Raw genomic sequence first — 57671 nt, 5'->3', positions numbered from 1 at the left:
ATCTATTGCCATATCATTCCATTTGTCAATATTGAATAGAATGACCCCGGAGTTGAAATAAGGCTCAGTATCTGTAAAACCAAATTGATTGAGTTGTTTTATATATGCTCTGTATAAGATTGCATCAGGTACGGCGGCAATCAAAGAATTTGAAATGTCGATTTCAAATAAATCATCAATGTTACCCAAGCACAGTACATCAGTATCTAAATAAAGTGCAGTATGAGCAATACCTTTTAATAAGCAAGGGATACTCATACGGTAATACATAGCGATAGTAAAATAATGAGTAGTTTGCAGGGTAGAAAAGTATTCTGTATTTAAATGGTAAACGCTTATTGCGTAGTTTTGATTTGATGTTTCAATTTGATCGAAAATATTAAAATCATAACCTTCTGAACCACTAACTAACAAATGAAAATGTATTGGGCTGGTATTGTTTTGCAATACAGAAAGTAACGCAGTGCCGATGTGTTTGATATAGTTTTGATCGGCTGCATAAACAATATGTTTCGGCTGTTCAATGAATTCTCGTTTGCGGATATGAACAGTTTCTAATACCAATTTTTCTCTATCAAACATTTAAATTCTCCACAACTTCTCTATTGATTTCAGGTAATCTGATAGGGATATTCGGTTCAATATCAAATGCGCAGCTGATCCAGTTGCTGAAGCTGTATTTGTGTTTCAGGCCGGGGGCAAGCGGTACGTACGGCAAGGTCAGGAAGGCTTTGAGTTCTTCAAGGTTGCTTCCGTCCCAGTAGAACATATTGTTCGGGTGATAAAAATCGTAATGTACGATGGTCGGATTGGTCGTAATCAGTTTTTTGTCCAATCCAATCGCTTCGAAAATCCGCAAAGAGAGGCCGTAGTGCTTGCGGTTGAGGAAATCTACCAATACAGAGGATTTGGCCGCTTCTTCTAAGTTTTGACGATAGGAGAGGGCGTTTTCAAATGAGAAGAATTCGACTTCGGGAATGCCTAAAGCCGCTTTTTCTTCTTCGATTTTCTTACTGGCCAAGCGAAAATCTATTTCTAAACCGATTGAACGCGCAGCTTCGCAAAATGCACGGATGTCATTGTTGCGGTCGGCAGCGTACGAACCGATAAACAAGATTTTGTTTTGCGGGTTTTCAGACGGCCTGAAGCTGTCAAAGTAGAAGCTGGTGGTTGGAAAGAGTTTTTCGGTGTATTCGGGATGTTTGCCTTGGTCAAACGGATCGAAAAAGTAAAATTTGTCGAAAAATTCGATGTTGTCGAAGTCTTCTTTTAAGAAGGTCAGGGCTTCCCAGTTGTAATACACCATTAATTTTGAATGCGCTCTGAGCTTGGCGATGAAGTCTTTCGGATAGGCACCCAGCCAAATCATGAAGCAATAATCCGCTTGTTCGGGATGTTCGCTTAACAGGGAATTGAGGCGTTCTTCTACGGCGCGGAACATGGTCCGTTTTTTGAAGTCTTTTTGTCCAAGAATATTTCGATACCAGATTTTTTTCAGCCGTTGAAATACATTTTTGTATTTGAACTCTTTTTCTTCATAGGTCAGGGACAGCACTTCAAATCCGCATTTCTCCAAGTTCTCAATAATGAGTTCGTGGATTTTGAAGAGTTCCGGCATGGCGAGAATGACTTTTTTCTTACTCATAATGTATTCAATATAATATTTTGTCAGGCAGGTATATTTGCCATAGGCAATAGAGTTAATCAATGCCGAGCAGGCGGTTTAGCCATTGTGTAAACGAATAATAGGCTTTGATTTCAGGGGCAGGTTGCTGATACGGACGTGCCAAAAATTCAGGCAATGCGTCTAAATTACCGCCGTCCCATACGAACACGCGGTCTGGGTGGTATAGGTCGGTTTCCAAGATATGTTTGTTGGTGGTAATCAGTTTTTTATCGAAACGCAACGCATCAAAGATACGGAATGATAAGCCGTAATGTTCGAATTGTGCAAAATCGACGACTGCACCGCAACTTTGCACTTGGCTGAGGTTTTCTTCAAAGCTGAGGATGCTGCTGCGGTCAAGATAGCGGATGCCGTTGTGTCCGAAGGCTTTTTCAGCCCTGTCGTCTTTGCAGTAGATATGAAAATCCAAGGGTAGGCTGAGGCGTTCGGTTTCTTGGATAAAGCGTTTGGTTTGCTCTTCGCGTCTAAGTTCGTAGCCGCCTAAAAAGTAGAGTTTGTTAGTGGGTGCATATTCAGCCACGGGAAAGTCAAAGTAAAAATTGGTGGTGGCTTTGAAACGGCATTGCGGATATTTTTGAATATCGTCGGGGTCGAAAACCCAGCATTGATCAAAATAATCCAAATATTCAATGATGTCTGGGAAGCGGCCTACGCCATCCCATTGATAATTCACGCAAACATTGCTGTGTTCGCGGATGGTGGCGATAATTTCTTTGGGGTAAATATTGGCGCGGATACAGAGCGCATAATCGGCTTTTTTGCCGTTTAGCAAGGCCAATTTTTGCTGAATGTCGTCGAGGTGGCGACTGTATTTGAGGTATTTTTTATAGTTGCCGTCTTTGGAGATGTGTTTGTGATAGAGGTTTTTGAGTCTGCTGCCCAAGTTCGGGTAATAGGAATCCCGGTCGTCATAGCACAGGTTGATGACCTCAAAACCAAGAAAACGCAGATTTTTTTCGATACATTGATCCAGTCCGTACATGTAGGGAACGGCAAGAATAATGGTTTTTTTCATAATGTATTCGGATTGGAGTGGAGCTGATTTTTCAGACGGCCTTGCCTGACAGGATAAGGCCGTCTGAAAACGTTTTAATGGGCTTCGATAAATGCAGCCACTTGATCGGCATTGGTCAATGCGCTGCATACGGCTTCTTTGTTGATGCGTTTGGCGAGGCCTGCGAGGACTTTGCCGGGGCCGCATTCGGCGGATTCGGTGATGCCTTCGGAAACAAGCGCGTTGACGGTTTCTGTCCAGCGCACTGGGCTGTACAGTTGGCGTACTAGGGCGTCTTTGATTTTGTCGGCATCATCATAAGAAGCAACATCGGCGTTATGGATGACGCGGATTTGCGGTTGTTTGATGGTGATGTCTTTCAATGCTTCGGCAAGTTTTTCCGCTGCGGGCTTCATGAGGCTGCAATGTGAGGGAACGGAAACGGGCAGCGGCAGGGCGCGTTTGGCTCCGGCTTCTTTGGCAGCGGCCATGGCGCGTTCGACTGCGGCGGTATTGCCGGCAATCACGACTTGGCCCGGGGAGTTGAAGTTGACGGCTTCAACGACTTCGCCTTGTGCGGCTTCGGCGCAAATGGCTTTGACTTGTTCGTCTTCCAAACCCAAAATAGCGGCCATTGCGCCTACGCCTTGCGGTACGGCGGATTGCATGAGTTCGGCACGCAGGCGGACCAGTTTGACTGCATCTGCAAAATCCAATGCGCCGGCAGCGACGAGGGCAGTGTATTCGCCGAGGCTGTGGCCTGCAACGACGGAAGGGGTTTTGCCGCCGGCTTTTAAGTAGGCGCGGTAGGTGGCAATGCCGGCAGCCAGCATGATGGGCTGGGTGTTGACGGTTTGTCCGATTAATTCGGCATCTTCGCCGTTAATCATTGCCCACAGGTCTTGACCCAATACGGCGGAAGCTTCGTCAAATGTGGCTTTAACGATGGCTTGCTCGGCAAAGCCGTTCATCATGCCTAGGCTTTGTGAGCCTTGTCCGGGGAAGAAGAATGCGAAAGACATGGTAATTCCTTATTGGTTTGAATGTTTGAGGGTGTCTGCCAGCAGAAGGAGGGTGGCGACAGTATTGGTTGCGGTGGTCAGCCGGAAGGTGCGGACAAATCCGGGTTTGCTGGTTTTATGCCGGAATATGAGGCTGCCGCAATAACCGCCCGGCCAGCCACCAAGCAGGTTGAGCAGGTGCAATTTTGCTTCGGGTATGCGCCTGCCGTGCTTGCGTGCGCGCTGTTTGTCTTGGTAGTAAAGCAGGAAAACGTATGCACTTAGCGCGAGATAGGCAATTGCCAGTTTGGGCAATATTACAGCCGTTATGCTTAAAAACAGGCTGCTGATGCAGAGTGCAAACGTTAGGGATTTCATGGGTTTGAGCAGAATAGGCCGTCTGAAAGAGGTGTTCAGACGGCCCAATCGTTAGTATTTCACTAAAACCGCACCCCAGGCAAAACCGCCGCCGATGCCTTCGAGCAAGAGGTTTTGTCCGCGTTTGATTTGGCCGTTTTTAATGCCGACATCCAGTGCCAACGGAATGGAGGCTGCGGAAGTGTTGCCGTGGTCTTGGACGGTCAAGATCACTTTGTCCATGCTCAAACCCAAGTGTTTGGCGGTAGAGTCGATAATGCGCTTGTTGGCTTGGTGCGGCACAATCCAATCGATTTGATCAGCGGTGTAACCGGCTTCTTCGATAACGTCATCTGCGATTTTGGATAGCATTTTGACGGCAAACTTGAATACGCCGGGGCCGTCCATGCTGATGTAGGGCGAACCGCAAACCTGGCCGTTGGCGATTTGTCCGGGGACGTTCAAAAGGTCGAGGTAGTTGCCATCGGCTTTGAGTTTGCCGTGGATGATGCCCGGTTCGTCAGATGCGCTTAAGACAACCGCGCCAGCACCATCACCAAAGAGGACGCAGGTGGTGCGGTCGTTCCAATCGACGATGCGGCTGAAGGTTTCCGCGCCGATGACCAAAGCGTTTTTCGCCATGCCGCTTTTGATGTAGGCATTGGCAGTGGTCAGGGCATACATAAAACCGGCGCACACGGCTTGTACGTCAAAGGCAGGGCAGCCGTTGGCAATGCCCAATTTTTGCTGCACGATGGTTGCCGTAGAAGGGAATTGCATATCGGGAGTGGCTGTGGCGACGATAATCAGATCGATATCGTCAGCCTGCAAATCGGCATCTGCCAAGGCGCGGCGCGCTGACTCGGCGGCCAAGTCGCTGGTTTTTTCGCTGTCGTCTGCAATATGGCGAAATTTGATACCTGTACGCGTGGTAATCCACTCGTCGGAAGTGTCCACTTTTTTTGCAAGGTCGTCATTGCTGACGCGGTTGGCAGGAAGGTAGCTGCCTGTACCGGAAATTTTGGCATATTGCATGAGAACGGCCTTTTTAGAGAGTTGATTCAGATAGTCGGGTATTGTAAGCGAAAATGGGAAAATTCCCAATATTAAGAATGAAGTCGGTGATTAAAGATAAAAACAGGCCGTCTGAACATTTTGAAGTTTCAGACGGCCTGTGTATATCAGCCTTAAGCTTCCGTTGTTAGAGCAGCGGTTTCTTCCAGTTCGGCTGCTGCTTTGGCGGCTTCCAAAGCGGCCAACTGGGTGGCTACGCCTTGTTCGATTTGAGCGAGGCCGGCAGATTTGGCTTCGTGGTAGGCCTCTTCCAAAGCATAACGGAAGCCGACTTCGTCGGTTCCACCGTGGCTCTTAATCACAATACCGCGTAAACCAAGTAGGATGGCGCCGTTAAATTTGCGCGGATCCAATTTGCCTTTCAAGCCTTTGAGTGCGGGCAGGGCGGCAATGGCGGCAAGTTTGTTGAACAGGGTGCTTTGGAATTCACGGCGGATGGCGCCGCTCATGAATTTAACTGCGCCTTCGATGGTTTTGAGCATAACGTTGCCGACAAACCCGTCTGCGACAACGACATCGGCTTCGCCATATAAAACGCCGTTGCTTTCGATATTGCCGATAAAGTTGAGTTTGCTGCTGCTCAACAGTTTAAAGGTTTGTTTGACGGCATCCGTACCCTTGATGTCTTCTGTACCGACGTTCAAAAGGGCGACGCGCGGGCTGCCTTTTTCTGGGTGCAACGCGTGTACCAGCTCGCTGCCGATGATGGCAAATTGAACCAGTTGTTCGGGCGTACAGTCGACGTTAGCTCCCAAATCCAAAGCCAGGGTAACGTGTTCGCTGTCGGAAGGCAGGAATTTAGCGATGGCAGGACGCTCAATGCCGGGAATGGTTTTGAGGACGAATCGGGCGGTCGCCATCAGTGCGCCGGTATTGCCTGCCGATACGGCGGCTTGCGCGTTGCCTTCTTTGACTTGGTTGATGGCGATGCGCATGGATGATTCTTTTTTGTTTTTCAGCGCGGATTGCGGCGCTTCATCCATTTCGACGACTTGCGCTGCATGGCAGACGGTAATGCGGTCCATAGGTGCGCCTGCCGAGCTTAATGCTTGGCGGACTGCTGCTTCATCTCCGACCATAATCAGATGTACGTCGGATTGCTGTTTCAGGAAATCCACTGCACCGGGGACGGTAACCGCAAGGCCTGCATCTCCGCCCATGGCATCTACGGCCAGTGTAATCATGTTGTTCTCCGGTTTGTGTGTTTCAGACGGCCTCAGACAATCGGACAAGCACATTCATCTGATTTTCAGGAGATTGAATTGAAAATCAGATGAAAAGGCTTGTTGCGATGGTCGTACCAAATTTATTGGTTTTGCGCGGCCAATTTGTTGTGTTCGTCGATGTCCAGCGCGTCCCAAGGATAGTTGATCCACCAGTCTTCCACGGTAATGCCGCTGAAATAAGGGATGCCTTCGGGAATCTTGCCGACTTTGGCTTTGATTTTTTCATGCAATACTGCCACGCCGACGGTGCCGAAATCTTCTTTCAACAATTCGTTCAGGCAGAATTCCATGGTAACGCGGCTGTCGTCCACTTCGTCAACAACCAGTACGTTTTTGCCTTTCAGTACATCGGGAACGGGATCGAGCCATTGGACTTTTTTTACTTCCTCGGTCACTTGACCTTCGTTATCGCTGTCGTAGTAGGCTGTGGTGACGGCGTAAATCGGAATTTCCAAGAAGCAGCGCAACATGCGGGCAGGGATAAAACCGCCGCCGCCAATGGCAATCATGGCATCATATTTGGTGCCGGAGTTTTGGATTTTTTCCGCCAATCCTTTGATTACGCGGTGGATGTCGTCGTAGGTGTACCAGATTTTACGTTTCATGGTGTGCTTCCGAAGAGGAAAATACAGAGTGCAATGCAAAAAAGCCAGTCATTGCATGGCAATATTCTGGCTTTTTCAGTCAGACGAACGGATTATTCGCCTTTAGCTTTTACCACTTTACGGCCACGGTACATACCGTTTGGAGAAATGTGGTGTGGACGATGTACTTCGCCGGTTGCGCTGTCAACAGACAGAGAAGGCGCAGTCAGAGCGTCGTGTGAACGGTGCATACCGCGTTTAGAAGGGGATTTTTTGTTTTGTTGAACGGCCATTTCAAGCTCCTAGATAAATAAACTGTGTCCTAATTAACTGCTTTTCAAACCTGCTAAAACAGCGAAGGGGTTTGGTTTGTCCCGATTGACTTCTTCCAGTGTTCCATTGTTGCCGCAGTCTTCGTGTCGAGGGGAGAAAGGGAGCGACATCAGGATTTGGTCTTCAACCAGAGTCCGCACGTCAAGCTCTTTTTCGAGCAGCATGCCTTCCAATTCTTCATCGGCAAGCATGGCTTCGTCCAAACTCTCTTCATCGGCAAACAGGACGATACGGCTGGTTTCATCGAGTAGAAACGGCATGGGCGTAATGCAACGCTGGCAAATCAGGGGCATGTCGGCTTTGACGTTTAAATCGAGAAACAGACGGTGCAGCCGGTCGCGACCGCCTTGCAGCGTAAACGACACGCGTGTCTGTTTGTCGGCCGGATAATCGTGCGAACTGACTCGTTCATCCAATTCTTCGAGCAGGAAACTGCCTTGCAGATTCTGCCCTTCGGCGGCGAAAACTTCTGGGTCAATCAAATTAGGGTATGACATAAACGGAGTATGATATAATTTCGGCGGTCTAACGTCAATGTTTTTAAGTAAAAATATGGAAGTAAAACTGCCTTTGGTTTTAGGGTCGAGTTCGGTTTTCCGCTGCGGACAGCTTCGCCGTTTGGGTATCGATTTTCAGACGGCATCGCCTGATTTTGACGAAACGCCTATTGCGGGCGAGCATGCAGGCGAGACGGCGTTGCGTTTGGCTGAAGGCAAAGCCCGTTCATTGGCGGCAACTTTTCCTGCTGCGCTGATTATCGGCGCAGACCAAGTGGCATGGTGCGAAGGACGTCAATTGGGTAAGCCGATGAACGTCGCAAATGCACAACAGATGCTGGCGGACTTAAGCGGAAAACGGATTGAATTTTACAGCGCAATCGTGCTTTTGAATACTGCTACGGGCAAGGTTCAGCATCATGTCGATCATACGGTGGTTGCCATGCGCCAGTTGTCGCAGGAACAAATCAGCCGATATTTGGAACGCGAGCCGGATGCGGTTTATTGTGCCGGTGCGGCAAAGAGCGAGGGTTTGGGCGCCGCTTTGTTGGAGCGTATTGAAAGTACGGACCCGAATGCTTTGATCGGCCTTCCGATTTTCCGTCTGATTGATTTTTTGAAAAACGAAGGTGTGGAAGTTTTATAGTTTGAGGCCGTCTGAATGTGTTCAGACGGCCTGAGATTTTTTGGAGTTGGAAGAATGAAACCGATTTTGTATTTGATTCCTACCCCTTTGGGTGCGCCTGATACGCCATGCCTGTTGCCGCATGAACAACAGGCGATTGTCGGGCTGACGGATTTTATCGTGGAAGCGGAAAAAACAGCGCGCGCGCATTTGAAACATTTGGGCGTGACTACGCCTATCCGCGAGCTGAATCTGCAAACGCTGAATGAACACACGGATTTGAAGATTTTGCCGGAATTGCTGAAACCTTTGCAAGAAGGGCGCAGTATGGGTATTGTCAGCGAGGCGGGTTGTCCGGCTGTTGCCGATCCGGGAGCGAAATTGGTGGCGTTGGCGCATAAACACGGTTTTGAAGTACGGCCTTTGGTCGGCCCGTCCAGCTTGTTGCTGGCGCTGATGGCTTCGGGTGCGAATGGGCAAAACTTTGCATTTAAGGGTTATCTGCCGTCTGAAAAAAGTGAGCGCATTCAGAGTTTGAAGGCTTTGGAAAAACGTTCGCGCCAGCAGAATGAAACGCAGCTGTTTATCGAAACGCCGTATCGTAACGATGCGTTGTTGGCTGATGCGGTGGAAAACCTGCATCCTGAAACGCGCTTGTGCGTGGCTACGGACTTGACCTTGCCGACACAGGAAATCATCAGTCAGACGATTGCGCAGTGGAGAAAAAGAAAAGAAATGCCGAATTTGAAAAAACGCCCGACGATTTTTGTGTTGCATGCTGCTTAAAACTGGATTGGATTCAATCTCAAACTGTATTTGTTTGGGGAAATAAAAAAAGGCCGTCTGAACAACAGACGGCCTTTGTGTTGCCTAAACCTTCATCAAGAAACGACTTCGCCTTGGGCGCGTTGTTTTTCGATACTGCGGTTGATGTGCCATTGTTGGGCGATGGTCAAGAGGTTGTTGACTACCCAGTACAGAACCAAACCGGCAGGGAAGAAGAAGAACATGATGGAGAAAATCAAAGGCATGACTTTCATCATTTTCGCCTGCATAGGGTCGGTTGACGGCGGATTCAGATAAGTCTGTGCAAACATGGTTGCCGCCATAATAAAAGGCAGGATGTAGAAAGGATCCGGACGGCTCAAGTCGGTAATCCAACCCAACCAAGGCGCTTGGCGCAATTCTACGGAGGCGAACAATGCCCAGTACAGACCGATGAAGACGGGGATTTGCAACAGCATAGGCAGACAGCCGCCCAGCGGATTGATTTTCTCGTCTTTGTAAAGCTGCATCATGGCTTGTTGCTGCGCCATGCGGTCATCGCCGTATTTCTCTTTGATGGCTTGCAATTTAGGTGCGGCGGCACGCATTTTTGCCATAGAGCGGTAAGAGGCGTTGGTCAATGGATACAGTACGGCTTTGACGATGATGGTCAAAACGATGATTGCCCAGCCCCAGTTGCCGATGATGTTGTGCAGTTGGTTCAAGAGCCAGAAGAGCGGGGAGGCGAACCAGTGTACTTTGCCATAGTCTTTGGCCAGTTGCAGTTTGTCGGCGATGTTGGCGATAACGGAAGTGGTTTGCGGACCGGCATACAGGTTGATAGCGGTTTCGGCTTTTGTACCGGCTTGGATGGCGGCTAAAGGCACGCTGACGCTTGCGCTGTACAAGTTGTCGTTGCGGCGTTTGATGTCGATACGGCAGTCGCCTGCGGTGCAAACGCTTTGACCGTCTTTAGGCTGCAAAATCCAAGTGGACATGAAGTGGTGTTCAATCATGCCAAGCCAGCCGGTCGGGGTTTTGCGGATGTATTCGGCTTCAGATTTGCCGGATTTGGCATCGTCGTCCAAATCAGAGAAGCTGACTTTTTGGAAGCCGCCTTCAGGGGTGTAAACCACCGGGCCGACGTAAGAGCGGGTGAAGTAGCCTTGGCCTTCAGGTTCGCTGTGGTCGCGAACGATGCGGTAGTCTGCACTTAGGTTGACGGGTTGGCCGTTGCTGTTGGTAATGTCAAAGCGGACGTTGACCAAGTAGCTGCCTTTGGTAAAAGTATAAACTTTGTCGATTTTCAGGCCGTTGGTTTCAGGTGCGCTCAGGCGGACTTCAACTTTGTCGCCTTCCAAACTGTATTGTTTTTGTGGAGCGGTAAAGCTGATTCCTTTCAGAACATTGTTGCCTTGTGCGTCCAAAAGCTCGGATTGGGCGACGTAGGTGTATTCCTTGCCGTCGTTAAACAGAACGAAAGGTTTGTGTTCGTCGCCGGTTGCTTTGTATTGCAAGAGGGTCAGCTGACGCAGGTCGCCGCTTTTCTCATCGATGACGGCTTTAACTGTGTCTGTGGTAACGGTAATAGGAGAGGCCGGGGTAAGCGCGGCTTCGGCAGCGGCTTTTGCCGGAGCAGCGGCCGTTTGCTGTTGCGCGGCTTGTTGCGCCGGATTAGGTTTGGGGCTGGGGAAAAAATGTTCCCAGCCGGCAAAGATTGCCACTGAAATGGCAAAAAACGCCATTAGTCTTTTAAAATCCATAAGAGATTCCTGGAATTGACGGATAGGTAATCAAGATGAAAACTGCTTCAGACGGCATTATATAGAAACCGACGGGAAATTAAAGGAAATCGTGTTCTTTAAATGGTTGACAGCAGCATTATGGAACAGGGTCATGGCCGTGTCCGCCGAAAGGATGGCATAGTGCGATGCGTTTGATTGCCAGCCATCCGCCTTTGAATGCGCCGTATTTTTTGACGGCTTCGACTGCGTATTGTGAACAGGTCGGGGTATAGCGGCAGCGCGGCGGAATGAGGGGGCTGATGCAGTATTGGTAAAAGCGGATGAGTGCGAGGAGGAGCTTGGAAAGCAGGGTATTCATCGGCGTTTTTTCATCAGCTGGGCAAGTTGGCTTCGGGCTTCCGGAGCAGTTTCCCGATTAAACGCCTGACGCACGCGCACAACAAAATCATGCGGCGGCAGCTGGTGTTGATTCAGCCTGAACCAGTCGCGGATGACGCGCTTCATATAATTGCGGTCATGGGCGCGTTTGGCGGTCTTTTTGCTGACGACCAAACCAAGGCGCGGATGGCCGAGCGCGTTGTCTGCGGACTGGGAGACTTGCAGTAAATCGCGGCTGCGTCGGTTTTTCAACGCAAAAACGGATGAAAAATCATCCGTTTTTAATAAGCGATACTGCTTCGAGAAGCCGTAATTCAAAATTATACAGCCAGGCGTTTGCGGCCTTTGGCGCGACGGGCAGCCAATACTGCGCGACCACCGCGGGTTTTGGAGCGAACCAAGAAGCCGTGGGTGCGTTTGCGTTTGGTAACGGAAGGTTGATAAGTGCGTTTCATGATGTTTCCTAAAAATTGGTAGATAATTAAACCGTGAATTACACTCCAATTTGCCGCTTTTGTCAATCAATATAAAAACTTTTCGTTGGCTAAAGTGTGACAATGGGTTTTATGCATTGATAGAATTTGTGGATAAAATTTTGCGGCGGTTGTGGATAAAAAAGAGTGGAATGGGTATAATCGCCCAACCTTGCCTTTCTCTGTGCGCAAGGCCGTATGAAAGCAGCGGGAGTATCGTAAAAATTTGATTTTTATCGGATTGCCTGTCTGCTCTGCCTTCTTGTATTTCCCAAGTCTTCCATTTTCCGAGCTTAATCTCATGACGTTAGCTGAATTTTGGCCGCTGTGCCTTTGCCGCCTTCACGAAATGTTGCCTGCCGGGCAGTTTGCGCAATGGATTGCGCCTTTGACCGTGGGTGAAGAAAACGGCGTATGGGTGGTGTATGGTAAAAACCAATTTGCCTGCAATATGCTCAAAAGCCAGTTTGCCGCCAAAATTGACGCCGTACGTGCCGAATTGGTGCCTCAGCAGGCTGCGTTTGCGTTTAAGCCGGGCGTAGGTACGCATTATGAAATGGCGGCTCAGGCTGTTGCGCCAGTGCAAGTGCAAGAAGTCATTGAAGTTGAAGAATTTGTAGAGCCTGTTCAAATGCCTTTGCAAACTGTTGTTGTAATGGAAGAAGATAGGCCGTCTGAAACGGTTTCCAAGCCTGCCACTGCCATGACGGCTGCCGAGATTTTGGCGCAACGCATGAAGAACCTGCCGCATGAGCCTCAAGTGCAAACTGCCGCTCCGGCTGAGTCTAAAGCGGTTGCCAAAGCCAAAACCGACGCGCAACACGATGCGGAAGAAGCGCGCTACGAACAGACCAATCTGTCGCGCGACTATACATTTGAAACCTTGGTGGAAGGTAAGGGTAACCGCCTTGCCGCCGCAGCTGCCCAAGCGATCGCTGAAAATCCGGGGCAGGGCTACAACCCGTTTTTCTTATACGGCAGTACCGGTTTGGGTAAAACCCACTTGGTGCAAGCCATCGGCAACGAATTGCTGAAAAACCGTCCTGATGCCAAAGTGCGCTATATGCACTCGGACGACTATATCCGCAGCTTTATGAAGGCTGTGCGCAACAACACTTATGATGTGTTCAAGCAACAATACAAACAATATGACCTGCTGATTATCGACGATATTCAGTTCATCAAAGGCAAAGACCGTACGATGGAAGAATTCTTCTATCTGTACAACCATTTCCACAACGAGAAAAAACAGCTGATTCTGACGTGCGACGTATTACCTGCCAAAATCGAGGGCATGGACGACCGTCTCAAATCCCGTTTCTCATGGGGTTTGACGTTGGAACTCGAACCGCCCGAATTGGAAATGCGTGTGGCGATTTTGCAGAAAAAGGCAGAAGCGGCCGGTATCAGTATCGAAGATGAAGCCGCATTGTTTATCGCCAATCTGATCCGTTCCAATGTGCGTGAGTTGGAAGGCGCGTTTAACCGTGTCAGCGCCAGCAGCCGTTTTATGAACCGCCCAGTCATCGACATGGATTTGGCGCGTACGGCTTTGCAGGATATTATTGCCGAGAAACACAAAGTCATTACCGCCGACATCATCATCGATGCGACAGCCAAATACTACCGTATTAAAATCAGCGATATATTAGGTAAAAAACGCACGCGCAACATCGCCCGTCCGCGCCAAGTCGCCATGAGCCTGACCAAAGAGCTGACCACGCTCAGCCTGCCTTCTATCGGCGATGCCTTTGGCGGTCGCGACCACACGACTGTGATGCACGGCGTTAAAGCGGTGGCGAAACTGCGTGAAGAAGATCCCGAATTGGCGCAAGACTACGAAAAATTGCTGATTTTGATTCAGAACTGACCCAATGCAATTTCAGACGGCCTGATGTCAATATGAGGCCGTCTGAAAACAAAAAATATTTTAAAATACCCAAATCAACCGATTTCAAATTCAAAGGAATGGAACATGCTGATTTTACAAGCCGATCGCGACAGTCTGCTCAAGCCGTTGCAAGCCGTTACCGGTATTGTCGAACGTCGCCATACTCTGCCGATTTTGTCCAATGTGTTGCTGGAAAGCAAAGACGGACAAACCAAACTTTTGGCAACCGACTTGGAAATCCAAATCAATACCGCCGGCCCTGAAAGTCAGGCAGGCGATTTCCGCATTACGACCAACGCTAAAAAATTCCAAGACATTTTGCGCGCCCTGCCTGACAGTGCGTTGGTGTCACTGGATTGGGCGGACAACCGTTTGACTTTGCGCGCGGGAAAATCCCGTTTTGCCCTGCAAACCCTGCCTGCAGAAGACTTTCCGTTGATGAACGTCGGCAGCGATGTGAGCGCGACTTTCTCGCTGACTCAAGAAACCTTCAAAACCATGCTTTCGCAAGTGCAATACAGCATGGCGGTTCAAGATATCCGCTATTACCTCAACGGCTTGCTGATGCAGGTTGAAGGCAACCAACTGCGCCTTGTTGCAACCGACGGCCACCGCCTTGCTTATGCGGCCAGCCAAATTGAAGCGGAACTGCCGAAAACGGAAGTAATCCTGCCGCGCAAAACGGTATTGGAACTCTTCAAGCTGCTGAACAATCCGTCCGAGTCCATCACCGTTGAGCTTTTGGACAATCAAGTACGCTTCCAATGCAATGGCACGACCATTGTCAGCAAAGTCATCGATGGCAAATTCCCTGACTTTAACCGCGTGATTCCTTTGGATAACGACAAGATTTTCCTCGTATCCCGTACCCAGCTTTTGGGTGCGCTTGAACGTGCCGCCATTCTTGCCAATGAAAAATTCCGCGGCGCGCGACTGTTCCTGCAGCCTGGTTTGCTGAGTGTTGTATGTAGCAACAACGAGCAGGAAGAAGCACGCGAAGAGCTTGAAATCGCTTATCAAGGCGGAGAACTCGAAGTCGGTTTCAACATCGGCTACTTGATGGATGTGTTACGTAACATCCACTCCGATGATATGCAGCTTGCTTTCGGCGATGCCAACCGTTCAACGCTGTTTACTGTGCCGAACAATCCGAATTTCAAATACATCGTGATGCCGATGCGTATTTAATTGGGTGAACAAACAAAAAGAGCGTGTACGGGACACGCTCTTTTTTATAGGATTGAATCAAAAGGCCGTCTGAAAATTGTTTTTCAGACGGCCTTTTGATTAAACCGGGATGATTCGGTTAAATAGGAAAACTGGGATTAACGTGGACGTGGTTCGCAGTTTTTCACCAGGAATGAGCCGTTAGGGGCGTTCACGCCAACTACTTCAGAAGTAGTGTGGGTGTTTTTGTCGATGAAACCGGCAGACATTGCATAACCTTGACGGTTGGTGAAAGTAGTGCCAGTGCTGTCAGAACGTTTTTTGTTGACAACCAAAGAGGCTTTTTTGCCACCGGCGTTTACGTCAGCAGTAACTGCACGGCCGCTACGGTCAAAGCCGTACATCACGTTCAGTGATTTGCCACCGTCACAATGGTAAGAAACGAAGCCGGCAGGTGCAGCGGCAGCAGAGAAGGAAACAGTAGCCAATGCGGCTGCAGTGATAACAGAAAGTAATTTCATGATCTAAGCTCCATATGAGGGTTGTGTGTTATCTTGCAAAATGAGAAAGGGTTTCCGTTTGCAGATGAAGCGTATTTTAGGCGTTTTGTCGGTAGTGGCAATTAGGTAAATTGCAAAACAGTGTTTACTTATGCTTACCCGATTGTTTATTAATAGAAAGTTGTTTGTAATTTGGTGTTGCAAAGTGGTTATGCGGATTGTTGCGGAATATATACATTAATGATTCTTTAAGAAATATAGCAAAAGAATACAAAAAAGGCCGTCTGAATATTCAGACGGCCTTTGATATGAAGCGGTTTACAAGAAGAAAATTGAAGCGATAGTCACGGCGATGACACCATAGATGCTCATCGGGATGACAGTTTTCTTGATGATCGCGCCTTCGGCGTTGTTTACGTTCAACACGCTGCATACGGCGATGATGTTGTTGATGCAGACCATGTTACCCATTGCGCCGCCTACGGATTGCAGGGCGAGGATGAGGGTAACGGACAGGCCGGTATCAAGCGCGATTTGTTGTTGAATCGGACCAAAGGTCAAGTTGGATACAGTGTTGGAGCCGGAGAAGAATGCACCGATTGCACCCAGGTATGGGGAGAAGTACACCCAGTGTTCGCCAGCCATATTGGCAAATTCTTTACCGATGATTTTCACCATGGAGTCGTCGCCGCCAACCATCATCAGTTGAACCATAATCAGCGCACCCATCAGGGCAAGCAGAGGTTTTTTGGTTTGGTTGAAGGTTGCAGCGTAGAAAGACCATGCATCTTTGAATTTGGTTTTGTACAGCAGGATGCAAATCCAAACGGTGAAGACAAACGGAATCCAAGCCGGAACGTAGAGGGTTTGGTAGGAAGCGTTTACGCCTTGGCCGAAGATGTTGCCGAAGGTGATGGTCAGGGAGTCGCTGACGGTGATTTTGGACAAATCAAACGGCAGTTGGAAGCTGAACCATTCTTCTTTGCTGGTCAGCAGGCCTTTGATGCCCAGCTGTTTGATACGGGTTATCACCAGCATGCCGATCAGCATACCCAAAGGAGCCAGTGCTTTGGCAACTTGTGCGAAAGGTACTTTTTCTGCATTCGGGTCTTTGGCGTAATCTTTGCTCAAGCCCCAGCCGCGGTTTGCGGCGAATACGGATACCATCAGGCCGATTGCGCCGGCAACCAGAGATGGGAATTCTTCATTGACCATCGCCAATGCAACGTAAGGAAGGGTACAGGAGAATACGGCGATACCGATGAAGCCCAAGTTTTTGCGGATTTCAGCCCAAGGTACGATGAAGCTCAAGCCGATAACAGGGATGATGAAACCAGCAAAGAAGTGCATTACGCCGGTTTGCATACCGATTTCCATAATGCTCTTTTGATCCAAGCCCAAAGGAGCGAAGCCGAACCAAGTCGGGGTACCTACTGCACCGAAGGATACGGGTACGGAGTTCATGACCAAAGTGAAGATGGCTACTTTTAATGGGTTGAAGCCCAAGCTCATCAGGATTGGCGCGGCAATGGCGGCAGGTGTGCCGAAACCGGATGCGCCTTCAATCATAAAGGCGAAAGACCAGCCGATGATCATCAACTGGGCAATCGGATTCGGGCTGATGGTGGCCAGCCATTTGCGGATGACATCGATACAGCCGGTGGTTTCCATCATGCGGTTAAACATAATGGCACCGAAAATTACGGTAATCGGGGTCAGGGTAGAGACGAGGCCGGACGCGGCTGTTGCGTTGAGCAACATGGCGTCGTCGCCGAAATAAAACAGTTTGATGGCATAAATCAGCGCGGCGGTAATCGGCAACGCGACGTAGGACGGCATACTGTTTTTCTTAACCATCAGCCAGATCAGCAGCACGATGGGAAAAATACTGAGAAAGAGAGCCATGGGATTATCCTCGGGGCAACAAGCATCATAACCGTCAATCAATGGCGGTTTGATGCGATGTGTTGAGTAGTTAATGTTTTTCGAATAAGGATTGCTATTTTTTTAGATGCAACCAGTTATCAGGTAAATTGGTTTTACCAATTTATGAAAACTGTTGCACACTTTACGTAATCTTATGTAATCGGTCAAGAGGTTTGTAATAAAAAAGGCCGTCTGAAATAGGGTTTTCAGACGGCCTGAGAGCATTGCCAGTAGTGCATTTGGTCAAATATCGAATGGTATTTACATTCAATATTTTGTAAAGATTTTGTTTTTAATTGATTTCAAACGAATTATTCTATTCCTGCCCATTTATGCGTTTGTACGCTCAATTGCCAATGGACGAGTGTATCGGGTCGGCTGTTTAACACACCGATTTGGCGGATGGTGTCGTAGATATTCATCACACCTTCTTGCTCGCAAGGCGAGAGGTAGTAATGTTGGGCGAGGATTTTGCGTTCCATCTCTTGGCAAAACGCAATGACATCGCCGTCGGCAACAATGCGCACTTCATTAGCTTTCTCGATGCAACTAGATTGATATTTGGCGGCGTAGCAGGCCTTAGGGCTGGTAGCAACGTAGTCGATTTGCGGCGGCGCGGGGTTGAGGCCGTTGGTTTCGATACACAGGAAATAGCCTTCGGCTTTGAGTGTGTTGAGCAGGGTATCCAAATGCGGTTGGATGGTAGGCTCGCCGCCGGTAATGATGATGTTGCGCGCCGTGTAGGTTTTCAGACGGCCCAAAATATCGGACAGGCTCATCATGCCGAATTTGAGGTAGTCGGTATCGCACCAGCTGCACGCGAGATTGCATTTGCCCAAACGGATGAAAACGGCGGGCATGCCTGTATTCCAGCCTTCGCCTTGCAGGCTTTCAAAGATTTCGACAATGCGGTATTGGGGATTGTTCGGCGTGATGTGAATGGTCATGAATGTCGGGTGTGGGGTTTTAATTGTTGTGGTGAAGCGTTTTAAGAAATCGGTTGAGGCAGCCATTCTTTCTGTTAGTTCGAGTGGAAAGAACGGCTGGTGTGTTTAAGCGGCAATGACGGCTGCGGCGGCCAAAAATGCCGGCAAGCCTTGTTTGAGCAAAATGCCTTTGTTGCCGGATGAAAACGCGCCCCATGCGGCGGCGATGAGGACGAAGCCGAGGAACAGGATGGTCGCGCCATAAACGGCGTTGTCGGGTGCAGCAAAGCGAGCCCATACCAAGCCGATGGCGAGGAAGCCGTTGTACAGACCTTGGTTGGAAAACAGGGTTTGTACGCGTTTTTGTTCCATAAATTCGTAAGGCATGTTGAACAGCTCTGACGCTTTTTCGCTTGGGATTTGCGTCATTTCGAGCCAGGCGATGTAGAAATGTTCGACAGCGACGAAGAGGACGAGGAGGGTGGAGAGGAGTTTCATGAAGATTCCTTTTGATGTTTAGTGTATGAGGTATTTATGGGAACAGGTCGTCTGAAAAATACAAAATGCCGGTTTATTCCCCTTCATATTCTGCACACGAAGTCGGCGTTTCCCATAATTTCACGCTGCATACTTTGACACCGGCGTTTTTCAGACGGCCATACATTTCTACGCTCATGTTTTCGGCGGTGGTGCGGCAGGGCAGGCGCAGGGTTTTCATGTTCCAGCCTTCCAAAAGCGCGGCGATTTGGCTTTCGCGTTCGTTGTTGCCGTGATAGATGAAGGCATGGTCGAACGGGTCGGTAATGTGTTGTTTAACGATGGCTTTCAGGTCGGTAAAGTCCATCACCATGCCGTCTTTTGCACCGCCTTGGATAACGGGCGCGGAGACGGTGATTTCGAGTTTGTAGGTGTGGCCGTGCAGATTTTGGCACTTGCCGTCATGCCCGTCGAGCATGTGCGAGGAATCGAAGGTAAAGATTTTGGTGATTTTCATGAGATGAAGGAAGCCGATGAGGCCGTCTGAATAGTGTCAAACCGGTTTCAGACGGCCTTGGGATTATTGTTCGGAAGGGAGTTTGAGGAAATGCTCGCGATAATGGCGCATTTCTTCGATACTTTCGAGGATGTCGTCCAATGCCTTGTGCGAACCGCGTTTGACCACGCTTTTGGCAACGGCCGGATTCCAGCGTTTGGCCAATTCTTTCAGCGTGGATACGTCTAAGTTGCGGTAGTGGAAATAGGCTTCCAAGCGCGGCATGTATTTGACCATGAAACGGCGGTCTTGATGGATGGAGTTGCCGCACATGGGCGTGGATTTCTCGGGTATCCATGCGGACATGAAGTCCAGCAGGTTTTGCTCGACTTCGGCTTCGGTCAGTTTGGATTCGCGCACGCGTTGGGTCAGGCCGGTGCGGCCGTGGGTGGCGGTGTTCCATTCGTCCATGCCATCGAGCAATTCGTCGCTTTGATGGATGACGTATACGTCCGATTGCGCCAGTACGTTCAAATCGGAGTCGGTAATGATCATGGCGACTTCGATAATGCGGTCGTGTTCCGGGTTGAGGCCGGTCATTTCCATATCGAGCCAGCAGAGGTTGTTTGCGTTTTGGGTCATTTCAGACGGCCTTGTGTTTTCAGTTGGCAGTATTATAAAGGATAAAGGTTCGGGCCGTCTGAAAGCATTTGTAACAAGTTGTGCAATCTCTTGATATAATCGTCCGTTACACAAAAAATCACCGCCAAAAATCATGAACCCAAGCCCTTTGCTCGATATGATCGATACGCCTCAGGACTTGCGCCGTCTGGAGAAAAAACAGCTGCCGCAAGTCGCCGCCGAATTGCGCGAATTTCTGTTGGATTCCGTCGGTAAGACGGGCGGCCATTTCGCCAGCAACTTGGGCGCGGTCGAGCTGACGGTGGCGCTGCATTATGTGTACGACACGCCCGAAGACCATTTGGTCTGGGATGTCGGCCATCAAAGCTATCCGCACAAAATCCTCACCGGCCGCAAAAATCAAATGCACACCATGCGCCAATACGGCGGTTTGGCCGGTTTTCCGAAACGCAGCGAGTCGGAATACGACGCGTTCGGCGTGGGCCATTCTTCCACATCCATCGGCGCGGCCTTGGGCATGGCCGTTGCGGACAAACAGTTGGGCAACAACCGCCGCAGCGTCGCCATCATCGGCGACGGAGCCATGACGGCGGGTCAGGCGTTTGAAGCCCTGAACTGTGCAGGAGATATGGATGTCGATTTGCTGGTCATCCTCAACGACAACGAAATGTCGATTTCCCCCAATGTCGGCGCGCTGCCGAAATACCTCGCCAGCAACGTCGTGCGCGATATGCACGGCCTGTTGAGCACCATCAAAGCCCAATCGAGCAAAGTGTTGGACAAATTGCCCGGCGCGATGGAGCTTGCCCAAAAAGTCGAAAACAAAATCAAAACCTTGGCAGGCGAAGCGGAGCACGCCAAGCAGTCGCTGTCTTTGTTTGAAAACTTCGGTTTCCGTTACACAGGCCCGGTGGACGGACACAACGTTGAAAATCTGGTCGATGTATTAAAAGACTTGCGCGGCCGCAAAGGCCCTCAGTTGTTGCACGTCATCACCAAAAAAGGCAACGGCTACAAATTCGCCGAAAACGATCCTGTCAAATACCACGCTGTCGCCAAGCTGCCGAGCGAAGTGCCTGCGCCGGAAATTAAGCCTGCCGCGGCCAAACCGACTTATACGCAAGTGTTCGGCCAATGGCTGTGCGATCAAGCGGCGGCTGACGAGCGTTTGGTTGCTATCACGCCTGCCATGCGCGAGGGCAGCGGCTTGGTTGAGTTTGAACAGCAATTCCCCGACCGCTATTTCGACGTCGGTATCGCCGAGCAACACGCCGTTACCTTTGCCGGCGGTTTGGCGTGCGAAGGCATCAAGCCTGTCGTGGCGATTTACTCCACTTTCCTGCAACGCGCTTACGACCAGTTGGTACACGACGTTGCCCTGCAAAACCTGCCTGTTTTGTTCGCCATCGACCGCGCAGGTATTGTCGGTGCAGACGGCCCGACCCATGCCGGTTTGTACGACTTGAGCTTTTTGCGCTGCGTGCCGAACATGATTATTGCCGCACCCAGCGACGAAAACGAATGCCGCCTGCTGCTCTCGACCTGCTATCAGGCAAATTCGCCGTCTGCTGTCCGTTATCCGCGCGGTACGGGCACGGGCGCAACTGTTTCAGACGGCCTGGAAACCGTTGAAATCGGCAAAGGCATCATCCGTCGCGAAGGCGAGAAAATTGCCGTTATCGCCTTTGGCAGCATGGTTGCCCCATCATTGGCCGCTGCCGATAAACTGAACGCGACTGTTGCCGATATGCGCTTTGTCAAACCGATAGATGAAGAGCTGATCGTCCGTCTCGCCCGAAGCCACGATTACATCGTTACCGCCGAAGAAAACGCCGAACAAGGCGGCGCAGGCAGCGCGGTGTTGGAAGTGTTGGCGAAACACGGCATCTGCAAACCGGTGTTGCTGTTGGGTGTAGAAGACAAAGTTATCGAACACGGTGACCCGAAAAAATTGTTGGACGACTTGGGTTTGAGTGCCGAAGCGATTGAAAAACGCATTGCCGGCTGGATTAAGGCCGTCTGAAAAATGATTAAAACCTATCAATACATTGCATAATTTATGGGAAAAAAACTAATCAGCATCAGCATGGTGCGCAACGAAAACGACGTGATCGAATCGTTTGTCCGTCACAATATCGAGCTGATGGATGAAATGCACATCATCGATCACGGCAGCAGCGATGGAACAAGGGAAATCCTGATTCAATTGAAAGAAGAAGGTTTGCCGATATTTATCTATCAATATCAAGCGCTCAAGTTTAATCATGAGCAATTGGTCAACCAGCTGATGAAGCAGCTTGTAGCAAAAGATGAAGCGATAGATTTCGTTTTTCCGCTGGATGCGGACGAATTTATTTTATGTCCTAGCCGTATCATGCTGGAACAACTTTTGGATGTTATCGGCGAAAACAGGATCGGTATGTACCTTTGGCGCGGCTATTTGCCGACATCGTTGCAATACAATCCCGATTTCACCACTCAATTTACCGAGCAACGCCTCGAAACGCTCTTTACCCCCAAAGTCATTATCCCCAGATGGGCGGCCGAATCTTGCAGCGTGATTATCGGCTGCCATTACATGTTGGATAAAGATGGCAACAAGGTTAAATCAACCCTGTTTCATTCGCCGGATTATCGAGGTTTACATTCCTGGTTTATCGAGCATTTTTCCGCCCAATTTGCGGAGACCGATTTGTTGTGGCTGGGGCATTTCCCAATCCGCTCCTTGAACCAGCACATCAAAAAAATCCTCGAAAAGTCCATCTTGATTGCCATTAAAGACGGAAGCAACGATATTGCCTGGGAAAACCAGTTGCGCGAATTGTTGGACAACGGCATGAATATGGACTTGAACGATTTACGGCTGTTGGCATACAGATACCGCGCCGGTTCTACAAGTTTGGAAGACACGCATTGTAGAGTCAGCTGTTACGAACCCTTGCGTAAAAAACCGCTGACGCTGAAATACACCTCGCCGGAAGCAGGCGATCCTTTGATGACTGTCGGACATCTGGTACTTGCATTGGCAAGCGGCGCACAAGATTCCTCTTTAGGCCTTAAGGCCGTCTGAAAAACACAGACCGCACACACAATAATAGGAAAATTATGATCAGCATCTTTGATATTTTCAAAATCGGCATCGGCCCGTCCAGCTCGCACACCGTCGGCCCGATGAAGGCCGCGGCCGCCTTTGCCGATTTGCTGCATGCCGAAAACTTGGACACACAAGTGGCGCGCATTGTCATTGAAGTGTACGGATCGCTTGCCTTGACCGGTATCGGACACGGTACATTCGACGCATTATTGCTCGGTTTGGAAGGCAGTCTGCCGCACGATATTCCGCTGGTAGATATCCCTCAACGCTTGGAACGCATCCGCACGCAACACGTTTTAAAACTCAACGGCCGCGAAATGGCCTTCAATCCCGAAAAAGATTTGGATATCCGCGGCGACAAAGTGTTGCCCAAACATCCGAACGGCTTGAACTTTATCGCCTACCATTCAGACGGCCGGAAGCTGAAAGAGCAGATTTATTATTCGGTCGGCGGCGGTTTTGTCGTAACAGACGAAGGGTTTGCACAAGAGGCGCAGGAAGATGCCGATGTGCCGTATCCATACAAAAACTGCGACGAGTTGCTGGCACAATGCCGTCTGAACCAGTTGAATATTTCCGAAGTCGTGTTGGCCAATGAAGCAGCGTTGGCAGGTTGCGACGAAGCGGAAGTGCGCCGCCGGGTGGCCGCCGTAGCCGATGTGATGGAAAACTGCATCAAGCGCGGCTTGGGTGCGGAAGGGCAATTGCCGGGCGGCTTGAACGTCCGCCGCCGCGCGCCGCAGTTGGCGGCCAAACTCAAAGTCCTGCGCGAGAGCGAAATCGTCAATACCCAACTTTGGCCGATGGTGTACGCCATGGCGGTCAACGAAGAAAATGCCGCCGGCGGCCGCGTCGTAACCGCACCGACCAACGGCGCGGCAGGCATTATTCCTGCCGTCTTGCACTATTTCCGCAAATTTAATCCGCACGCCAACCAATCGCGTGTCGAAGACTTCCTGCTGACTCCGGCGCCATCGGCATTTTGTACAAAACCAACGCATCGATTTCCGGCGCGGACGTCGGCTGCCAAGGCGAAGTCGGCGTAGCGTGTTCCATGGCGGCTGGGGCATACGCCGAAGTTATCGGCGGAACACCGAAACAAGTTGAAAACGCCGCCGAAATGGCCATGGAACACCACTTGGGTCTGACCTGCGACCCTGTCGGCGGCTTGGTACAAATCCCCTGCATCGAACGCAACGGCATCGCCGCCGAAAAAGCCCTCAAGCTCGCCACCCTCGCGCTTTTGGAAGACGGCACAGACAAAAAAGTTTCACTTGATGAAGTGATTCAAACCATGCTGCAAACCGGCCGCGATATGAAGGCAACCTACAAAGAAACCTCACTCGCCGGCCTGGCCGTTACCTTGCAGAAAAAAGCCGTCCCCGTATCCGTGCGCGTGGTGGAATGTTAGAAATAGAATAGGGCAATTGCCCGATAAAAAAGGCCGTCTGAAAAACTTTCAGACGGCCTTTTTTGTATGGATTGAAGAACTAACTGTTTTTTTGATAAGGGTTTTCCAGCCCGGCCATTAAGTCGCGGAAGTATTCGCGCAACTGTTTTTCGGAGCAACCCATCAGCAGGGCGTCTTCAAAAGCGTCCTGCGCCATTTGGTACAGTTCGTTCAAGTTTTCGGTCATGACTTTGACTTTTTCGGTACAGGAAACGATCTGACCGTCGTCGTCATACCATTTGGGCATTTGCGGCATTGCCATAGCTCACCTCAGTTTAAGAAACGGGAAGGATCGTTTTTCTTCACACGGCGGCCGAAGGCGTATTTCGCGCTCCAATATTTGTGGCCGAGGCTGGTAATTTCGATGCGTTTGCCCGTCCTCGGTGCGTGAATGAAATTGTTGTTGCCGATGTAGAGGCCGACGTGGGAAATACGGCCGCGACCCATGGTGCGGAAAAAGACCATGTCGCCCGGCTGCAATTCGGAACGGCTCACGGCAACGCCCATTTGCGCTTGTTCGGCAGAAGTGCGCGGCAGGTTCAGGCCCATGGCGCGTTTAAAGATGTGTTGCATAAAGCCGCTGCAGTCAAAGCCGGTAGAGGCTGATGTGCCGCCGTAGCGGTAGGCCACGCCGAGCAAGCCCATGGCGCTGCCGATTAACTCATCTGCATTGCCCGAAGGTGCGCGCGTATTGTTGCTTGCGGCAGGATAGGTATTGGTGGGATGGACAGGGGTTGCCTGACGCGTATTGCCGTAAACATTGGCATTGTCGTTGAATTGGTTTAAAACACGCTGACGGGTGGTAATCAGGTTTTCCAAATCATCGGCGTAAGAAAAATTGACGCTCGCGAGCATGGCGACCGAAGTCCAAACTGCTGCGAGCCGGAGTAAAAAATTCATTGTACAAACTTCCGTTTCAGAAGGCATTCCCTGCCGATTGCAGGCACATTGCCGGTTTCTGAGATGTTATCCCGTATCATTCTCTTGTTATCTGCTTGATTGTATTAAAAAACTGTCTTTTTGGCAAAAAAACTGCTGTTATTTTGCGTTAAACCCTTGTTTCCAAAAGAACTAGAAAAACATCAGGCGCGGTTTCGCTTGATTTATCCGCCGCTGCAACCATATAAGCGGCATTCATTGATTTATTTTCAGAGACTGACATGACACAAAATCACAGCGATATCCGCACACGCTTTATCTTTGACGATATGCCTATCCGCGGTATGCACATCCGCCTTGAAAAGGTTTGGCAACACATCGTCAACCAAAAACATTATCCTGTCGCCATCCGCCGCGCTTTGGGCGAGTTGCTGGCCGCCGGCTCTTTATTGTCTGCCAACCTTAAAAACGAAGGCACGCTGATTGTTCAGGTTCAAGGTCAGGGCCGTCTGAAAATGTTGGTGGTGGAAGCGACTTCTGAAAATACTGTCCGCGCTACCGCCCGTTGGGACGAAACTGCTGAAATCCGTGATGACGAAAGCCTGACTGCGCTGTTGGGCGAAAACAGCGTGTTCGTTTTGACCCATCAGCCTAAAGATGCCGACCCTTGGCAAGGTGTTGTCCCGCTGGAAGGCGACAGCATTGCGCAAATGCTGGTCAACTATATGAAACGTTCCGAGCAGCTCGATACCTATATTACGCTTGCCGCCGACGACCATGCCGCAGGCGCATTATTGCTGCAACGTCTGCCGGAAGAAGAATTGGATGATGCCGCGTGGGAACATGTGACCACGCTTGCGCAAACGCTTACTCCGCAAGAATTGACCGGTTTGGACGCTCATCACGCCCTTTACCGCCTTTACCATGAAACCCCGCCCCGCGTTTTTGAACCGGAAGCCATCGAATTTGCCTGCACCTGCTCCCGCGGCAAAGTCAGCGATATGCTGTTGATGCTTGGCGGTCAGGAAGTCGGAGGCGTGGTGGCGGAACAAGGCAGCATTCAAATTGACTGCGATTTCTGCCATAGCAAATATGTGTTTGATGAAACCGATGTCAACGCTCTGTTTGGTGCGGACGTGGTGAATGCCGTCCGTCAAGAAAATGAGCGTTTGCAGTAAGCACGGGATAAAAGTTTCTTAAAGAAATTGGCTTAATAGAAGGGCAGGTGTAAAACCTGTCCTTTCTTTTTGGGAAAACTGAATATCATCAATAGAAAATGCCGTCTGAAAAAAGCGTGGGCTGATTTCAGACGGCATGATTGTTTTAAACGATGCGTTTAATGTTTAAAGATTATTTCCAAACCAACAAAGCATGGTTGCGTTTGCCGCGGCGGACGATGGTGTATTTGCCGAAACGTTTGTGTTCGTCGGTCAGCATATAGGCATCGTCAGGTTTTTCAGCGGCATGGTTCGGATTGTTGGCTTCAGCAGGTTTGCCGTTGAGCAAAACCGCTTTGCTGTTGACAAAGCCGCGCGCTTCTTTGTTGGAAGACGCCAAACCGGTTTTCACCAAAGTCTCAACCACGTTGAGGCTCTCGGAAACTTCAAAAGTCGGCAGGCCGTCGAGTGCCAGCTGCTCGAAGTCGCTTTCGGTAAGATGGCTTTGGTCTTCGGCAAACAGGCTTTCTGAAATGCGTTGGGCGGCGGCAAGGGCCTCTTCGCCGTGAATCAGGCGGGTCATTTCCTCTGCAAGAATGCGTTGCGCTTCTGGCTTGGTGCCGCTGGCTTTGTCTTTCGCTTCGATGGCATCGATTTCTTCGATAGACAGGAAGGTAAAGTATTTCAGGAATTTATACACATCGGCGTCGGCCACTTTCAGCCAGAATTGGTAGAACTGATACGGCGAGGTTTTCTTCGCGTTCAGCCATACCGCGCCACCTTCGGTTTTGCCGAATTTGGTGCCGTCTGATTTGGTTACTAGAGGCAGGGTCAGGCCGAATACTTGTTTTTGGTGCAGACGGCGGGTCAGGTCGATACCGGCAGTGATGTTGCCCCATTGGTCGGAGCCGCCGATTTCCAAAACCGCGCCATGACGTTTGTTCAACTCGGCAAAGTCGTAGCCTTGCAGCAGGGAGTAGGCGAACTCGGTAAAGGAAATGCCCACGTCGTCGCGTTCGATACGTTGTTTGACGGATTCCTTGTTCAGCATGGCGTTGACGGAGAAATGCTTGCCGATGTCGCGCAGGAAGTCGAGGCAGTTCATGCTGCCGAACCAGTCGGCGTTGTTTGCCATAATGGCGGCGTTATCGCCTTCAAAGCTTAAGAAAGGGGTCAGTTGGTTGCGGATGCTTTCTACCCAGCCGGCAACGGTTTCGGCGGAATTCAAGCTGCGTTCTGTCGCTTTAAAGCTTGGGTCGCCGATCATACCGGTCGCGCCGCCCACCAAAGCAATCGGCGTATGGCCGGCTTGTTGGAAACGGCGCAATGCCAATACAGGCAGCAAGTGGCCGATGTGCAGGCTGTCGGCTGTCGGGTCAAAACCGCAATAGAGGGAAATTTTTTGTTCGTTTAGCAAAGCGTCTAAGGCTTCGATGTCGGTAGTTTGCGCGATTAAGCCACGCGATTGTAGGTCTTTGATGACGCTCATTGATGTCTTCCAAAAAAATTAGCAGTTTTACAAACTGCTAATTGTAGCAAATTTCATCGGATGAATGGCTATGGCTTACTGAAGAAGCGTGTGTTTTTCAGAAAAACGCTTGGCCAGTTCTCTGCCGCCGTAAGGGTTGATGTGGTCTCTATCGGAATAAACCGGCAATCCGTTGATTTTAAAATTCTGCGGAATATAGGCGGTGGCATCGATAATGTGCACATTGGCATATTTTTCCGCCAATTCTTTGATGCGTTCGTTTCCTTTAAAAGTGTTTTGTTCATCAATAACAAGATTTTGATTAAATCCCGGTATGCGGTAAGACAGGATATAGGCGCGCAAGCCGTTGTAGGACAGATTAGGGTTGTCCAGCATCAGGTAAACGGCTTGTTTTTCCGAAGAAAGTTTTTGCAACATGAGGTCGAATTTTTTGAAAAAATCGGCATCGTAAGCAAGGGAGTGACTGTTTTCAGGCATTTGGCTGCCCCAGCGCATGGCCAAAAGCACTTTTGAGTATTGGGGCAGATGCTCTTTGGCATACTCATAAACGGCACGGCAGGAGGCGTTTTGCTTGAATACGGGGGCGGCATAACCTTCTACATAGGCACAACTGTCCGCAGAAACCATCGTTGCCGACCATTTTTCTTTTTTGCCGACGGTATCAAAAAACGTTTTATATTGATCGGCATGCGAATCGCCTAGAATCAGTAATTCCGGCTGTTTGTCGGTATCGCCCCAAATACACTGTTTGTCGGTGTTGTTGTGACAAGAAGTGTAGGAACGTGCCAATCCCATGCGGTCGTATTGCTCCATAAACGGGAGCTTCATGGCAAGAAAAGGCGTAATAGCCAAAACAAGCATGGGGACGGCATAAATCCATGTCACAGACTGGGCAAAAGAGCCTTTCCACTTTTTAAACGGCTTCTCGACAAAATAATAAGAAAGCAGGGAGAGTGCAAACATTAAGATAATCGCGGCCGCAGTCGAATACGAAGGCAGATTGTTTGGACCGATGTATCTCATAAAAGCCAATACAGGCCAATGCCACAGATACAGCGAATAGGAAATTAAGCCTATGCCGACGGTAATCTTCCATTGGAAAAATTTTTTCAGCCGGTGTTCAAATTGATTGAAATAAATGAATGCGGCGGCGGCCAAACAAGGAATGATGGCGGCAGGCCCTGGAAAATAGGCGGTTTTTTCTGTATAGGCAAACAGGCAGGCAAACAGTACGCAGATGGAAAGTAATGCGCCTGCCGCCGCATATGGTTTGCCGGTATCCAGCCCTTGTTGTTGCCGATATTGCATCCACACGGCTGTTAATGAGCCGATCAGCATTTCGCAGGCGCGCAGATGGGGCAGGTAATATTTATCCAGTGCAGTTGGCATAAAAGAAGCCAAAATACTGAATACGCATAGCGTGATGAGGAAGGCAAACTGAGTGCGCCAGCTTTTGCGGACAACCAGTAACAGCAATATCGGGAAGACGAAATAATATTGTTCTTCGACCGATAAAGACCAAATGTGAAGCAAAGGTTTTTCTTCTTGTATGGGATCGAAATAGCCCTGACCCTTGGCAAAAAAGATATTGGAGATGAACCCCAAGGTGGACAGAGCTGTCCTCCATAAAAGGAAGAAATCATCTTTGGTGAATAAAAGAAAGCCGCATATCATCGTTACCGTCAAGACGGTAAAAAATGCGGGCAGTATCCGCTTGATACGGCGGATGTAAAATTTTTTGAACGAGAAAATCCCGCTGCTCATTTCACGATGAATAATCATCGTGATCAGAAAGCCGGAAATGACAAAAAAGATATCAACACCAAGAAAGCCGCCAGGCAGCCAGTTTTTTTCAATATGGAAAACGACAACGGATAGAACAGCAACGGCACGCAATGTATCAATATCTGGGCGGTAAGATAAAACTTTGCTCATAATATTTTGATTTTAATTAGTTTATTTTAATGGCGTCGTCTGAAAAGTGATTCCTGCCGAGAGTGGGGCATTTCGGAGGTCGGCCATCGTTTGTCAGTACTGGGCAGTTTGTTTGCCTTCTTAGAATGATTGCTGATGATATGCGTTTGAATAGTAATAGATTAGAGTAGGAATACGGTTAATAGTTTCAACATAATGTTTAATATGTTGTTTTTATAATGAATCAATACGATGTGGTATTGTTTAATTATTTATTGTCATATCAGTGGTATTGTTATTGATGATGTAATCTTGCGCTATTTTTAGGTAAGGCGTCGACAAGAAATGAGAGATTTTAAGAAAGAAAAATTACGGGCTATGCCCGCATTTATTATGGAGATGATGTTTTGTTTTGTTGATATTTCAAGACATGAGGCCGTCTGAAAATAAATTCAGACGGCCTTAATCTTAGAAAAGGCCGTCTGAAAAAGCGTTATGCTGGTTTTATACGTTAAACAGGAAGTGCATCACATCGCCGTCTTGTACGACGTATTCTTTGCCTTCTACACGCATTTTGCCTGCTTCTTTGGCTTTGGCTTCGCCGCCTAAAGCGATGAAATCTTCGTAGGCGATAACTTGGGCGCGGATGAAGCCGCGTTCAAAGTCGGTATGAATCACGCCGGCAGCTTGTGGCGCAGTGTCGCCTTTGTGGATGGTCCAAGCGCGGACTTCTTTGACACCGGCGGTAAAGTAGGTTTGCAGGCCCAAGAGGTCGTAGCCGGCACGAATCAGGCGGTTCAGGCCCGGTTCTTCCAAGCCCATTTCGGCGAGGAATTCGGCTTTCTCTTCGTCTTCCAATTCGGCGATTTCGCTTTCCATCGCGGCGCAAACGGCCACAACCGGCGCGTTTTCTTTTGCAGCCAATTCTTTCAGGCGGTCGAGGTGCGGATTGTTTTCAAAACCGTCTTCGGAAACGTTGCCGACGTACATGGCAGGTTTGGCAGTCAGCAGGAACAGCGGTTTGAGCATGGCGAGTTCTTCTGCGTCCAAACCGAAGGAGCGTACAGGCTTGCCTTCGTCCAGATGAGGCAGCAGTTTTTTGCACAGATCGACCAGTTTTTGCGCGTCTTTGTCGCCTGAGCGTGCGCGTTTTTCTTCGCGGACGATGGCTTTTTCGACGCTGGCCAAGTCAGCCAGTGCCAATTCGGTGCCGATGGTTTCGATGTCGGCAATCGGATCGACTTTGCCTGCAACGTGGACGATGTTGTCGTCGTCAAAGCAACGCACGACGTTAACAATCGCGTCAGTCTCGCGGATGTTGGCGAGGAACTGGTTGCCCAAGCCTTCGCCTTTGCTCGCACCTGCAACCAAACCGGCAATGTCGACGAATTCGACGATGGCAGGTTGCATTTTTTGCGGATTGACGATTTTTGCCAATTCGGCCATACGCGGATCAGGGACTTCAACGATGCCGACGTTGGGTTCGATGGTACAGAAAGGATAGTTTGCCGCTTCGATACCCGATTGGGTCAGCGCGTTAAAGAGGGTGGATTTGCCGACGTTGGGCAAACCGACGATGCCGCATTTCAAGCTCATGGTTTTTCCTGAAAAGATAAAAGTTTAACGGCGGATTATAGCATATTGTGGAAGTACTCAAAACAGCCGCAATGCTGGTGTGTTCTTATAATAAAAGGCCGTCTGAAAAAAGAGGGGCAGGCATTCAGCTTATTGTGCTTCCGAAGAATGAGAAAATGAATAAAGCCATTAAATAAAACAATTTTCCGGATAGGAGGCTTAAGATCAAACCCAAAAGAATGCCCAGTACCCAATAAATCATCTGACGGTATTTCGGATTGGATGCGGTACGTAACATTTTGAAATACAAAATCAGACAGCCGAACATGCAGATTGTTTGAAACAGAATGAGAGGGAGACTGTCAATGGCTCCGGAAATCGAATCATGAACGATGATTGTCCCTATGCGTATGCATAAATAAATTAAAGCTGAGCCTGCAGCCGAACTCCCAAAAGGGACGGGCGTGTCGGATGAGTCGGGTGTTTTGTGGGGCTGAAGTCTGCCAAATAACAAGATAAATACAATGTCAAACATATTGATAGTTGCCTTGGTGTGAGATGTTTTTGTTTTTCAGACGGCCTCAGGGTTGTCTGAAAGCGTATTGTGCGGCGATATGTGGCAGTGCCGCGGTAAGGTATGTCAGTAGGCCGACTATTTACCATGCTGAAGCGCTTGCCATACTTAAGTGAACACTTTGAATTAGCAGAGGGTTATCTGCTATTTCCCAAAATAGTCCGAAATACAGGACAAGCTTAATAAATAGGGGGAAGAGTGGCAAGTAGTTTGAGAAACAGTATGGGGCTTATGGATAAAGCTTTTGCCACGGTTCGCAGTTAGTTTAAAGGCCGTCTGAAAATTGTTTCAGACGGCCTTTTTTCCATGCTGCCTTAACCGGTATTACGCAAACCTTGCGCCACGCCGTTGATGGTCAAGTGAACCATCAGCAGCGCGTGCGGATTGTCGGGCTCTTTACGCAGGCGTTTGAGCATGGCGACTTGCAGGCCGTTGAGGGCGTTCAGGTATGGAATCCTCAAGGCAAGCGAACGGGCGAGGCTGCGGTTGTCGCGCAGGAGCTCTTCGGTTTGCAGCAGGTCGAGCAGTGCTTTGCGACTGCGTTGGTATTCTTCCTTGATCATGCCGAAGATGACTTTTGCTTTATCGGGCGATTCGCTCAAGCCGGCATAGTTTTCCGCCAAGGTGATGTCGGTTTTCGCCATCACTTGCTCCATGTTGGAGAGCATGGCTTGGAAAAACGGGTTGCTTTGGGCATGTTCGCGCAGGGCAGCGAGCGTTTCGGGTTTGCCTTCGCACAAGGTTTCCACTGCGCTGCCGAAACCGTACCAAGCCGGCAGCATGAGGCGGTTTTGCATCCATGAGAATACCCACGGAATTGCACGCAAGTCCTGAATCCGCGCCAAGGTTTTGCGGCTGGCAGGACGGCTGCCGAGGTTGAGGGTGGCGATTTCCTGAATCGGGCTGGTTTGCAGGAAGTAGTCGATGAAGTCGGGGTGGGTAATCAGTTCGCGGTAGTATTTGAACGATACGTCCGACAAATCCTGCATCAGTTTGGCATCAGGGTCTTTTTTATCCGGCAGGATGCTGGCTTCCAAAGTCGCGGCAACCAAGGTTTCCAAGTTGCGTTGGGCATTGCCCGGGTCGGCGTATTTGGCGGTAATGACTTCGCCTTGCTCGGTAATGCGGATTTGTCCGGCAACGCTGCCTGCAGGTTGCGCCAAAATGGCTTGGTAAGAAGGGCCGCCGCCGCGACCTACGCTGCCGCCGCGGCCGTGGAACAGGCGCATGCGGACATCGTATTTTTTGAAGAGTTCGACCAAGCCCAACTCTGCCTGATACAGACACCATGAGCTGGTAACGTAGCCGCCGTCTTTGTTGGAGTCGGAGTAGCCCAGCATGATTTCTTGGATGTTGCCGCGGCTTTCGAGCAGGGCGTCATACCAGTCGAGGCGGAACATGGTTTCCATGACCGGGCAGGCGTTTTCGAGCGCTTCGATGGTTTCAAACAGAGGCACGATGTTGATGCGGCTGCACGGTTTGCCGTTTTCCACCACCAACAGGCCGCTTTCTTTCAGCAGCAATGCCAAGGCGAGCAGGTCGCTGGGTTGTTCGCAGTTGGAAATAATGCTTTGTGTAACGGCATCTTCACCGAATTCGTCTTTGATTTTGCGCGCTTCGTTGAAAATCGCCAGTTCGTGACGAGTATGGTCGCTGTATGTGATGAACGGGCTGTACAGCGGACGTTGGTGGCTCAATTCACGCAATAGGGCGGCTTGTTTTTGCTCTTCGTTCAGGCTGTTGTAGTCTTCCAAGCCTGCGTGTTGGAAAAGCTCGGCAACCACATCGGCGTGTTTGCCTGCGTGTTGGCGCAGGTCGAGCGGCATCATGTGGAAGCCGAACACGGACACGCTGCGGATAATGTCGGCCAGACGGCCTTCCGCCAGCAGTTGGCTGCCGTTTTCGTGGAGCGAGCGTTGCAGTTTTTTCAGGTCGTTGAGGAATTCTTCAACCGTGGCATAAGGCTCGAGGAAGCCGAATTTGCAACCCATGCCCAAACCAAGTGAGCGCGCTTTGCCCATGGCACGTGCCATGATGTAGGCGATGGCGCGGCGGTAGGGTTCTTCGGTGCGGGCGATTTCTTCGTCAGGCGAGAGGGCGGCCAGTGCCATCACGTCGTCGTTGACTTTGACGCGGCGGATGGAGAGTGGCAATTCGCGGTAAAGTTTGTCGAGTTCGCCGCGATAGAAACGGAACACTGCGTCGGCATGCCGTCTGAACGCAAAACGCAAGGTTTCGGCAGAAACGAATGGGTTACCATCGCGGTCGCCACCGATCCAGCCGCCGATTTTAAGGATATTCGGAACGCGGACGCCGGGATAGGCCGTCTGAAAATCACGTTCCATTGTGCGGTAGAGTTTGGGCAGGGCTTCAAAGAAGCTCATTGGGAAGATGGATACACCGTTGTTGATTTCGTCGTTGACGCTAAGTTTGTGGCGGCGCGTTTCGCTGGTCTGCCACAAGCCCAAAAGCACGGTGTCGATTTCGCGGCGCAACTGAGCCAGCGCATCAGGATTAGTGCAGCGTTCGCGTTGCGGCAGCAGCGCGCGGATGCGGCGGTTGAAGCTTAAGACGGTTTGGCGTTGTACTTCGGTCGGGTGCGCGGTCAAAACGGCGGTAACGACCGTGTTGTCCAGTTGTTGTTGCACCGCTTTTCCGTTGACTTTGCCGGCTTTGAGTTTGCGCACGGTTTCCGTCAGGCTGCCTTCGGCACTGTTGTGTCCGGCCTCTTCGTGGATTTGGCGGCGGCGTTCGTGGTGCACGTCTTCGGCGATGTTCAAAATCTGCGCGAACAGGCCGCAGGCCAGGGTTAAATCGTGGGTTTGTTGTTCGTCCAATTGCGGCAACACCTTTTCAATCAAGGCGGCGCTGTCGTCTGAAGTCGATAATAACTTAACGGTTTCGACCACCAAAGGCGACGCTTCCTCATGCAGCAGATTGAAAAGAGACTGTTTTAAAAATTCCGCATCCGCCGCCAGAGCGGCATCTTTTGGATTATTTAAGATATGCAGTTGCATGATTTTTCTCTTATTTAAATGTTAATTTGGGTGTATCGTGAATCCATTGTATAGCAAATTTTTGTAAACTGCCAATGCTGCCGTCCGATACATTTCAAACCGGAAAACAGCCGTCCGTATCCGCTGCGTGGTCGCTGTCTGTAAAATGCCGTAAAATATTGCCCATCAAAACAGATGGCGAGAAACCCATGATTGAATTTCCCAACCAGCCCGATTTTCCTGAACAACACACCGCCGTCGCCGTCGGCACCGTCAACATGAGCCAGCAGGCGATACGGGTGTTGATAGAGAATGCTACCGAAAAGGCAAGTATCCTGACCATCGCCCGCGTTGCCGCCATTCAGAGCATCAAACAGACCGCCAACCTGATTCCGCTGCACCTGCCCGGACGCATCATCGGCGTGCAGGTTGATTTCGATATTAACGTTGAGCTGGCCTGCCTGAAGGCCACGCTGACCGTCCAAGCGAACAGCAACGGCAGCATTGCCACCGAAGCCCTGACTGGCCTCAATTTGGCGCTTTTGAGCGTTTACGACATGATGAAAGACGTTGACCGCAATATGATGCTCAGCGGCATTCGCCTCGAATCCGAAACCAGCAGCGAAGGCCGTCCTTTCCTGTTTGACAACGCATACGAAAATATTAATTTCTAAACCACTCAGGCCGTCTGAACATTGGGTTTCAGACGGCCTTATTATTATGATGAACGATCAACAACTCTTGCGGTTCAGCCGCCATATCCTGCTTGATGAAATCGGTATCGAAGGCCAAGAAAAACTCTTGGCCTCCCATGTGCTTGTTGTCGGTTGCGGCGGGCTGGGTGCGGCAGCCTTGCCGTATCTTGCCGCCGCCGGTATCGGCCGCCTGACGATTGCCGATGCCGATACCATCGACGAGACCAACCTTCAACGCCAAATCACGTTTACCGAAGCCGACATCGGTAAAAACAAGGCTTTGGTCATGCAAGGCCGTCTGAAACAGATCAACAGCCAAACACACATTACAGCCATTGCCGAATTTCTCGATGAAGCCAGGCTTGTCGAATTGGCAAACGCAGCCGACATCATTCTTGATTGTTCCGACAATTATCCCACGCGCCAGGCGGTCAACCGCACCGCCGTTGCCACGCGCACGCCTTTGGTTTCCGCAGCGGCCGTCCGCTTCGACGGACAAATCGCCGTGTACCGCCCCGACCTTCCCGATACGCCTTGTTATGCCTGCCTGTTTGACAGCGAACAAGCCGACGACGGCGCTTGTGCATTGTTCGGCGTTTTTTCGCCATTGGTCGGCGTTATCGGAACGACCCAAGCCGCCGAAGCGCTTAAAGTGCTGATCGGTATCGGTACGCCGTCGCACGGCAAACTTTCCACCTACAACGCATTGAGCGGGCAATGGCGGCAATACGGGGTGAGGCGCAATCCCGAATGCCCGGTTTGCGGCGGCCGTTAAAGACCAAAGCAGGGCAAGGGTTTCAATGCTCCGAAGCCAATCCGCCGGAGCAATCATGCTTATCTTTCATTAAACTTGAAAGAAGGCGTTTCTTCCCTTTTCAGACGGCCTGTGGCACGATATGATTCAATGATTAATAAATTTTTTGAGGCCGTCTGAAAAAGATAGGGAGAAACCGGCTTAATGAATATTATTCGTGCCTTATTGGTGGTATTGGGTTGCCTGGCTTTGGGCGAGGCAACCGTTTGGATTTTGGGGTTGAAGCTGCCGGGCAGTATTGTCGGCATGGCTTTGCTGTTTGCCGCGCTTCAGGCAGGCTGGGTCAAATTGTCTTGGGTGGGAGAGCTGGCAGACATTTTGATGGCAAACCTGACTTTGTTTTTGGTGCCGCCTTGCGTGGCCGTCATCAGCTATTTGGATGTGATTGCAAACGACTGGTTTTCGATTTTGACGGCCACAATCGGCAGTACGATCTGCGTATTGTTGGTGACCGGCAAAGTGCATGAGTGGGTCAGGAGGTGGATGTGATGAACATAGACGGGCTGTTGCGTATGCCCTCGGTCATGTTGTTCCTGACTTTGGCCGTGTATGCTTTGGCGGTGCAGATTCGGGCGCGCACGGGGAATGTGCTGTGTAATCCGGTATTGATCAGTACGCTGGTGTTGATGGGTTATTTGAAGGTATTTGCCATCGATTACGAGCTGTACCATTCTGCCTCGCACTTTATTGATTTTTGGTTGAAACCGGCAGTCGTGTTGTTGGCCGTGCCGCTTTATCGAAATTGGGATCGTATCCGCAGCCAGTGGTTGCCGGTGGTGTTGTCACAGTTGGCGGGCAGCGTGACAGGCATTGTTACAGGCGTGTATTTTGCCAAATGGCTGGGCGCTTCGCGCGAAGTGATTCTGTCGCTGGCTTCCAAATCGGTGACCAACCCGATTGCGATCGAAATCACGGCGTCTATCGGCGGTATTCCGGCGATTACGGCGGCAACGGTGATTATTGCCGGACTTTTTGGACAGATGGCCGGATATAAAGTGTTGAAAGGGACGTTGTATATGCCTTCTTCAGTGGGAATGTCTTTGGGTACGGCCTCACATGCGATGGGTATTGCGGCGTCTTTGGAATACGGCCGCCGTATGGCCGCATATGCCGGCTTGGGCTTGACGCTCAACGGCGTATTGACGGCGGTATTGGTGCCTATCTTGATTCCCTTATTGGGCGTATAGCGTTTAGGCCGTCTGAAAATAGTGTAAACAGGAGAAAATGATATGGCTGTAAATTTGACTGAAAAACGTGCAGACGAATTGTTGGAAATCGACGGCATCCGTCTGTTTACAGGTCGTGCCGGCATCAAGCAACAAGACCGCGACGATTTGACGCTGATGGTGTTGGGCGGCGGACATACGGTGGGCGCGGTGTTTACGCAAAACCGTTTCTGCGCCGCGCCGGTGCATATCGCCAAGTCGCATTTGTTTGACCAAGACGGCGTGTGTGCCTTAGTTATCAATACGGGCAATGCCAATGCGGGTACCGGCGCACAAGGCCGTCTGGACGCGATTAAAGTGTGCGCGGCGGCGGCGGAACAGGTCGGCTGCCAATCCAATCAAATCATGCCGTTTTCGACCGGCGTGATTTTGGAGCCGCTGCCTGTGGATAAAATTGTGGCCGCTTTGCCGCAAGTGCGCCCTGCATTCTGGTCGGATGCGGCTCGTGCCATCATGACGACGGATACTGTACCGAAAGCCGCTTCACGCACAGGCTTGGTCGGCGAAAAACACACAGTCCGCGCTACCGGTATCGCCAAAGGTTCGGGCATGATTCATCCGAATATGGCGACCATGTTGTCGTTTATCGCCACTGATGCCAAAGTGTCCCAACCGATTTTGCAGCTGATGACCCAAGAAATCGCAGATGAAAGTTTCAATACGATTACCGTGGACGGCGATACCAGTACCAACGACAGCTTTGTCATTATGGCGACAGGCCGTTGCGGTCAGAGCGAAATCGACAATACCGCCGATCCGCGCTATGCGCAGCTCAAAGCCTTGCTTGGTTCGCTGGCTTTGGAGTTGGCACAGGCGATTGTCCGTGATGGCGAGGGTGCGACCAAGTTCATCACGATTGAAGTGCAAAACGCGAAAACCCGCGAAGAGGCGCGCAAAGTGGCTTATGCCGTCGCCCATTCGCCTTTGGTGAAAACCGCTTTCTTTGCCTCCGACCCAAACTTGGGCCGTCTGTTGGCAGCCGTCGGCTATGCCGGTATTGAAGACTTGGACGTCGATGCTTTAAAAATGTGGCTGGATGACGTGTTGGTGGCCGAAAACGGCGGCCGCGCGGAAAGCTATACCGAAGAAGCAGGACAAGCGGTGATGAACCGTCCAGAAATCACCGTCCGCATCGATTTGCAACGCGGCGATACGACGGCGGCCGTCTATACCTGCGATTTGTCGCACGAGTATGTGTCGATTAACGCGGATTACCGTTCTTAAAAACCTTTATCCTTGTGTTCAGACGGCTTTTGAGCAAAGTATCAAGGCCGTCTGAACACATTGACTGCGTGTTTATGATGAAATTTCCCCAGACTTGGGCGGCGCGCCTCGCCCACAAAATCCGCCAAACCAAACGCCTGTCGAAAAAGAGCATTGCCCTTCTGTTTTTGCTGGCAGGCTCGGCACTGGTTGCCCTGACGGCTTTGATGTTTGCGTACTTGGCAGATTTGGCTTTGGAATGGAACGCATTGCTGGTGGGAAAATATCCGTGGTTTGCGTGGGTGGCTTTGCCGCTGGGTTTGCCGCTTTTGGCATGGTTTACGCGTAAATTTGCGCCATACACTTCCGGCAGCGGTATCCCTCAGGTCATCGCCTCTTTGTCTTTGCCTTATGGTGCGCAGAAAACCCGTTTGATTCGTTTGGGCGAAACCTTTTTCAAAATTCCGCTGACGTTTTGCGCCATGCTGTTGGGCGCGTCTGTCGGCAGGGAAGGACCGTCTGTACAAGTGGGTGCGGCGGTGATGAACGCTTGGGGCGCGTGGTGTAAAAAGCACGGGCTGGCGTTTAGGGGCATGCAGGAAAACGATTTGATTGCCGCAGGCGCTGCAGGCGGTTTGGCGGCGGCGTTTAACGCGCCTTTGGCAGGCGTGGTCTTTGCCATCGAAGAATTGGGACGCGGCGTGATTTTGCGTTGGGAACGCCAAATCCTGATGGGCGTGTTGGCAGCCGGTTTCATTCAAGTGGCGATACAGGGCAACAACCCGTATTTTTCAGGGTTTCAAGGGCATGAGCTGCCAAACATGCTGATGTGGGCCGCGGTGTCGGGCATTGTCTGCGGTGTGGCCGGCGGATTGTTCAGTAGCTTTTTGTATCGCGGCGCGGCAGCATTCGCGCCGGTACGCTGGCGCAGTTTCATCCGCCGTCATTTGTTGGTGGTCGCCTTTGTGATGGGTATCTTGCTGGCACTGCTCGGTACGTTTTATCAAGGCAAAACCTATGGCACGGGCTATCACGAAGCCGCAGCCGCACTCAAAGGTGCGTATGAAGCGCCGTTCGGCTTGGCCGCCGCGAAATGGGCGGCAACCGTGTTCAGCTACTGGGCAGGTATTCCCGGCGGTATCTTCACGCCGTCATTAACCATCGGCGCGATGATAGGCGAACACATGGCTTCTTTCGCGCAACTGGGCGACGCGTCCAATGTCGCGGTTTTGCTTTGCATGGCCGCATTCCTTGCCGCTGCGACCCAATCGCCGTTGACCGCCGCCGTGGTGGTAATGGAAATGACGGGCGGACAGAATTTATTGTTTTGGATGCTGCTGACTTGCATCTTCGCTTCGCAAGTCTCGCGCCAGTTCTCGCCGCACCCATTTTACCACGCCGCAGGTTTGCGCTTCAGACGGCATATCGAAGCTGAAAGCGGATATGTTCAGCACGAGAAAAAAGAATAGGTCGGCATATAAAAAGGCCGTCTGAAAATCGATTTCAGACGGCCTTTATTATGTCGTTTAAAGCTGTATTACAGTTTATTTAAACAGCAAAATCAGCAGCAAAACAACCGCAATCACACTCAGCCACAGGCTTTGGCGTTGCTGTACTTTGACCAAATGCACATAGGCATCGCGCATTTCCTGCTGGCGGTTTTCATCAACCAGCGCACTGATTTTTCGCGGCAGGGAAGGGATGATTTGCGCCCAGTCGGGGGCTTCGTTTTTGAGATTGCGCCAAAGGGCTTTGGGGCCGACCTGTTCGTTCATCCAGCGCACCAAAAACGGTTTGGCGGTTTTCCACAAGTCCAAATCTGGATCGAGTTGGCGACCCAAGCCTTCGATGTTGAGCAGCGTTTTTTGCAGCAATACCAGCTGCGGCTGGATTTCGACATTGAAGCGACGGCTGACTTCAAACAGGCGCATCAGCACCAAGCCGAAGGAAATCTGCGAAATCGGTTTGTTGAACACAGGCTCGCACACGGCGCGGACAGCCGCTTCCAATTCTTCCGCCCGCGTGTCGGCAGGTACCCAGCCCGATTCGATGTGGGCGGTAGCGACGCGGTGGTAATCGCGGTTGAAGAAGGCGAGGAAGTTGATGGCGAGATAGCGTTTGTCGTAATCGGTCAGCGTGCCGACGATGCCGAAATCGAGGGCGATGTAGCGGTTGTCGGCGGCGACCAGAATGTTGCCGGGGTGCATATCCGCATGGAAAAAGCCGTCACGGAAAACTTGCGTGAAGAAGATTTCCACGCCGTAATCGGCAAGTTTGTGCAAATCGATACCGTCTGCTTTGAGTTTGGCGATATCGGATACCGGTGTGCCGTCCATCCATTCGATGGTCAGCACGTCGCTGGTGCAGTAGTCGTAAAACACCTTCGGCACAATCAGCATATCGCTGTTTTGGAAATTGCGTCCGAGTTGGCTGGCATTGGCGGCTTCGCGCATTAAGTCCAATTCGTCGTGCAGGTATTTGTCAAATTCGGCCACCACTTCGCGCGGCTTCAAACGCTTGCCGTCTGAAAACAAACGCTCTACCCAGCCTGCACCAAAGCGCATCAGCGACAAATCCTGTTCGATAACGGGCAAAAGGTTGGGGCGCAAGACTTTCACGGCGACCTGTTCGCCCGAATGCAGGCGGGCTTTGTGTACTTGGGCGATGGACGCGCTGGCGACAGGCTCTGTTTCAAATTCCGCGTATAAAGTGTCGATGGATTGTCCCAGTGATTTTTCGATTTGCGAGCGTGAAAGTTGCGCGTCAAACGGCGGCACTTTGTCTTGCAGCCTTGCCAGTTCGACCGCGTAATCGTGCGGAATCAAATCGGGACGCGTGGACAATACCTGCCCGAATTTGATGAAAATCGGCCCCAGGCTTTCCAACGCCAAACGCAGGCGCACGGCAGGCATTTCGTGTTTGAACTTGGACGACTGCGGCAGCATATTGAGGAAAGTCCGCGCCCAACCCGGACGGACCAGCGAGGCAATCAGCTCGGCAAGGCGGTAGCGGTAGAGCGTGCAGAGGATGGTTTTAATGCGTTTGAGGCGGTTCATGATGGGCGCGGATAAATCGAAAAAACAGAATTATATAGGAAAAACGGGTAAGGGCTTCAGACGGCCTGAGACTTTTGCAAAAACATTTGCCGCATAGCTAACAATTTTATAAAGGCTCAAGTTTTGCCGCCCCAATAAAAAGACGGATATTCACATCATAAATATTCGTCGGCTACTTGCCCAAACTGCCGATTCAAGACATAATCGGGAAATGTGCAGGAGAGTGTTACACCCAACTACAATGTAACCACCGAAGGCGCAGACACCCTTAAATCGCTCAGGTATCAGGGACTGCACATTGAAACAAACAATCTGGAGAGCGGCGTTAGAATAACGTCCACCGAAGGGGAGAAGGCCGTCTGAACCACCATTCAGACAACCGCGCAAAGCAGTGAGCAGACTGGTTTGCATCATGCGGATACGGCCGAAAATCTCAGGTTCAAGGACAGATAGGGTCATCCGCGCACAGGTGCGCGGGCGGCATCTGAACAAAAAATCCGGAGAAACTTGAGAATGACTGCTCTGAAAACCACCCCATTTCATCAAGCCCATCAAGATGCAGGCGCGAAGCTGGTAGATTTTGCCGGCTGGGAGCTGCCCATCCATTATGGTTCACAAATCGCCGAACACGAAGCCGTGCGCACCGACGCCGGTATGTTTGACGTATCCCATATGCTCGTTACCGACGTCGCCGGAGCGAACGCCAAAGCCTTTTTCCGCAAATTGATTGCCAACGACGTTGCCAAACTCGCCTTCGTCGGCAAAGCCCTTTATTCCGCTTTGCTCAACGATAACGGCGGCGTGATTGACGACTTGATCGTTTACCGCACCAACGAAGCCGAAACCCAATACCGCATCGTGTCCAACGGTGCGACCCGCGAGAAAGACACGGCGCAATTCCACAAAGTCGGACAAGAGTTCGGCGTTGCCTTCAATCCGCGCTACGACCTCGGCATGCTCGCCGTACAAGGCCCTAAAGCCATCGAAAAACTCCTGACCGTCAAACCCGAATGGGCGGATGTCGTCCATAATCTCAAACCGTTCCAAGGTGCAGACTTGGGCAACGACTGGTTTGTCGCCCGTACAGGCTACACCGGCGAAGACGGTGTCGAAGTGATTCTGCCGGGTACTGAAGCAGGCGCATTCTTCAAAGCCCTGCAAGCAGCAGGCGTACAGCCTTGCGGTCTCGGCGCACGCGACACCCTGCGCATGGAAGCCGGTATGAACCTCTACGGCAACGATATGGATGACAATACCAGCCCGCTCGAAGCAGGCATGGGTTGGACCGTTGATTTGAAAGACGAAAGCCGCGATTTCGTCGGTAAAGCCGCATTGGTGGCATTGAAAGAAAAGGGCGTTGCCGTCAAACAGGTTGGCTTGTTGCTCGAAAAAGGGGGCATTCTGCGCGCGCATATGGAAGTGTTGACCGATAAAGGCCAAGGCGAAACCACCAGCGGCGTATTCTCTCCAAGCCTGAAACAATCCATCGCCATCGCACGCGTACCGAAAGATTTTGACGGTGATACCGCCAAAGTTCTGATGCGCGGCAAAGAAGTGGACGTACGCGTACTGAAGCTGCCGTTTGTCCGCAACGGTCAAAAACAGTTTGATTAATATCGGTTCAGACGGCCTTTATTTGTTAAGGGCCGTCTGGAAGCAGGTTTTAATTGTCGTCCGATACGGACGTTTGTAGAAAGCATTGAACAAGGCATCTGTGGATATTGATTCATGCAGATGCCGTCTGAAAATAACCCCCTATCAATGGAGTATCAAACCATGAGCAACATCCCAGCAGAACTGAAATACGTTGCCAGCCACGAATGGCTGCGCCTTGAAGAAGACGGTACCATCACCGTCGGCATTACCCATCACGCGCAAGAGCTGTTGGGCGACATCGTGTTTGTCGAGCTGCCAGAAGTTGGTGCAAACCTGGCTGCCGAAGAGCAAGCCGGTGTGGTTGAGTCTGTAAAAGCCGCATCTGACGTGTACGCGCCGATTGCAGGCGAAGTCGTTGCCGTCAACGAAGATTTGCCAAGCGCTCCGGAAACTGCCAACAGCGATCCTTACGGCGCAGGCTGGTTCTTCAAAATCAAACCTGCCAACCCTGCCGATTACGACGGTCTGCTGACTGCCGAACAATACGCAGGCGAAGTAGCTTGATTTTTGCAAACATCCAAACAGGTTTTTCATCTGTTTGATATTGCAGGTCTTAGGTCGTCTGAAAAATGCTTTCAGACGGCCTTTGTTTCAATTTTTCCTCAGCAAACATGAATTACTGCGAATTTGTCGCCACGCTTCCTGACGATACGGACAACCCCAACAAACATTATCACGACACGCAATACGGTTTTCCGATTGAGGACGACAATGAATTGTTTGAGCGGCTGGTGTTGGAAATCAATCAGGCAGGATTAAGCTGGACGCTGATGCTGAAGAAGCAGCAGGCATTTCAGACGGCATTTAAAGGTTTCGACATCGATACGGTCGCCGCATTTGACGAAACCGATATTGAGCGACTGCTTGCCGATGCAGGCATCGTCCGCAACCGACTGAAAATCAACGCAGCCATTTATAACGCGCGACAAATCAGACAAATACAGCAAGAATACGGCTCATTCAAAAACTGGCTCGATGCGAACCATCCGCTCGACAAGGCTGAATGGGTGAAACTGTTTAAAAAACATTTCAAATTTGTCGGCGGCGAAATCGTCGGCGAATTTTTAATGAGTACCGGCTACCTGCCCGGCGCGCATGTGGCAACCTGTCCGGTTTATAGGGAAATATTGGCATGTCGTCCAAAGTGGGCGGAGGTCGTCTGAAACAACATTTGCAAGAAAAAACAGTGTTGATATCGATAACACCGAAGGAGTAGAAATGAAACTATCTGAATTGTTCAACCCGAATGAATTTGCCGCGCGCCATTTGAGTTTTGGCGACGAGGCTGCGCTTTTGGAAGCGCTCGGCGAGAAGAGCATGGATGATTTTGTCGGCAATACCGTGCCGCAAAGCATCCGTATGCCGTCCGAACTCAATTTGCCCGAAGCGTTGACCGAGGCGGACGCGTTGGCGAAATTGAAAGGCATCGCGTCGAAAAACGTGATCAACAAATCCTATATCGGTTTGGGCTATTACCCGACCCGCGTGCCGAATGTGATTTTGCGCAACGTATTGGAAAATCCGGGTTGGTACACCGCCTACACCCCGTATCAGGCGGAAATTGCACAGGGTCGTTTGGAAGCTTTGTTGAACTTCCAACAAGTGTGTATCGATTTGACCGGTTTCCCTGTGGCAGGCGCGTCTTTGCTGGACGAGGCAACTGCCGCCGCCGAAGCGATGGCGATGGCGCACCGCGTGGGCAAAGTGAAATCCGAGCGTTTCTTTGTGGATGCGCGCGTGTATCCGCAAACTTTGGACGTGATGAAAACCCGCGCTAAATATTTCGGTTTTGAACTGGTGGTCGGCGATTTTGCCCAAGCCGACGAGGGCGAATACTTCGGCGCGCTGTTCCAATACGTCGGCAAAGACGGTGACGTGCAAGACTTGCAGGACGTTATCGGCCGTCTGAAAGCAAAAGGCACAATCGTTGCCGTTGCCGCCGACATCATGAGCTTGGTTTTGCTGAAGTCTCCGGCTGAATTGGGCGCGGATATTGCTTTGGGTAACACCCAACGCTTCGGTGTGCCGATGGGCTTCGGTGGTCCGCACGCTGCTTATTTCGCGTTTAAAGACGAGTTCAAGCGTTCCGCTCCGGGCCGTATCATCGGCGTATCCAAAGACGCATCGGGCAAACCTGCCTTGCGCATGGCCTTGTCCACACGTGAGCAACACATCCGCCGCGAAAAAGCCACGTCAAATATTTGTACTGCGCAGGCATTGCTGGCGAACTTGGCCGGTATGTATGCCGTTTACCACGGCCCTGAAGGCGTGAAACGTATTGCCAACCGCATTCATGCGCTGGCTTCTGCCTTTGCCGATGCGCTGGTTTCAGACGGCCTGAATGTGGTTCACAAAGTCTTCTTCGATACCGTTACCGTTGATTTTGGCAGCAAAGAGAAAGCAGACCAAGTGTTTGCCGCTGCTTTGGAATCGGGTTACAACTTGCGCCGCGTCAACGATACTCAAGTTGCGGCTGCATTCCATGAAACGTCGGCATACGAAGATTTGGTCGATTTGTACCGCGCGTTTACCGGCAAGGATACGTTCACATTTGCCGATGATGTCAAAGGCCGTCTGAACGCCGAATTGCTGCGTCAAGACGACATTCTGCAACATCCTGTGTTCAACAGTTACCACACCGAACACGAAATGCTGCGCTATCTGAAAAAACTCGAAGACCGCGACTTGGCGATGAACCGCAGCATGATTTCGCTCGGTAGCTGCACCATGAAGCTCAATGCGACTGCGGAAATGTTGCCGATTACTTGGGCAGAGTTCACCGACATCCACCCCTACGCCCCCAAAGACCAAGCCGCAGGCTACCGCGCGCTTTTGACCGACATGGAAAACAGCCTGAAAGCCATCACCGGCTTTGACGCGATTTCCTTCCAGCCCAACTCCGGCGCGCAGGGCGAATACAGCGGCATGCTCTCCATCCGCCGCTATCAAGAAGCTAACGGCGAGGGACACCGCAACATCTGCCTAATTCCCAAATCCGCCCACGGCACCAACCCTGCGACTGCGGCCATGCTGGGTTTGAAAGTCGTTGTTGTCGATACCGACGAACACGGCAACGTCAACATCGATGATTTGAAAGCCAAAGCAGAGCAACACCGCGACGCTTTGTCCGCCATCATGATTACTTACCCGTCCACCCACGGCGTGTACGAAGAAGGCATCCGCGACATCTGCCGCATCATCCATGAAAACGGCGGACAGGTTTACATGGACGGCGCCAACCTCAACGCCCAAATCGGCATCATGCAGCCTGCCGAAGTCGGCGCGGACGTGTTGCACATGAACCTGCACAAAACCTTCTGTATCCCTCACGGCGGCGGCGGTCCGGGCGTCGGCCCTATCGGTTTGAAAGCCCACCTTGCCCCGTTTGCACCGGGACACGCTTTGACCGACACCCACAGCGCCAGTGCCGACCAAACCGCCGTTGCTGCTGCGGCCTTCGGTTCTGCGTCCATCCTGCCGATTACCTGGATGTACCTGACCATGATGGGCAAACAAGGCATGGAACAGGCAACGCGCTGGGCATTGCTCAACGCCAACTACGTCGCCAAACGCCTGAGCGAAGACTATCCCGTTCTCTACACAGGCAAAAACGGCCGCGTCGCGCACGAATGTATCGTCGATTTGCGTCCGCTCAAAGCCGAAAGCGGCATCACCGAAACCGACATCGCCAAACGCCTGATGGACTACGGCTTCCACGCCCCGACCGTCTCCTTCCCCGTTGCCGGCACGCTGATGATCGAGCCGACCGAAAGCGAGAGCAAAGCCGAACTCGACCGCTTTATCGCTACCTTGAAACAAATCAAACAGGAAGTGCTGAAAGTCGAGCGCGGCGAATGGCCGAAAGAGGATAATCCGCTGGTGAATGCTCCGCATACCGCAGCAGATGTAACCGGTGAATGGGCGCATCCGTACTCCCGCGAAGAAGCCGTCTTCCCGCTGCCTTTCGTGCGCGAAAACAAATTCTGGCCGAGCGTCAAACGGGTAGATGAAGTGTATGGCGACCGCAATCTGGTTTGCTCCTGCTTGCCGATTGATGCATACGAAGATTAAGCCTGAATAGGTTTAAAATTGAACAGGCCGTCTGAAAATGAAAATAGTTTTCAGATGGCCTTTTGTTTGTTAAGATATTTCGCCCGAGAACATACATTTGTTTTTGGTAAAACAACAGATAAGGCATTCGGAAAAATAGACGGCGAATGCCTTTGTTTGCGGATAAAACCAAACTGCTCTCAACAACGATAAACACAAGGCCGTCTGAAAAACAGGAGGACACGATGGACGAACTTTTTATTCAAACGTTGACGATTGCCGGCTCAGATTCCGGAGGCGGCGCGGGCATACAGGCGGATTTGAAGACATTTCAGATGCGCGGCGTGTTCGGCACCAGCGTACTGACAGCGGTTACCGCACAAAATACTTTGGGCGTATCGGCAGTGCATCCGATACCGACCGACATGATTGCCGCGCAAATTGCCGCGATTCAGGAAGATTTCCAAATCCGCGCCTATAAAATCGGCATGCTGGGTACGGCGGAAATCATCGAATGCGTGACGGAACAAACCGCCGAATGTGACTTCGGCAAACGCGTGTTGGATCCGGTTATGATTGCCAAAGGCGGCGCGCCGTTGTTGGAAAACTCAGCCGTCGAAGCCATGAAACGCCTGCTGCTGCCGCATACGGACGTATTGACTCCCAATCTGCCCGAAGCGCAGGCATTGACGGGTATCAATATTGAAAACCGCCAAGATGCGGAACGTGCCGCCAAAATTCTTCAGGATTGGGGTGTGAAAAATGTGGTGATTAAAGGCGGCCATCTTGCCGACAGCCAAAGCGAATATTGCACCGACTGGCTGTTTACGCCATACGAAACCATTGAGCTGAACAGTAAACGTTTCCCAACGCCGCATACGCATGGTACGGGCTGCACATTTTCTGCCTGCATCACAGCCGAGTTGGCAAAAGGGTTTAGCGTACCTGAGGCGGTTCAAACGGCAAAAAACTATATTGCCGCCGCCATTTCCCATCCTTTGGGCATCGGGGCAGGGCACGGGCCGGTCAACCATTGGGCGTATCGGGACGAATAATGCGTTTAGGCCGATTGTAATTGATTGTATTTTTCAGACGGCCTGACTAGGTTTATCACTTGAAATTGTTTACAATATCGGATTAATGCTTTTACGGATAAAAAAGACACCATGCAAGTTACTTCAAAATGGATAGATGGAATGTGCTTCGTCGGTACAACGGCAAACGGACACAGCGTTGTGATGGAAGGCGCGGCGGCTGAAGGCGAAGTCAAACGCGGCCCCAGCCCGATGGAAATGCTGTTGTTGGGTGTAGCAGGCTGTTCCAGCATCGATGTCGTGATGATTGCCGAGAAACAACGCCAAAAAATCACCGACTGCCGTGCCGAAGTGACTGCCAAACGCGCCGACACCGCGCCGCGCGTGTTTACCGAAATCCATATCCATTTCAAAGTGTATGGTCGGGATTTGCAAGAAAGCGCGATTGAACGCGCCGTACAGATGTCTGCCGAAAAATATTGCTCCGCATCGATTATGCTGGGCAAAGCGGCAAAAATGAGCCACAGCTTCGAGATTGTCGAAACAGAATAGGGCGGTTTCAGGGTAGGAGTGCCGGAGCGTGAACCGGTTACCCACAAAAAAAGCAGATATATTCACGCATTAACATGAATATATCTGCTTGCTTTTTATTCCTTTTTCTCTCTCTCTATCAGCCTTTATAACTTGGCTTGTTGATCTCATTGTGCAAGTTTCGTTTAACATTGTCAACAATTTTTAATTATATTTTAAACAACCCCGAAAGCTGCAGGTTTGTAAACGCTTGCGCCTTAATACGGATACTGGGGAAACAGTATGGATTACGAAAATAATACCAACATTGCGCCTGCAACTTCATCGCTTATTTTGGAAGAGCGTCACGATTCGGAACTCTTCCGAGTGTACGCATTGATTTTGGACGGCATTACCGACCATCTGCTGTTGCCGGGTAAAAAACTGACCGAGTCCGAGCTTTGCCGACAAATGGTTTGCTCGCGCAATACCGTGCGTGGCGCATTGTCGCTTTTGGCGCACGACAAAATCGTCGATTTGCAGCCCAACCGCGGCGCATTTGTCCATGTGCCGGACTTGAAAGAAATGAAAGACGTGTTCAACACGCGTATCGAAATGGAAAGCATGATTCTGAGCGTCCTCATTGATATGCCTGATTTGGAAACGCGTCTGCAACCGCTTTACGCCATGATTGAGCAAGAGGGCGCAGCCTCCGAAAGCGGCGACCGCGTGGGTTGGAACCGCCTGTCCAATGCCTTCCATGTCGAATTGGCGCGACTGTTGGACAACGATGTCCTGTTTGAAATCATGAATACCTTGTGTGCGCGCTCTTCATTGATTGTGGCCGTTTCCGATCCGCTTCGCAAAGAAAAGCGCAACATCGATTCCAATTCGCACCATGAACACCGAGAAATCCTCGATTTGTTGCTGGCAGGCAAGCGCAACCGTGTGACTAAAGTCATACGCCGCCACTTGGGCGCGTGTATGGAACGCTTGGAACAGAAACTCGAGATGTAATCGGTTTGACAATAACAAGGCCGTCTGAAATATTCAGACGGCCATTGGTTTATCCCTATAAAACGAAACGCCATGAAACCCAAAATCCAAAGACACGAACATATCCTCACCCTTGTCCGCGAACATAATTTTATGACGGTGGAAGAGTTGGCGGCAAATTTGGATGTTACGCCGCAAACCATACGCCGCGATGTTCAAGAGTTAAGCGAGACCGGACAGCTTAAACGCTATCATGGCGGCGCATCTTTGGGCGACGTTTCAGTCGTAACGGCAGGGCAGGAGCGGCGCAACCATCAGCAGCAGGAAAAAAACGCCATTGCCCGGCTGATTGCTTCCACCATTCCCGACAATGCCTCGCTCTTTATCAGCATCGGCACCACCATGGAAGCCGTCGCCGCCGAGTTGGTCAGACAGCGTAAAAACCTGCGGATTATCACCAACAACATCTACGCCGCCTCCATCACTGCGGCGCGTACCGACTACACGGTCATCATCGCTTCCGGTGTGGTCCGTCCGTTGGACGGCGGTATTACGGGTGTGGCGACCGTCGATTTCATCAACCAATTCAAAGTCGACTATGCCATCATGAGTACCCACGGCATAGAAAACGACGGCTCGCTTTTGGATGACGATTACAAGGAAGTCAGCGTGATGCAGGCGATGGTGAACAATGCCCGCGTGCGCTATCTCGGCGTCGACCACAGCAAGTTCAACAGCAATGCCCTGGTCAGACTGGGCGATATCGGCGCATTCGATAAGCTATTTACCGACCGCACACCATCCGCCGCCATGCAGAAAACCCTAAACGAGCGCGGCGTGGCGTGGCAGGTTGCCGACCCTGTATCAAAGTAGCCAAGTCGGGTACAATTGAGCCATCATTCCATTCCTTTCAGACGGCCTGATTGAATGCCCAGGCCGTCTGAAAACAGAAAATCATCTTTCCATCAAAGAAATATTATGTTGAATAAAGACCAATTCGCGGACAACCACTTTATCCGCACCATTATCGAAGAAGACCTCAAAAGCGGTAAACATACAGCCATCCAAACCCGTTTCCCACCCGAGCCGAACGGCTACCTGCACATCGGCCACGCCAAATCCATCTGCTTGAACTTCGGTTTGGCGTATATTTATGACGGCTTGTGCAACCTGCGTTTCGATGACACCAACCCCGAAAAAGAAAACGACGAATACGTCAACGCCATCAAAGAAGACGTTGAGTGGCTCGGTTTTCATTGGGCGGGCGAACCGCGTTTTGCTTCCAATTATTTTGACCAGCTTTACGATTACGCCGTCGGTTTAATCAAAGACGGCAAGGCCTATGTCGATGATTTGACGCCCGAAGAAATGCGCGAATACCGCGGTACGCTGACCGAAGCAGGCAAAAACAGCCCTTACCGCGACCGCAGCGTCGAAGAGAATCTCGACCTGTTTACACGCATGAAAAACGGCGAGTTCCCCGACGGCAGCAAAACCCTGCGCCTGAAAATCGACATGGCATCCGGCAACATCAATATGCGCGACCCCGTCATCTACCGCATCCGCCGCGCCCATCACCACAACACCGGCGATAAATGGTGCATCTACCCGATGTACGACTACACGCATTGCATTTCCGATGCCATCGAAGGCATCACGCATTCCTTGTGTACGCTCGAATTTGAAGCCCACCGCCCGCTGTACGACTGGGTGTTGGACAACATTCCTGCGCCGCACGCCACCCGTCCGCGCCAATACGAGTTTTCCCGTTTGGAGCTTCTGTATTCCATCACGTCCAAACGCAAGCTGAACCAACTGGTTTCAGACGGCCACGTTGCCGGCTGGGATGACCCGCGTATGCCGACCATTTCCGGTATGCGCCGCCGCGGTTACACGCCCGAAGGCTTGCGCCTGTTTGCCAAACGCGCCGGTATTTCCAAATCTGAAAACATCGTCGACATGAGCGTGTTGGAAGGCGCGATTCGTGAAGAGTTGGAAAACTCCGCTCCGCGCCTGATGGCGGTTTTGAATCCGCTCAAAGTGACCCTGACCAACTTCGAAGCCGGCAAAACCCAAAGCCGCCGTGCCGCGTTTCATCCGAACCACGAAGAAATGGGCGAGCGCGAAATTCCCGTGTCCCAAACCATTTACATCGAAGCCGACGACTTTGCCGAAAATCCGCCCAAAGGCTTCAAACGCCTGATTCCCGGCGGCGAAGTGCGCTTGCGCCACGGCTATGTCATCAAGTGCGATGAAGTGGTAAAAGACGAGGCAGGCAATGTGGTTGAACTCAAATGCAGCATCGACCACGATACCTTGGGTAAAAACCCCGAAGGCCGTAAAGTCAAAGGCGTGATTCACTGGGTTTCTGCCGAACACGCCGCCGAAATCAAAGTCCGCCTCTACGACCGCCTCTTTACCGTCGAGCGTCCCGATGCCGTGCGCGGCGAAGACGGCAACTACCTGCCGTTTACCGATTTCCTCAACCCTGAATCCATTAAGGAAATCACCGCCTACGCCGAGCCTGTCGCAAAAGATTTGCCGGCGGAGAGCCGTTGGCAGTTTGAACGCATCGGCTATTTCGTCACCGACCGCAAAGACCACAGCAAAGACACACCGGTGTTTAACCGCACTGTGACACTGAAAGATTCTTGGCAGGCAAAATAATTGGTAAGAAGGCAGTCAGTATGCACTGGCTGCCTTTATTGTGTTTAAATTTTTGATTTTATAATAGGAATTTTATGGAAAACCAAATACCCACTTCACAGGAAGTTCGATATCACGAACCCAAACGCCTTCCTGCTTCTGCAGGCATCAAGTGGATTACCGACGCTTTCGGTATTTTCAAACTTCATCCGTGGAAATGGATGGGCGTATTATTGGCTTATATGATCGTAGGCTTTGTGGTTTCTATTATTGACTTACTAGGAATTAATGCGCTTTCTAGTTTAAAAGGTATTGTATTCAGCTGGGTGGGTTCATGCTTAGTAGGCGGAGCTATGTATGTTGCTAACAATATCAATAATGGAAAAGCATTTGATGTGAAAGATTTTTTTATTGTTTTTTTAGATAAAAAAATGAGTTTTTTCATTTTATTGTTACTTCAGGTGCTGTTCAGTATAGCTGTTAGTTTGCTTATCATTCCGCTATATTTTGCAGGTCATTGGGCAATGATGATAGGTGTTGTATTGATTGTTATTGTCCTTTTGTCTATATTTTTATTAACCCCCGCTTTGATTGTTTTAGATGGTCTGAAGCCATGGGAGGCTATTAAAGCTAATGTTAAAGCGGCTATGTGTAATATTCCTGCAATATTAGTTTATGTTGTAGGTGTGGCTCTCTATTCTTTTATGTGGGGCGTATTAGGCAGCATGTTAGGCCAGTGGATTATCATGATCATACTTTTACTATTCCTACCTGTCAGCGCAGTTTTACTGCTGGCTCCTTATATTGCTTACCGCAGTATTTACCCTAATGGTCGTATTGTAAAATCCTAAGTGGATAAAGGCCGTCTGAAACATTTTCAGACGGCCTTTGTCAATAAAAGGAATGAGATGGAACGTTATTCTGTACATTTGAAACTGCTGGGGATGGCGGTGCTGTGGGGCGCGTCTTGGCCGATGGGGCGGATGCTGGGGCAGTCGCTGCCACCGCTGACGGGCGGGGCGGTTCGGTTTGTACTGGCTTCGGTTTTGTTGTTGGGCTGGTTGTTTGCGCGCAGCAGGTTTGCAACTTTAGCAGCTTTATCGGCGCGGCAATGGTTGGGTTTGACGGTGGCCGCTTCCGTCGGGGTGTGCGGCTATGCGGTGTTTTTTATGCTGGGTTTGCAGACTATGCCGGCAGGCAAGGCGGCGGTGGTCGTGGCGGTGAACCCCGTGTTGACGCTGCTGTTGGCAACTTGGTTTTTCGGCGAGCGTTTAAATGCGAAGATTTTGGCGGGTATGCTGCTGGCGGTCGGCGGTGCCATTATGGTGGTAACGCAAGGGCAGCCGTTGACAGTGTTATCCGGTGGCATCAAGGCAGGAGAGTGGTTGATTTTCGGCTGTGTGGTCTGTTGGGCGGCCTATACTTTAATTGGTCGTGCGGTTTTGCGCGGAATAGATGCGCTGACGGTAACGACGGCAACATCGTTCATCGGTGCGTTGATGTTATCGGTGGTGGCGTTGTGGACGGATGGAATACCGTTTGAGGCGATAGCGGCAATGGATGGGCGTGGCTGGACGGCCTTGGCGTGGCTGGTCATCGGCGCGACGGTATTGGCCTATGCGTGGTATTTTGAAGGGGTAAAGACTTTGGGTGCAGGCAGCGCGGCGGCATATATTACGCTCGTGCCGATTTTCGGTGTGCTGTCTTCGGCGTGGTTTTTGGGCGAATCGCTGCATATTTCGCTGGTTGCAGGTTGTGCGGCGGCGGTCGGCGGCATGACGCTGATGCGGTACGGGCAAAAGGCCGTCTGAAGTTGGGTAAATACTCGAATTTTTGATGATAAGATTGCGGTTGCCACCTTACTTCCAGCCGTAATCTTATTGAAGGATAAGACCAAGTCACGGCCTCAGTGTTCGATTTAAAAATTTGACACCCTGCCTACAACTGCCTAAAATTCAACTTCCTCAAAAATCTACCGTATCCTGCGGCACGATTTCATCCTTTCAGACGGCCTTTGTGCCATCTCTCTGATACCATTCAAAATATATCAATACTATGCACGTTTCAGAACTACAAACCCTCCACATTTCCAAACTCTTGGAAATGGCAGAAGAACATGGCATTGAAAACGCCAACCGTTTCCGCAAACAAGACCTCGTTTTTGCCATCGTCCGCCAGATGATGAAGCAGAATGTCAGCTTCACCTGTTCCGGTACACTCGAAATTTTGCCTGACGGCTTCGGTTTCTTGCGCAGCGCAGATACTTCTTACCTTGCCGGTCCTGACGATATTTATGTTTCGCCCACGCAAATCCGCCGCTTCAATCTGCACACCGGCGACACCATCGAAGGCAGCGTGCGCGTGCCGAAAGACAACGAGCGCTATTTCGCGCTTGTCCGCCTCGACACCATCAACGGCGATCCGCCCGAAGTCTGCAAACACAAAATCCTTTTTGAAAACCTCACGCCTTTATTCCCAACCGAACAATTCAAACTCGAGCGCGACATCAAAGCCGAAGAGAATCTGACCGGCCGCGCCATTGACTTGGTTTCCCCGATCGGTAAAGGCCAACGTGCATTGTTGGTGGCGCCGCCTAAAACCGGTAAAACCGTGATGTTGCAAAACATCGCCCACGCCATTACCGCCAATTATCCCGATGTCGAGCTGATTGTCCTGTTAATTGACGAGCGTCCGGAAGAAGTGACCGAAATGAGCCGTTCTGTACGCGGCGAAGTCGTTTCCTCTACGTTTGACGAGCCTGCGCAACGTCATGTACAAGTGGCCGAGATGGTGATTGAAAAAGCCAAACGCATGGTCGAACACAAAAAAGACGTGGTCATCCTGCTGGATTCGATTACCCGTTTGGCGCGCGCCTACAATACCGTTGTGCCGACTTCGGGCAAAATTTTGACCGGCGGTGTTGATGCCAACGCTTTGCACCGTCCGAAACGCTTCTTCGGCGCCGCGCGTAATGTAGAAGAGGGCGGTTCGCTTACTATTATTGCGACAGCGCTTGTTGAAACCGGCAGCCGCATGGACGACGTGATTTACGAAGAGTTCAAAGGCACGGGCAATATGGAATTGCACCTTGACCGCCGCATGGCAGAAAAACGCCTGTTCCCGGCCATCAGCATCAATAAATCCGGTACGCGCCGCGAAGAATTGCTGGTGCCGAACGATCAGTTGCAGCGCATGTGGCTCTTGCGTAAATTTCTCCATCCGATGGACGAAATCGAAGCGACCGAGTTTTTGGTGGGCAAACTCAAAGACTCCAAAAACAATGATGATTTCTTTGAATTGATGCGCGGTAAATAAGCATAAGGCCGTCTGGACATGTTTCAGACGGCCTTTACTTTGCTTGAGGAATCTTTATGACCATCCGAATGAATTGGCAAAACTTATTGTCCACCCAACGCCTCCGTACCAAAAACGGCGAAATTGTGCCGACCGTTACCCCTTCGACTCAGGAAGGCGCCGATGCCTTGCGTACGGATTTTCACATCGACTACGACCGAGTCGTTTTTTCCGGAGCCTTCCGCCGCCTTGGCCGTAAAACGCAGGTGCATCCGCTGGCGCAACACGATTTGACGCACAACCGCCTGACGCACAGCGTTGAAGTTGCCAGCGTGGGCAGGAGTTTGGGCAACCGCGTGGGCGTGATGTTGCACAACGGCGGTTTTCTGCCGCAGGGCAATACACCCAGCGATATTGGTGCCGTGGTGCAGGTTGCCTGTTTGGCGCATGATTTGGGCAATCCGCCATTTGGTCATACCGGAGAAGATGCTTTGCGTGATTGGTTCAGACGGCCTGAACATCAAATTTATCTGAACACATTGAACGAAGCGGAGCGCAACGACATTCAAACCTATGAAGGCAATGCGCATAGCCTGCGTATCGTCGCCAGTCTTGAAATGTATCCGGAGGCGGGCGGAATGCGCCTGACTGCGGCAGCCATCGGCGCATTGCTGAAGTATCCGTGGACAACGCAACATCCAAACGGCAGAAAGAAATTCAATATTTATCAAACCGAGTTGCCGTTTATCCGTCAAGTTGCCGACGAATTGGGGCTGGTTTCCGCAGGAGTAGACAGCTGGGCGCGCCATCCTTTGTCTTATTTGATGGAGGCCGCCGACGATATTTGCTATGCCTTGTTGGACTTGGAAGATGCCGTCGAATTGGATTTGCTCACGGATACGGAAGTGGAGAGTATCTTATCCGAGCTGACCTTTGCCGAAAGCGCATGGCACGCCAGCTCCAGTCGTCAGCGTTGCGCCATGTTGCGCGGCATTGCGATTGGCAAGGCGATTGATGATGTCGCGCAAACCTTTATGCTGCATCAGTCCGACTTGTTGGATGGAACATTCAAAGGAAAAGACTTGCTTGCTCTGTGTAGCCCGCAAGTGCAAAACACTTTGGAAAAAGCGAAAGAATTGGCGCAAACACGGATTTTCCGCCATCATACCAAGCTCTTGACCGAGATCGCCACGTTCCCATGTTTAGGCTCCATCTTGGATTTACTTGTCCCTGCCGCCTATGCCCTGATTGCAGAAAAACAGTTGGCAACGCGTCAGTCTTTGGCGTTGGAGTTGTTGAAAAAGCACAATCCGATTCTTCCTGAAGACAGTCTGTATCAGGCATATATGAAAATCTTGGATTTTGTCGGCGGCATGACTGATAACTCCGCCGCCAAAATGGCACAGGATTTATCAGGAGTAGGGATTTTGCGTTAATTTTATATTTTTTAATTTCAATCAGTTAAGTAAAAATATAAAAAATATCCGTGAAAAAAGTAGACAGGTTTTGGTAAAGCCTATATTATTCGATCTTCTTGATTCACAACGCACTTGCGAAGTGATGAGGATGCACCCGTAGCTCAGTTGGATAGAGTATCTG

At 50.7% G+C, this 57671-nt stretch carries 53 protein-coding genes, 1 pseudogene and 1 riboswitch (1 of these 55 cut by a window edge); of the genes and pseudogenes, 27 read left to right on the top strand and 27 right to left on the bottom strand.

Annotated elements, in window-relative coordinates:
- From HMPREF3139_RS03085 to HMPREF3139_RS03040, 10 genes are all read right to left on the bottom strand, one after another.
- A protein-coding gene (locus HMPREF3139_RS03085) for a glycosyltransferase family 8 protein (RefSeq protein WP_070460423.1) crosses the window boundary here: on the bottom strand, positions 1-582 show its 5' portion. It extends 456 nt beyond the left edge of the window; 582 of the gene's 1038 nt are visible here — the first part of the coding sequence; it begins with the start codon at positions 580-582; its stop codon lies beyond the left edge, outside the window.
- Positions 575-1645 carry a WaaS/CpsH family glycosyltransferase gene (locus tag HMPREF3139_RS03080; protein WP_070460634.1) on the bottom strand — a complete coding sequence of 357 codons (1071 nt, stop codon included), beginning with the start codon at positions 1643-1645 and terminating at the stop codon, positions 575-577. The genes HMPREF3139_RS03085 and HMPREF3139_RS03080 overlap by 8 nt, the downstream gene beginning before the upstream one ends.
- 55 nt (positions 1646-1700) lie before the next feature.
- A complete protein-coding gene (locus HMPREF3139_RS03075) occupies positions 1701-2702 on the bottom strand; it encodes a WaaS/CpsH family glycosyltransferase (protein ID WP_070460421.1) in 1002 nt (333 codons plus the stop codon).
- A 74-nt stretch (positions 2703-2776) separates the two neighbouring features.
- The gene (gene fabD, locus HMPREF3139_RS03070) at positions 2777-3703 is read right to left on the bottom strand and encodes an ACP S-malonyltransferase (protein ID WP_070460419.1); all 927 of its coding nucleotides are present in this window, start codon (positions 3701-3703) and stop codon (positions 2777-2779) included.
- Between the two features lie 9 nt (positions 3704-3712).
- Positions 3713-4060 carry a DUF1294 domain-containing protein gene (locus HMPREF3139_RS03065; protein WP_070460417.1) on the bottom strand — a complete coding sequence of 116 codons (348 nt, stop codon included), beginning with the start codon at positions 4058-4060 and terminating at the stop codon, positions 3713-3715.
- A gap of 51 nt (positions 4061-4111) precedes the next feature.
- Positions 4112-5074: a beta-ketoacyl-ACP synthase III gene (locus HMPREF3139_RS03060; protein WP_070460415.1), complete on the bottom strand. Its 963-nt coding sequence runs from the start codon at positions 5072-5074 to the stop codon at positions 4112-4114.
- Between the two features lie 152 nt (positions 5075-5226).
- The gene (plsX, locus tag HMPREF3139_RS03055; RefSeq protein ID WP_070460414.1) at positions 5227-6297 is read right to left on the bottom strand and encodes a phosphate acyltransferase PlsX; all 1071 of its coding nucleotides are present in this window, start codon (positions 6295-6297) and stop codon (positions 5227-5229) included.
- Between the two features lie 122 nt (positions 6298-6419).
- Positions 6420-6944 carry a phosphoribosyltransferase gene (locus HMPREF3139_RS03050; RefSeq protein ID WP_070460412.1) on the bottom strand — a complete coding sequence of 175 codons (525 nt, stop codon included), beginning with the start codon at positions 6942-6944 and terminating at the stop codon, positions 6420-6422.
- 92 nt (positions 6945-7036) lie between these two features.
- Positions 7037-7216 carry a 50S ribosomal protein L32 gene (gene rpmF, locus HMPREF3139_RS03045; RefSeq protein ID WP_002240035.1) on the bottom strand — a complete coding sequence of 60 codons (180 nt, stop codon included), beginning with the start codon at positions 7214-7216 and terminating at the stop codon, positions 7037-7039.
- Between the two features lie 33 nt (positions 7217-7249).
- Entirely contained in the window at positions 7250-7753 is a 504-nt protein-coding gene (locus HMPREF3139_RS03040) for a YceD family protein (RefSeq protein WP_070460410.1), read from the bottom strand.
- A gap of 55 nt (positions 7754-7808) precedes the next feature.
- Between HMPREF3139_RS03040 and HMPREF3139_RS03035 the strand changes: the two genes are divergently transcribed.
- Together HMPREF3139_RS03035 and HMPREF3139_RS03030 are read left to right on the top strand one after the other, a co-directional pair.
- Positions 7809-8399: a Maf family protein gene (locus HMPREF3139_RS03035; protein ID WP_070460632.1), complete on the top strand. Its 591-nt coding sequence runs from the start codon at positions 7809-7811 to the stop codon at positions 8397-8399.
- Positions 8400-8453: 54 nt separating this feature from the next.
- Positions 8454-9164 carry an SAM-dependent methyltransferase gene (locus tag HMPREF3139_RS03030; RefSeq protein ID WP_070460408.1) on the top strand — a complete coding sequence of 237 codons (711 nt, stop codon included), beginning with the start codon at positions 8454-8456 and terminating at the stop codon, positions 9162-9164.
- Positions 9165-9259: 95 nt separating this feature from the next.
- Here HMPREF3139_RS03030 and yidC read toward each other — a convergent pair whose 3' ends face one another.
- The 4 genes from yidC to rpmH form a co-directional block, all read right to left on the bottom strand.
- Complete coding sequence (gene yidC, locus HMPREF3139_RS03025) at positions 9260-10906, bottom strand: membrane protein insertase YidC (protein ID WP_070460406.1); 1647 nt, start codon at positions 10904-10906, stop codon at positions 9260-9262.
- Between the two features lie 118 nt (positions 10907-11024).
- On the bottom strand, positions 11025-11246 hold the full coding sequence (gene yidD, locus HMPREF3139_RS03020; RefSeq protein WP_070460403.1) for a membrane protein insertion efficiency factor YidD: 222 nt from the start codon (positions 11244-11246) through the stop codon (positions 11025-11027).
- Entirely contained in the window at positions 11243-11584 is a 342-nt protein-coding gene (gene rnpA / locus HMPREF3139_RS03015; protein ID WP_070460400.1) for a ribonuclease P protein component, read from the bottom strand. The genes yidD and rnpA overlap by 4 nt, the downstream gene beginning before the upstream one ends.
- Positions 11585-11586: 2 nt before the next feature.
- Positions 11587-11721 carry a 50S ribosomal protein L34 gene (gene rpmH / locus HMPREF3139_RS03010; RefSeq protein ID WP_002214728.1) on the bottom strand — a complete coding sequence of 45 codons (135 nt, stop codon included), beginning with the start codon at positions 11719-11721 and terminating at the stop codon, positions 11587-11589.
- Between the two features lie 319 nt (positions 11722-12040).
- Between rpmH and dnaA the strand changes: the two genes are divergently transcribed.
- On the top strand, positions 12041-13609 hold the full coding sequence (gene dnaA, locus HMPREF3139_RS03005; protein WP_070460398.1) for a chromosomal replication initiator protein DnaA: 1569 nt from the start codon (positions 12041-12043) through the stop codon (positions 13607-13609).
- A 105-nt stretch (positions 13610-13714) separates the two neighbouring features.
- Positions 13715-14818, top strand: coding sequence for a DNA polymerase III subunit beta (gene dnaN, locus HMPREF3139_RS03000; protein WP_004520410.1), 1104 nt, complete (start codon positions 13715-13717; stop codon positions 14816-14818).
- A 137-nt stretch (positions 14819-14955) separates the two neighbouring features.
- Here dnaN and HMPREF3139_RS02995 read toward each other — a convergent pair whose 3' ends face one another.
- From HMPREF3139_RS02995 to orn, 6 genes are all read right to left on the bottom strand, one after another.
- Positions 14956-15318, bottom strand: a complete 363-nt coding sequence (locus HMPREF3139_RS02995; protein ID WP_070460395.1) for an ACP-like domain-containing protein — start codon at positions 15316-15318, stop codon at positions 14956-14958.
- A gap of 297 nt (positions 15319-15615) precedes the next feature.
- A complete protein-coding gene (locus HMPREF3139_RS02990; protein ID WP_070460394.1) occupies positions 15616-17202 on the bottom strand; it encodes an L-lactate permease in 1587 nt (528 codons plus the stop codon).
- Positions 17203-17534: 332 nt separating this feature from the next.
- Positions 17535-18170 carry a 7-carboxy-7-deazaguanine synthase QueE gene (locus HMPREF3139_RS02985; protein ID WP_070460630.1) on the bottom strand — a complete coding sequence of 212 codons (636 nt, stop codon included), beginning with the start codon at positions 18168-18170 and terminating at the stop codon, positions 17535-17537.
- A 105-nt stretch (positions 18171-18275) separates the two neighbouring features.
- Positions 18276-18647, bottom strand: a complete 372-nt coding sequence (locus HMPREF3139_RS02980; protein WP_070460392.1) for a DUF1304 domain-containing protein — start codon at positions 18645-18647, stop codon at positions 18276-18278.
- Between the two features lie 73 nt (positions 18648-18720).
- The gene (gene queD, locus HMPREF3139_RS02975) at positions 18721-19143 is read right to left on the bottom strand and encodes a 6-carboxytetrahydropterin synthase QueD (RefSeq protein ID WP_003748900.1); all 423 of its coding nucleotides are present in this window, start codon (positions 19141-19143) and stop codon (positions 18721-18723) included.
- Positions 19144-19206: 63 nt separating this feature from the next.
- Positions 19207-19764 carry an oligoribonuclease gene (gene orn, locus HMPREF3139_RS02970; protein ID WP_039862353.1) on the bottom strand — a complete coding sequence of 186 codons (558 nt, stop codon included), beginning with the start codon at positions 19762-19764 and terminating at the stop codon, positions 19207-19209.
- Positions 19765-19897: 133 nt separating this feature from the next.
- Between orn and dxs the strand changes: the two genes are divergently transcribed.
- The 3 genes and pseudogenes from dxs (at position 19898) to HMPREF3139_RS02955 (ending at position 24177) form a co-directional block, all read left to right on the top strand.
- Positions 19898-21787 (top strand): 1-deoxy-D-xylulose-5-phosphate synthase, encoded by a 1890-nt coding sequence (gene dxs / locus HMPREF3139_RS02965; protein WP_070460389.1) that lies wholly within the window; start codon positions 19898-19900, stop codon positions 21785-21787.
- A gap of 36 nt (positions 21788-21823) precedes the next feature.
- Entirely contained in the window at positions 21824-22834 is a 1011-nt protein-coding gene (locus tag HMPREF3139_RS02960) for a glycosyltransferase family 2 protein (protein WP_070460387.1), read from the top strand.
- A 35-nt stretch (positions 22835-22869) separates the two neighbouring features.
- Positions 22870-24177: pseudogene (locus tag HMPREF3139_RS02955) on the top strand (L-serine ammonia-lyase).
- Between the two features lie 171 nt (positions 24178-24348).
- On the opposite strand, the gene HMPREF3139_RS02950 reads toward HMPREF3139_RS02955, so the two are convergent.
- Positions 24349-24570, bottom strand: a complete 222-nt coding sequence (locus HMPREF3139_RS02950; RefSeq protein WP_070460385.1) for a hypothetical protein — start codon at positions 24568-24570, stop codon at positions 24349-24351.
- An 8-nt stretch (positions 24571-24578) separates the two neighbouring features.
- Positions 24579-25208 (bottom strand): C40 family peptidase, encoded by a 630-nt coding sequence (locus tag HMPREF3139_RS02945; RefSeq protein ID WP_036492914.1) that lies wholly within the window; start codon positions 25206-25208, stop codon positions 24579-24581.
- Positions 25209-25468: 260 nt separating this feature from the next.
- On the opposite strand from HMPREF3139_RS02945, the gene hslO reads away from it, so the two are divergent.
- On the top strand, positions 25469-26365 hold the full coding sequence (hslO, locus tag HMPREF3139_RS02940) for an Hsp33 family molecular chaperone HslO (RefSeq protein ID WP_049336392.1): 897 nt from the start codon (positions 25469-25471) through the stop codon (positions 26363-26365).
- Positions 26366-26537: 172 nt separating this feature from the next.
- Here hslO and tyrS read toward each other — a convergent pair whose 3' ends face one another.
- The 4 genes from tyrS to ppc form a co-directional block, all read right to left on the bottom strand.
- Positions 26538-27833, bottom strand: coding sequence for a tyrosine--tRNA ligase (gene tyrS, locus HMPREF3139_RS02935; RefSeq protein ID WP_003748882.1), 1296 nt, complete (start codon positions 27831-27833; stop codon positions 26538-26540).
- Between the two features lie 75 nt (positions 27834-27908).
- Positions 27909-29768, bottom strand: a complete 1860-nt coding sequence (locus tag HMPREF3139_RS02930) for an acyltransferase family protein (protein ID WP_070460383.1) — start codon at positions 29766-29768, stop codon at positions 27909-27911.
- A 483-nt stretch (positions 29769-30251) separates the two neighbouring features.
- Positions 30252-31343: a redox-regulated ATPase YchF gene (gene ychF, locus HMPREF3139_RS02925; RefSeq protein ID WP_070460380.1), complete on the bottom strand. Its 1092-nt coding sequence runs from the start codon at positions 31341-31343 to the stop codon at positions 30252-30254.
- Positions 31344-32210: 867 nt separating this feature from the next.
- Positions 32211-34913, bottom strand: coding sequence for a phosphoenolpyruvate carboxylase (ppc, locus tag HMPREF3139_RS02915; protein WP_070460372.1), 2703 nt, complete (start codon positions 34911-34913; stop codon positions 32211-32213).
- A gap of 188 nt (positions 34914-35101) precedes the next feature.
- On the opposite strand from ppc, the gene HMPREF3139_RS02910 reads away from it, so the two are divergent.
- The 6 genes from HMPREF3139_RS02910 (at position 35102) to HMPREF3139_RS02885 (ending at position 40299) form a co-directional block, all read left to right on the top strand.
- Positions 35102-35566, top strand: a complete 465-nt coding sequence (locus HMPREF3139_RS02910; RefSeq protein WP_004519536.1) for a cyclic pyranopterin monophosphate synthase MoaC — start codon at positions 35102-35104, stop codon at positions 35564-35566.
- A gap of 49 nt (positions 35567-35615) precedes the next feature.
- Positions 35616-36362 (top strand): HesA/MoeB/ThiF family protein, encoded by a 747-nt coding sequence (locus HMPREF3139_RS02905; RefSeq protein WP_199901833.1) that lies wholly within the window; start codon positions 35616-35618, stop codon positions 36360-36362.
- 183 nt (positions 36363-36545) lie between these two features.
- Positions 36546-36890, top strand: a complete 345-nt coding sequence (locus HMPREF3139_RS02900; protein WP_049343552.1) for a CidA/LrgA family protein — start codon at positions 36546-36548, stop codon at positions 36888-36890.
- 5 nt (positions 36891-36895) lie between these two features.
- A complete protein-coding gene (locus HMPREF3139_RS02895; protein ID WP_107792257.1) occupies positions 36896-37588 on the top strand; it encodes an LrgB family protein in 693 nt (230 codons plus the stop codon).
- Between the two features lie 42 nt (positions 37589-37630).
- Positions 37631-38851 carry a bifunctional glutamate N-acetyltransferase/amino-acid acetyltransferase ArgJ gene (gene argJ, locus HMPREF3139_RS02890; RefSeq protein ID WP_070460366.1) on the top strand — a complete coding sequence of 407 codons (1221 nt, stop codon included), beginning with the start codon at positions 37631-37633 and terminating at the stop codon, positions 38849-38851.
- A 77-nt stretch (positions 38852-38928) separates the two neighbouring features.
- Positions 38929-40299, top strand: coding sequence for a chloride channel protein (locus HMPREF3139_RS02885; protein WP_083290037.1), 1371 nt, complete (start codon positions 38929-38931; stop codon positions 40297-40299).
- A 75-nt stretch (positions 40300-40374) separates the two neighbouring features.
- Here HMPREF3139_RS02885 and ubiB read toward each other — a convergent pair whose 3' ends face one another.
- On the bottom strand, positions 40375-41886 hold the full coding sequence (gene ubiB, locus HMPREF3139_RS02880; protein WP_070460362.1) for a ubiquinone biosynthesis regulatory protein kinase UbiB: 1512 nt from the start codon (positions 41884-41886) through the stop codon (positions 40375-40377).
- 206 nt (positions 41887-42092) lie between these two features.
- Positions 42093-42190, top strand: a riboswitch (glycine riboswitch).
- A 209-nt stretch (positions 42191-42399) separates the two neighbouring features.
- Here ubiB and gcvT point away from each other — a divergent pair.
- The 13 genes from gcvT (at position 42400) to HMPREF3139_RS02815 (ending at position 57508) form a co-directional block, all read left to right on the top strand.
- A complete protein-coding gene (gene gcvT, locus HMPREF3139_RS02875; RefSeq protein ID WP_070460361.1) occupies positions 42400-43500 on the top strand; it encodes a glycine cleavage system aminomethyltransferase GcvT in 1101 nt (366 codons plus the stop codon).
- Positions 43501-43647: 147 nt separating this feature from the next.
- Entirely contained in the window at positions 43648-44046 is a 399-nt protein-coding gene (gcvH, locus tag HMPREF3139_RS02870) for a glycine cleavage system protein GcvH (protein ID WP_036492952.1), read from the top strand.
- Positions 44047-44153: 107 nt separating this feature from the next.
- On the top strand, positions 44154-44705 hold the full coding sequence (locus tag HMPREF3139_RS02865) for a DNA-3-methyladenine glycosylase I (RefSeq protein WP_070460360.1): 552 nt from the start codon (positions 44154-44156) through the stop codon (positions 44703-44705).
- Positions 44706-44760: 55 nt separating this feature from the next.
- On the top strand, positions 44761-47613 hold the full coding sequence (gcvP, locus tag HMPREF3139_RS02860; protein WP_070460359.1) for an aminomethyl-transferring glycine dehydrogenase: 2853 nt from the start codon (positions 44761-44763) through the stop codon (positions 47611-47613).
- A 224-nt stretch (positions 47614-47837) separates the two neighbouring features.
- Positions 47838-48647, top strand: coding sequence for a bifunctional hydroxymethylpyrimidine kinase/phosphomethylpyrimidine kinase (gene thiD, locus HMPREF3139_RS02855; protein ID WP_070460355.1), 810 nt, complete (start codon positions 47838-47840; stop codon positions 48645-48647).
- A gap of 111 nt (positions 48648-48758) precedes the next feature.
- Positions 48759-49178, top strand: coding sequence for an OsmC family protein (locus HMPREF3139_RS02850; RefSeq protein WP_003679886.1), 420 nt, complete (start codon positions 48759-48761; stop codon positions 49176-49178).
- 261 nt (positions 49179-49439) lie between these two features.
- Entirely contained in the window at positions 49440-50153 is a 714-nt protein-coding gene (locus HMPREF3139_RS02845) for a GntR family transcriptional regulator (protein ID WP_070460353.1), read from the top strand.
- Between the two features lie 72 nt (positions 50154-50225).
- Positions 50226-51005: a DeoR/GlpR family DNA-binding transcription regulator gene (locus tag HMPREF3139_RS02840; RefSeq protein ID WP_004519551.1), complete on the top strand. Its 780-nt coding sequence runs from the start codon at positions 50226-50228 to the stop codon at positions 51003-51005.
- A 105-nt stretch (positions 51006-51110) separates the two neighbouring features.
- A complete protein-coding gene (locus HMPREF3139_RS02835; protein WP_070460351.1) occupies positions 51111-52799 on the top strand; it encodes a glutamine--tRNA ligase/YqeY domain fusion protein in 1689 nt (562 codons plus the stop codon).
- A gap of 74 nt (positions 52800-52873) precedes the next feature.
- Entirely contained in the window at positions 52874-53629 is a 756-nt protein-coding gene (locus HMPREF3139_RS02830; protein ID WP_070460349.1) for a BPSS1780 family membrane protein, read from the top strand.
- Between the two features lie 57 nt (positions 53630-53686).
- Entirely contained in the window at positions 53687-54589 is a 903-nt protein-coding gene (locus tag HMPREF3139_RS02825) for a DMT family transporter (RefSeq protein ID WP_070460347.1), read from the top strand.
- A gap of 244 nt (positions 54590-54833) precedes the next feature.
- Positions 54834-56093: a transcription termination factor Rho gene (gene rho, locus HMPREF3139_RS02820; protein WP_003748836.1), complete on the top strand. Its 1260-nt coding sequence runs from the start codon at positions 54834-54836 to the stop codon at positions 56091-56093.
- Positions 56094-56149: 56 nt separating this feature from the next.
- Positions 56150-57508, top strand: coding sequence for a deoxyguanosinetriphosphate triphosphohydrolase (locus tag HMPREF3139_RS02815; protein WP_070460345.1), 1359 nt, complete (start codon positions 56150-56152; stop codon positions 57506-57508).
- Positions 57509-57671: the final 163 nt, after the last annotated feature.

Source organism: Neisseria sp. HMSC15G01 (genome assembly GCF_001808255.1).
In the GTDB taxonomy this organism is placed as follows: Bacteria; Pseudomonadota; Gammaproteobacteria; order Burkholderiales; family Neisseriaceae; genus Neisseria; species Neisseria subflava_A.
This window is presented reverse-complemented; position numbering and strand designations above follow the sequence as displayed.

Excerpts from the sequence above, each read along its gene's own strand:
- HMPREF3139_RS03080 (WP_070460634.1), bottom strand. The coding sequence starts at position 1,645 with ATGAGTAAGAAAAAAGTCATTCTCGCCATGCCGGAACTCTTCAAAATC.
- HMPREF3139_RS03075 (WP_070460421.1), bottom strand. The coding sequence starts at position 2,702 with ATGAAAAAAACCATTATTCTTGCCGTTCCCTACATGTACGGACTGGAT.
- fabD (WP_070460419.1), bottom strand. The coding sequence starts at position 3,703 with ATGTCTTTCGCATTCTTCTTCCCCGGACAAGGCTCACAAAGCCTAGGC.
- HMPREF3139_RS03065 (WP_070460417.1), bottom strand. The coding sequence starts at position 4,060 with ATGAAATCCCTAACGTTTGCACTCTGCATCAGCAGCCTGTTTTTAAGC.
- HMPREF3139_RS03060 (WP_070460415.1), bottom strand. The coding sequence starts at position 5,074 with ATGCAATATGCCAAAATTTCCGGTACAGGCAGCTACCTTCCTGCCAAC.
- plsX (WP_070460414.1), bottom strand. The coding sequence starts at position 6,297 with ATGATTACACTGGCCGTAGATGCCATGGGCGGAGATGCAGGCCTTGCG.
- HMPREF3139_RS03050 (WP_070460412.1), bottom strand. The coding sequence starts at position 6,944 with ATGAAACGTAAAATCTGGTACACCTACGACGACATCCACCGCGTAATC.
- rpmF (WP_002240035.1), bottom strand. The coding sequence starts at position 7,216 with ATGGCCGTTCAACAAAACAAAAAATCCCCTTCTAAACGCGGTATGCAC.
- HMPREF3139_RS03040 (WP_070460410.1), bottom strand. The coding sequence starts at position 7,753 with ATGTCATACCCTAATTTGATTGACCCAGAAGTTTTCGCCGCCGAAGGG.
- HMPREF3139_RS03035 (WP_070460632.1), top strand. The coding sequence starts at position 7,809 with ATGGAAGTAAAACTGCCTTTGGTTTTAGGGTCGAGTTCGGTTTTCCGC.
- HMPREF3139_RS03030 (WP_070460408.1), top strand. The coding sequence starts at position 8,454 with ATGAAACCGATTTTGTATTTGATTCCTACCCCTTTGGGTGCGCCTGAT.
- yidC (WP_070460406.1), bottom strand. The coding sequence starts at position 10,906 with ATGGATTTTAAAAGACTAATGGCGTTTTTTGCCATTTCAGTGGCAATC.
- yidD (WP_070460403.1), bottom strand. The coding sequence starts at position 11,246 with ATGAATACCCTGCTTTCCAAGCTCCTCCTCGCACTCATCCGCTTTTAC.
- rpmH (WP_002214728.1), bottom strand. The coding sequence starts at position 11,721 with ATGAAACGCACTTATCAACCTTCCGTTACCAAACGCAAACGCACCCAC.
- dnaA (WP_070460398.1), top strand. The coding sequence starts at position 12,041 with ATGACGTTAGCTGAATTTTGGCCGCTGTGCCTTTGCCGCCTTCACGAA.
- dnaN (WP_004520410.1), top strand. The coding sequence starts at position 13,715 with ATGCTGATTTTACAAGCCGATCGCGACAGTCTGCTCAAGCCGTTGCAA.
- HMPREF3139_RS02995 (WP_070460395.1), bottom strand. The coding sequence starts at position 15,318 with ATGAAATTACTTTCTGTTATCACTGCAGCCGCATTGGCTACTGTTTCC.
- HMPREF3139_RS02990 (WP_070460394.1), bottom strand. The coding sequence starts at position 17,202 with ATGGCTCTCTTTCTCAGTATTTTTCCCATCGTGCTGCTGATCTGGCTG.
- HMPREF3139_RS02985 (WP_070460630.1), bottom strand. The coding sequence starts at position 18,170 with ATGACCATTCACATCACGCCGAACAATCCCCAATACCGCATTGTCGAA.
- HMPREF3139_RS02980 (WP_070460392.1), bottom strand. The coding sequence starts at position 18,647 with ATGAAACTCCTCTCCACCCTCCTCGTCCTCTTCGTCGCTGTCGAACAT.
- queD (WP_003748900.1), bottom strand. The coding sequence starts at position 19,143 with ATGAAAATCACCAAAATCTTTACCTTCGATTCCTCGCACATGCTCGAC.
- orn (WP_039862353.1), bottom strand. The coding sequence starts at position 19,764 with ATGACCCAAAACGCAAACAACCTCTGCTGGCTCGATATGGAAATGACC.
- dxs (WP_070460389.1), top strand. The coding sequence starts at position 19,898 with ATGAACCCAAGCCCTTTGCTCGATATGATCGATACGCCTCAGGACTTG.
- HMPREF3139_RS02960 (WP_070460387.1), top strand. The coding sequence starts at position 21,824 with ATGGGAAAAAAACTAATCAGCATCAGCATGGTGCGCAACGAAAACGAC.
- HMPREF3139_RS02950 (WP_070460385.1), bottom strand. The coding sequence starts at position 24,570 with ATGGCAATGCCGCAAATGCCCAAATGGTATGACGACGACGGTCAGATC.
- HMPREF3139_RS02945 (WP_036492914.1), bottom strand. The coding sequence starts at position 25,208 with ATGAATTTTTTACTCCGGCTCGCAGCAGTTTGGACTTCGGTCGCCATG.
- hslO (WP_049336392.1), top strand. The coding sequence starts at position 25,469 with ATGACACAAAATCACAGCGATATCCGCACACGCTTTATCTTTGACGAT.
- tyrS (WP_003748882.1), bottom strand. The coding sequence starts at position 27,833 with ATGAGCGTCATCAAAGACCTACAATCGCGTGGCTTAATCGCGCAAACT.
- HMPREF3139_RS02930 (WP_070460383.1), bottom strand. The coding sequence starts at position 29,768 with ATGAGCAAAGTTTTATCTTACCGCCCAGATATTGATACATTGCGTGCC.
- ychF (WP_070460380.1), bottom strand. The coding sequence starts at position 31,343 with ATGAGCTTGAAATGCGGCATCGTCGGTTTGCCCAACGTCGGCAAATCC.
- ppc (WP_070460372.1), bottom strand. The coding sequence starts at position 34,913 with ATGCAACTGCATATCTTAAATAATCCAAAAGATGCCGCTCTGGCGGCG.
- HMPREF3139_RS02910 (WP_004519536.1), top strand. The coding sequence starts at position 35,102 with ATGATTGAATTTCCCAACCAGCCCGATTTTCCTGAACAACACACCGCC.
- HMPREF3139_RS02905 (WP_199901833.1), top strand. The coding sequence starts at position 35,616 with ATGAACGATCAACAACTCTTGCGGTTCAGCCGCCATATCCTGCTTGAT.
- HMPREF3139_RS02900 (WP_049343552.1), top strand. The coding sequence starts at position 36,546 with ATGAATATTATTCGTGCCTTATTGGTGGTATTGGGTTGCCTGGCTTTG.
- argJ (WP_070460366.1), top strand. The coding sequence starts at position 37,631 with ATGGCTGTAAATTTGACTGAAAAACGTGCAGACGAATTGTTGGAAATC.
- HMPREF3139_RS02885 (WP_083290037.1), top strand. The coding sequence starts at position 38,929 with ATGAAATTTCCCCAGACTTGGGCGGCGCGCCTCGCCCACAAAATCCGC.
- ubiB (WP_070460362.1), bottom strand. The coding sequence starts at position 41,886 with ATGAACCGCCTCAAACGCATTAAAACCATCCTCTGCACGCTCTACCGC.
- gcvT (WP_070460361.1), top strand. The coding sequence starts at position 42,400 with ATGACTGCTCTGAAAACCACCCCATTTCATCAAGCCCATCAAGATGCA.
- gcvH (WP_036492952.1), top strand. The coding sequence starts at position 43,648 with ATGGAGTATCAAACCATGAGCAACATCCCAGCAGAACTGAAATACGTT.
- HMPREF3139_RS02865 (WP_070460360.1), top strand. The coding sequence starts at position 44,154 with ATGAATTACTGCGAATTTGTCGCCACGCTTCCTGACGATACGGACAAC.
- gcvP (WP_070460359.1), top strand. The coding sequence starts at position 44,761 with ATGAAACTATCTGAATTGTTCAACCCGAATGAATTTGCCGCGCGCCAT.
- thiD (WP_070460355.1), top strand. The coding sequence starts at position 47,838 with ATGGACGAACTTTTTATTCAAACGTTGACGATTGCCGGCTCAGATTCC.
- HMPREF3139_RS02850 (WP_003679886.1), top strand. The coding sequence starts at position 48,759 with ATGCAAGTTACTTCAAAATGGATAGATGGAATGTGCTTCGTCGGTACA.
- HMPREF3139_RS02845 (WP_070460353.1), top strand. The coding sequence starts at position 49,440 with ATGGATTACGAAAATAATACCAACATTGCGCCTGCAACTTCATCGCTT.
- HMPREF3139_RS02840 (WP_004519551.1), top strand. The coding sequence starts at position 50,226 with ATGAAACCCAAAATCCAAAGACACGAACATATCCTCACCCTTGTCCGC.
- HMPREF3139_RS02835 (WP_070460351.1), top strand. The coding sequence starts at position 51,111 with ATGTTGAATAAAGACCAATTCGCGGACAACCACTTTATCCGCACCATT.
- HMPREF3139_RS02830 (WP_070460349.1), top strand. The coding sequence starts at position 52,874 with ATGGAAAACCAAATACCCACTTCACAGGAAGTTCGATATCACGAACCC.
- HMPREF3139_RS02825 (WP_070460347.1), top strand. The coding sequence starts at position 53,687 with ATGGAACGTTATTCTGTACATTTGAAACTGCTGGGGATGGCGGTGCTG.
- rho (WP_003748836.1), top strand. The coding sequence starts at position 54,834 with ATGCACGTTTCAGAACTACAAACCCTCCACATTTCCAAACTCTTGGAA.
- HMPREF3139_RS02815 (WP_070460345.1), top strand. The coding sequence starts at position 56,150 with ATGACCATCCGAATGAATTGGCAAAACTTATTGTCCACCCAACGCCTC.